General features: G+C 61.6%; 34 protein-coding genes. 32 read left to right on the top strand and 2 right to left on the bottom strand.

The features are described 5' to 3' along the window. The first annotated feature begins 251 nt into the window (after nucleotides 1-251). The 18 genes from HXO69_RS02750 (at nucleotide 252) to HXO69_RS02665 (ending at nucleotide 22,230) form a co-directional block, all read left to right on the top strand. Nucleotides 252-1,415 (top strand): GNAT family N-acetyltransferase, encoded by a 1,164-nt coding sequence (locus tag HXO69_RS02750; RefSeq protein WP_296545174.1) that lies wholly within the window; start codon nucleotides 252-254, stop codon nucleotides 1,413-1,415. Between the two features lie 111 nt (nucleotides 1,416-1,526). Then, nucleotides 1,527-3,359 carry a proline--tRNA ligase gene (locus HXO69_RS02745; protein ID WP_296545172.1) on the top strand — a complete coding sequence of 611 codons (1,833 nt, stop codon included), beginning with the start codon at nucleotides 1,527-1,529 and terminating at the stop codon, nucleotides 3,357-3,359. A gap of 2 nt (nucleotides 3,360-3,361) precedes the next feature. Then, complete coding sequence (rimP, locus tag HXO69_RS02740; protein WP_049345046.1) at nucleotides 3,362-4,033, top strand: ribosome maturation factor RimP; 672 nt, start codon at nucleotides 3,362-3,364, stop codon at nucleotides 4,031-4,033. A gap of 109 nt (nucleotides 4,034-4,142) precedes the next feature. Beyond that, nucleotides 4,143-5,240 (top strand): transcription termination factor NusA, encoded by a 1,098-nt coding sequence (gene nusA, locus HXO69_RS02735; protein WP_296545171.1) that lies wholly within the window; start codon nucleotides 4,143-4,145, stop codon nucleotides 5,238-5,240. A 253-nt stretch (nucleotides 5,241-5,493) separates the two neighbouring features. Further along, complete coding sequence (locus HXO69_RS02730; RefSeq protein ID WP_296545169.1) at nucleotides 5,494-5,835, top strand: YlxR family protein; 342 nt, start codon at nucleotides 5,494-5,496, stop codon at nucleotides 5,833-5,835. Nucleotides 5,836-6,054: 219 nt separating this feature from the next. Next, entirely contained in the window at nucleotides 6,055-8,907 is a 2,853-nt protein-coding gene (gene infB / locus HXO69_RS02725; protein ID WP_296545167.1) for a translation initiation factor IF-2, read from the top strand. Between the two features lie 170 nt (nucleotides 8,908-9,077). Next, nucleotides 9,078-9,518 (top strand): 30S ribosome-binding factor RbfA, encoded by a 441-nt coding sequence (rbfA, locus tag HXO69_RS02720; protein WP_070832699.1) that lies wholly within the window; start codon nucleotides 9,078-9,080, stop codon nucleotides 9,516-9,518. Further along, the gene (gene truB, locus HXO69_RS02715; RefSeq protein WP_296545165.1) at nucleotides 9,519-10,616 is read left to right on the top strand and encodes a tRNA pseudouridine(55) synthase TruB; all 1,098 of its coding nucleotides are present in this window, start codon (nucleotides 9,519-9,521) and stop codon (nucleotides 10,614-10,616) included. 201 nt (nucleotides 10,617-10,817) lie between these two features. Further along, a complete protein-coding gene (locus HXO69_RS02710; RefSeq protein ID WP_070832696.1) occupies nucleotides 10,818-11,528 on the top strand; it encodes a DUF4345 domain-containing protein in 711 nt (236 codons plus the stop codon). A 263-nt stretch (nucleotides 11,529-11,791) separates the two neighbouring features. Beyond that, complete coding sequence (locus HXO69_RS02705; RefSeq protein ID WP_049355119.1) at nucleotides 11,792-12,808, top strand: bifunctional riboflavin kinase/FAD synthetase; 1,017 nt, start codon at nucleotides 11,792-11,794, stop codon at nucleotides 12,806-12,808. Nucleotides 12,809-12,976: 168 nt separating this feature from the next. After that, the gene (locus tag HXO69_RS02700; RefSeq protein ID WP_294626885.1) at nucleotides 12,977-13,435 is read left to right on the top strand and encodes an S-ribosylhomocysteine lyase; all 459 of its coding nucleotides are present in this window, start codon (nucleotides 12,977-12,979) and stop codon (nucleotides 13,433-13,435) included. After that, complete coding sequence (mtnN, locus tag HXO69_RS02695) at nucleotides 13,435-14,328, top strand: 5'-methylthioadenosine/S-adenosylhomocysteine nucleosidase (protein WP_294626887.1); 894 nt, start codon at nucleotides 13,435-13,437, stop codon at nucleotides 14,326-14,328. Before HXO69_RS02700 ends, mtnN begins: the two co-directional genes overlap by 1 nt. A gap of 211 nt (nucleotides 14,329-14,539) precedes the next feature. Continuing rightward, nucleotides 14,540-14,878 (top strand): hypothetical protein, encoded by a 339-nt coding sequence (locus HXO69_RS02690; protein ID WP_294626889.1) that lies wholly within the window; start codon nucleotides 14,540-14,542, stop codon nucleotides 14,876-14,878. A gap of 253 nt (nucleotides 14,879-15,131) precedes the next feature. Next, nucleotides 15,132-16,538 (top strand): amino acid permease, encoded by a 1,407-nt coding sequence (locus HXO69_RS02685; protein WP_296545161.1) that lies wholly within the window; start codon nucleotides 15,132-15,134, stop codon nucleotides 16,536-16,538. 267 nt (nucleotides 16,539-16,805) lie between these two features. Further along, nucleotides 16,806-17,075: a 30S ribosomal protein S15 gene (gene rpsO / locus HXO69_RS02680; RefSeq protein ID WP_005507098.1), complete on the top strand. Its 270-nt coding sequence runs from the start codon at nucleotides 16,806-16,808 to the stop codon at nucleotides 17,073-17,075. A 392-nt stretch (nucleotides 17,076-17,467) separates the two neighbouring features. Continuing rightward, the gene (locus tag HXO69_RS02675) at nucleotides 17,468-19,687 is read left to right on the top strand and encodes a polyribonucleotide nucleotidyltransferase (RefSeq protein WP_296545159.1); all 2,220 of its coding nucleotides are present in this window, start codon (nucleotides 17,468-17,470) and stop codon (nucleotides 19,685-19,687) included. A gap of 142 nt (nucleotides 19,688-19,829) precedes the next feature. Beyond that, entirely contained in the window at nucleotides 19,830-20,876 is a 1,047-nt protein-coding gene (locus HXO69_RS02670) for an acyltransferase family protein (RefSeq protein WP_296545157.1), read from the top strand. 22 nt (nucleotides 20,877-20,898) lie between these two features. Next, nucleotides 20,899-22,230 carry a pitrilysin family protein gene (locus HXO69_RS02665; protein WP_049341706.1) on the top strand — a complete coding sequence of 444 codons (1,332 nt, stop codon included), beginning with the start codon at nucleotides 20,899-20,901 and terminating at the stop codon, nucleotides 22,228-22,230. 209 nt (nucleotides 22,231-22,439) lie between these two features. Here HXO69_RS02665 and HXO69_RS02660 read toward each other — a convergent pair whose 3' ends face one another. Continuing rightward, nucleotides 22,440-24,392, bottom strand: a complete 1,953-nt coding sequence (locus HXO69_RS02660; protein ID WP_296545155.1) for an acyltransferase family protein — start codon at nucleotides 24,390-24,392, stop codon at nucleotides 22,440-22,442. A gap of 252 nt (nucleotides 24,393-24,644) precedes the next feature. Between HXO69_RS02660 and dapB the strand changes: the two genes are divergently transcribed. From dapB to HXO69_RS02605, 11 genes are all read left to right on the top strand, one after another. Beyond that, nucleotides 24,645-25,415, top strand: a complete 771-nt coding sequence (gene dapB / locus HXO69_RS02655; RefSeq protein WP_296545154.1) for a 4-hydroxy-tetrahydrodipicolinate reductase — start codon at nucleotides 24,645-24,647, stop codon at nucleotides 25,413-25,415. Nucleotides 25,416-25,424: 9 nt separating this feature from the next. Beyond that, the gene (locus tag HXO69_RS02650) at nucleotides 25,425-26,087 is read left to right on the top strand and encodes a tetratricopeptide repeat protein (protein WP_296545152.1); all 663 of its coding nucleotides are present in this window, start codon (nucleotides 25,425-25,427) and stop codon (nucleotides 26,085-26,087) included. 194 nt (nucleotides 26,088-26,281) lie between these two features. Then, nucleotides 26,282-27,217, top strand: coding sequence for a 4-hydroxy-tetrahydrodipicolinate synthase (dapA, locus tag HXO69_RS02645; protein ID WP_070600699.1), 936 nt, complete (start codon nucleotides 26,282-26,284; stop codon nucleotides 27,215-27,217). A gap of 382 nt (nucleotides 27,218-27,599) precedes the next feature. Then, complete coding sequence (locus HXO69_RS02640; RefSeq protein WP_005507894.1) at nucleotides 27,600-29,315, top strand: ribonuclease J; 1,716 nt, start codon at nucleotides 27,600-27,602, stop codon at nucleotides 29,313-29,315. Between the two features lie 245 nt (nucleotides 29,316-29,560). Beyond that, nucleotides 29,561-32,758, top strand: coding sequence for a DNA translocase FtsK (locus HXO69_RS02635; RefSeq protein ID WP_049345101.1), 3,198 nt, complete (start codon nucleotides 29,561-29,563; stop codon nucleotides 32,756-32,758). 200 nt (nucleotides 32,759-32,958) lie between these two features. Then, complete coding sequence (pgsA, locus tag HXO69_RS02630; protein WP_296545149.1) at nucleotides 32,959-33,606, top strand: CDP-diacylglycerol--glycerol-3-phosphate 3-phosphatidyltransferase; 648 nt, start codon at nucleotides 32,959-32,961, stop codon at nucleotides 33,604-33,606. A gap of 100 nt (nucleotides 33,607-33,706) precedes the next feature. Beyond that, nucleotides 33,707-34,297: a CinA family protein gene (locus HXO69_RS02625; protein ID WP_296545175.1), complete on the top strand. Its 591-nt coding sequence runs from the start codon at nucleotides 33,707-33,709 to the stop codon at nucleotides 34,295-34,297. A gap of 239 nt (nucleotides 34,298-34,536) precedes the next feature. Beyond that, nucleotides 34,537-34,944 carry a helix-turn-helix domain-containing protein gene (locus tag HXO69_RS02620; RefSeq protein WP_005507109.1) on the top strand — a complete coding sequence of 136 codons (408 nt, stop codon included), beginning with the start codon at nucleotides 34,537-34,539 and terminating at the stop codon, nucleotides 34,942-34,944. Between the two features lie 158 nt (nucleotides 34,945-35,102). After that, on the top strand, nucleotides 35,103-35,324 hold the full coding sequence (locus HXO69_RS02615) for a DUF3046 domain-containing protein (protein ID WP_296545147.1): 222 nt from the start codon (nucleotides 35,103-35,105) through the stop codon (nucleotides 35,322-35,324). Nucleotides 35,325-35,714: 390 nt separating this feature from the next. Beyond that, nucleotides 35,715-36,818 (top strand): recombinase RecA, encoded by a 1,104-nt coding sequence (gene recA, locus HXO69_RS02610; protein ID WP_070643892.1) that lies wholly within the window; start codon nucleotides 35,715-35,717, stop codon nucleotides 36,816-36,818. Nucleotides 36,819-37,013: 195 nt separating this feature from the next. Beyond that, complete coding sequence (locus HXO69_RS02605; protein ID WP_296545145.1) at nucleotides 37,014-38,894, top strand: RecX family transcriptional regulator; 1,881 nt, start codon at nucleotides 37,014-37,016, stop codon at nucleotides 38,892-38,894. Between the two features lie 176 nt (nucleotides 38,895-39,070). Here the strand turns inward: HXO69_RS02605 and HXO69_RS02600 are convergent, their stop codons facing one another. Then, nucleotides 39,071-40,456 (bottom strand): hemin ABC transporter substrate-binding protein, encoded by a 1,386-nt coding sequence (locus HXO69_RS02600; protein WP_296545143.1) that lies wholly within the window; start codon nucleotides 40,454-40,456, stop codon nucleotides 39,071-39,073. A gap of 35 nt (nucleotides 40,457-40,491) precedes the next feature. Between HXO69_RS02600 and miaB the strand changes: the two genes are divergently transcribed. The 3 genes from miaB (at nucleotide 40,492) to dapF (ending at nucleotide 44,043) form a co-directional block, all read left to right on the top strand. Then, nucleotides 40,492-42,006 (top strand): tRNA (N6-isopentenyl adenosine(37)-C2)-methylthiotransferase MiaB, encoded by a 1,515-nt coding sequence (miaB, locus tag HXO69_RS02595; protein WP_294645162.1) that lies wholly within the window; start codon nucleotides 40,492-40,494, stop codon nucleotides 42,004-42,006. 84 nt (nucleotides 42,007-42,090) lie between these two features. Next, a complete protein-coding gene (gene miaA / locus HXO69_RS02590) occupies nucleotides 42,091-43,011 on the top strand; it encodes a tRNA (adenosine(37)-N6)-dimethylallyltransferase MiaA (RefSeq protein ID WP_407072254.1) in 921 nt (306 codons plus the stop codon). A gap of 96 nt (nucleotides 43,012-43,107) precedes the next feature. Further along, on the top strand, nucleotides 43,108-44,043 hold the full coding sequence (dapF, locus tag HXO69_RS02585) for a diaminopimelate epimerase (protein WP_049355146.1): 936 nt from the start codon (nucleotides 43,108-43,110) through the stop codon (nucleotides 44,041-44,043). Nucleotides 44,044-44,105 lie beyond the last annotated feature (62 nt).

Raw genomic sequence — 44,105 nt, 5'->3', positions numbered from 1 at the left:
CCCTGGTGAGGGGCGCCTCCGCGCTTTTCCGGTTATGGTGGTGGCAGGCTTTGCGCTTGTCGCCGCTGGTTATGGCCGCCTGAATCGGCTACTTTTTGGGGTGCACCCCGCACTGTCACTCATCTGTCTATCGCTCAACTCCTATCACTCAACACAGCATGCTTAATCTTTTATCTTCTCTTCGCCCAAGTTCTTTCCGCGCTAAATCCAAGCGCGGCAGGCGGGCTGCTTCGTCGATGGATTCTTTCCCTATGCCTGATCGCGTGAAGGAACACGTATTTGCTCTGGATGCTCGGTGGTGCGATGAGCTGGAGGACGTCCTGTTCAGCGACCCGGTCCCGAATCTGTACCCCATTGAGCACTATTTGGCGTGCCCTCTTCCGGCGAAGGCGCCGCGTATTCCGCTGCACTACTATCAGGGCTTCGTGGGCTGTGAGCGTGACGGTCAGCTGTGCTGTGTGCTGCTGCTGGGCTCGAATGTGGTGCCGGTGCGCCTGTGCGGTGCCGCGGTTGAACATGTCGCCGTTGAACATGCTGAACACGATGCGGATTCTCACGACGGTGAAACGCTGGATACCCCCACCCTGCACGCTACCACCCTGGATGCTACGGCGCTCGCGCATCGTGACGCCCTGGCTCAGCTGCTGTTGCAGGTGGGTTCTCGTCTGGATTCCATGTTCGGTGAGAGCGCCTTCGTGATGCCCCTGTGGACGCGCATGCAGGAGCTGTGCGAGCAGACTCGGGGCGGTAAGAGCCCGGTTCCGCTGCTGCAGATGCTGCAGCCGAGCCTGCGTGATGGGTGCGATCATCGTGCGCGGGTTCTGTCGGAGCGCCCCGTACAGCCGCTGCTGTACCTGCCGCCGGAGAAGGACCTCGCCCGCTTCTATGAGGCGGAGCTTCCTGAACTGCCGGAGCACCTGCCTGCGCCCCTCAAACCTGCCGAAGCCTCCGCCGGAGCTTTTCAACTCATCGGGGAGCCTGCCGGGTATGCGCGCCTCGCCACTTCCGCCGACCTGGGGGAACTGCTACCCGCCGCAGCCGCAATGTTCACCGAGGAGGTCGGCTTCGACCCGATTGCCCGCTACGGTGACGGCTACGCGGCGCGCCTGCGCACGCTCATTGCAGGTCAGCGTTGCGCCATTGTCACCGATGTGAACGGTCGCGTCATCTTCAAGGCGGATGCGGGCATCGTGAACCTGGACGCCGCGCAGGTGCAGGGCGTGTGGCTACACCCGGACTACCGCGGCTACGGGCTGGCTAAGCCGTTCTTCGCCGCCGCCGCGCAGATTCTACAACGCCACTACCCGCATTTGAGCCTGTACGTGAACGACTACAACGCCCGCGCGCTCGCCATGTACCGGGGGACCGGTTGGGAGCAGATTGGGCAGTTCTCGACTATCATTTTCGAGCGCTAAACACGCCGAACCCTAAAACGCTATAAACTTAAAGACGACTGTGCCTATTTACGGCTCACCCGGTGAGCCGCGGGCACCCCACCTAAACCTATCGACCTTTCAAGGAGAATCGTGGTACTTCGCCTTTCCAACCTCTTCGTGCGCACTCTGCGCGAGGACCCCGTAGATGCCGAGGTCGCCAGCCACAAGCTGCTGGTCCGCGCCGGTTACATCCGCCGCGCAGCCCCCGGCGTGTACACCTGGCTGCCCCTGGGCCTGAAGGTACTGCGCAAGGTCGAGAACATCATCCGCGAAGAGATGGACGCCATCGGCGCGCAGGAAGTTCACTTCCCCGCACTGCTGCCCCGCGAACCCTACGAGGCAACCAACCGCTGGGATGAGTACGGCGATAACCTCTTCCGCCTCAAGGACCGTAAGGGTGCAGACATGCTGCTGGCACCCACCCACGAGGAAATGTTCACCCTGCTGGTGAAGGACCTCTACTCCTCCTACAAAGACCTGCCGGTCTACCTGTACCAGATTCAGACCAAGTACCGCGATGAGGCGCGCCCCCGCGCGGGTCTGCTGCGCGGCCGCGAGTTCGTCATGAAGGATTCCTACTCCTTCAACATTGACGATGAGGGCCTGAACGAGGCGTACATGGCGCACCGTGCCGCATACCAGCGCATCTTTGAGCGCCTGGGCCTGGAGATTGTCATTGTGACCGCACAGTCCGGCGCGATGGGCGGCTCCCGCAGTGAAGAGTTCCTGCACCCGACCCCCATCGGTGAGGACACCTTCGTGCGTTCGGCTGGCGGCTACGCGGCAAACGTTGAGGCTGTCACCACCGTGGTTCCCGAGGAAATCGAAATCACCGAGGACACCCCGGCGGCAATCGTCGTGGACACCCCCGACTCCGCCACCATTGAGACCCTGGTGGAGCGCATGAACGAGCTGCACACCGAGGTGACCGGCGGCGCCATCGAGGCTTCGCAGACCCTCAAGTGCTTCCTGGGCACTGTCATCACCCCCTCCGGCGAGCGTAAGGTCTTCGCCGTGGGCGTTCCCGGCGACCGTGCCGTGGACCTGGGCCGCGTTGAGGTCAACATCGGTGCCCTGATGGGTATTGGCGGCGAGGTTGAGGTTGAGGCAGCCAGCGAAGAGGACCTGAAGGCGTTCCCGCAGCTGGTCAAGGGCTACATTGGCCCCGGTCTGAGCCTGGACGCACCCCTGCTCGGTGCGCACACCGAGGATGAGGATGCGGTAGCTTCCGCAACCGGCATTCCCTTCTTCGTTGACCCCCGCGTGGTGCGCGGTACCCGCTGGGTCACCGGCGCAAACGAAGAGGGCAAGCACGTGGCGAACCTGGTCTTCGGCCGCGACTTCACCGCCGACGGCGTTATCGAGGCGTGCGAGGTGCGCGAAGGCGACCCGGCACCGGACGGCTCCGGCGAGCTGGTGGCAGCCCGCGGTATCGAGATGGGCCACATCTTCCAGCTGGGCCGCAAGTACGCTGAGGCGCTGGGCCTGAAGGTTCTGGACCAGAACGGCAAGCTGCAGACCGTGACCATGGGCTCCTACGGCGTGGGCGTGACCCGCGCACTTGCCGCTATCGCCGAGGGTAACCATGACGAGAAGGGCCTGATTTGGCCGCGTAACCTGGCACCGGCAGACGTGCACATCGTTGTCACTGGCAAGGACGCAGCATCCCACGAGTACGCTGAAGAGCTCAGCGCATCCCTGGAATCCGCTGGCCTGCAGGTCATGCTGGACGACCGCCCGAAGACCAGCCCCGGCGTGAAGTTCGGCGACGCCGAGCTGCTGGGTGTGCCCACCATCCTGGTGATTGGTCGCGGCTTCAAGGACGGCGTGCTGGAGCTGAAGGACCGCCGTAGCAGTGAAGCTCGCGAGGTATCCGTTGAGAACGCGGTGGCTGAGGTCATCGCAGAGGTCAAGGGGGCGTAATCGTGGCATACAAGCCGAAGCGTTCTGGCTCTAAGAAGAGCGCCCCGAATGCGCGCGCTCGCCGTGCCGCATCCCGCGTGGCGAATGGTGTGAATACTTCCCGTACTCGCGCTGAGCGTGAGCCCGTGGTGGAGGCACCGGTGCGCGTGGGTACCCGCGCGATCCGCGAGGAGGAGGTTGCCGAGGCGATTGCCCCGGTGATTTCCGAGTTCTCGCTGGTGCTGGAGGGTCTGAAGATTTCGGGCCCGGCCGCCAACCGCACCGTGAAGATTACGGTGGACTACACCGCTGAGCGTACCGATTCGCTGTCGCTGGATTCTCTGGCGGAGATTTCCGGTGCGATTTCGAGCGCTCTGGACCGCGCGGATGAGAACGACGAGTTCTTCCCCTACGAGCTGGAGGTGTCCTCGCCCGGCGCTACCCGCGCCCTGACCGAGCGCCGGCACTGGGAACGTGCCCGCACCCGCCTGATTGCGGTCACCGCACCCGACGGCACCGAGTATTTGGCGCGTCTGCACGAGGTGCAGGACGAGGGCCCGGTGCTGGCTCGTAAGAAGAATACGAAGAAGGGCCAGAAGGAGTCGTACCACGAGCCGTCTTTGCTTCCGTGGGAAAATATTGCTTCTGCTCACGTCGAGATTGACTTCAATTCGCCTGCTGAGCCGGTAGAATAGAGTTATTAAAGCTTCAGGCACGGGGTGCTCCGTGCCAGGTATATACCGTTCGGGAGCCGGGGCGCGGAGAGCGTCCCGGCGCCGTGCTAACTGGGAAAGGCTGAAAAGCGTGGAGGATATTAAAACTATTGACCTGGGCGCACTGCGCGCATTGGCGAAGCAGCGCTCTCTCGTCATGGAGGAGCTCTTCACCCTGGTTGAGAACGCCCTGCTGCTCGCGTACATGAAGCAGCCCGGCGCTATTAAGGGCTCTCGTGCCGTCATCGACCGTACTACCGGCGAGTTTGTCATTCTGGCTCCTGAGCTTGATGAGGACAACCAGAAGATTGACGAGTTTGACGACACCCCGAACAACTTTGGCCGTATCGCTGCCGCAACCGTCCGCCAGGTGCTCTCGCAGCGTCTGCGTGACGCTGAGGACGCATCCGTTCTGGGTGAGTTCAAGGACCGTGAGGGCACCCTGGTGTCCGGCGTGATTCAGCAGGGCAACAACCCGCGTATGGTTCAGGTTGACCTGGGTACCGTTGAGGCTGTTCTGCCCAGCAACGAGCAGGTTCCGGGTGAGAAGTACCAGCACGGTACCCGCCTGCGCGCCTACCTGGTGGAGGCTCGCCGCGGTCCTAAGGGCCCCTCGATTGTGGTTTCTCGTTCGCACCCGAATCTGGTTCTGCGTCTGTTCGAGCACGAGGTTCCCGAGATTTCTGAGGGCCTGGTGTCCATTAACTCCATCGCACGTGAAGCTGGCCACCGCTCCAAGATTGCTGTGTCCGCGAAGAACCCGACCATTAACGCGAAGGGTGCGTGCATCGGCGATATGGGTGCCCGCGTGCGTGCGGTTGCAGCCGAGCTGAACGACGAGAAGATCGACATTGTCGATTACTCGACCGATCCGGCAACCTTCATCGCTGCGGCGCTGTCCCCGGCGAAGGTCACCGAGGTCATTATTGCGAACCCGCGCGAGTACTCCGCTCGTGCCGTGGTTCCGGATGATCAGCTGTCCCTGGCTATTGGTCGTGAGGGTCAGAACGCACGTCTGGCGGCGAAGCTGACCGGCTGGCGTATAGATATTCTCTCCGAGTCCAAGTACGCTCAGGTTCGTGCTGAGGAAGAGGTTGCGGCTCGCGTGGCTCGTAGCCTGGCTGAAGAAGCTTCCGCTGAGAAGGCAACTGAAGAAGCTGCAGAAGAGTCCGCACAGGACGCTGAATAAGCATTAGCCCCGGTGAGGGGCGTATCCCGCGGCATATCCTTTTGATGCAGGCGCAAGATATCGGGCAGGTACGTGCCCGGTGTTCTTGCGCCTGCGTCACAGTTTTGCCCATGATTCTTAAAAACGGGATACACTATTAAGATGTGCCGGTGTGTAACCGGGCGCTTTAACGCGCCCTCGCACACACCGGATTGAGCATCACGAATGTACTGCGAACGCGGTTCTGCACACACGCTAGAGAGGGGAGAGGACCATGAGCAATCAAGACCTCACCGCAACCTCCGAAGCGTTTGAAGGACCGGTCCGTACCTGCATCGGATGCCGTGCCCGCGATGAACAGCGCAACCTGCTGCGCATCGCCCGCACACCCGTCACGTCTGCTACCGAGCAGGCGGACACCCCGCCCTATCAGCCCGATGTGGCGGGAACTATGCCCGGACGAGGCGCTTGGATCCATCCGAGCGAAAAGTGCGTAGCCGCTCTGCAGAAGAAGAACGGTCTGGCGCGCGCCTTCAAGAAAGTGGTCCCTGCAGCCCAGCTGCAGGCGTGCTGCGAGCAGATTCGAGCCGTGATTGCGGACTCGACCCCCTCGTAGACGCTTTTCGGGTATATGCCCTCTGTAAGTCAACGAGTTTGACGACTTCTTATCTGAAAGCGAGTCAGAAAACTGATGGATATCTAATGAGTGCCGCGAAATGAGTACCCTTTCGTGCTCACCCACCGGCAATTTCACGAATTGGCGCGCCTTCGGGCGTGCACCCCGTAAGCATTAGTGTCCGCACCATTCCCGGTGCGGACCGGGAATGGAGAAAATTTGGCTCAGCCTCGAGTACACGAGTTTGCTAAAGAGGTAGGCGTACCTTCCAAGGAAGTTATCGCCAAGCTCAAGGATATGGGCGAGTTCGTTAAGAGCTCCTCTTCCACCCTGAACCCCATGGTTCTGAAGAAGCTGCGCGCGGAATTCCCCGCCGCAGCCGCTAAGCCTGCCGCAAAGGCAGCAGCTCCCGCAGAGTCGGCTGCTAAGCCGGCTCCCAAGCCTGCAGCGGCTAAGCCCGCCGCTAAGCCTGCGGCAGCCCCCAAGCCTGCAGCGGCAAAGCCTGCCGCTAAGCCGGCACCCAAGCCTGCAGCTAAGCCCGCAGCAGCTGAGAGCGCAGCTCCTAAGCCTGCAGCGGCTAAGCCCGCCGCAAAGCCGGCAGCAGCACCCAAGCCCGGCGGCCCCCGCCCGGGTAACAACCCCTTCGCATCCCAGCAGGGCATGGCACGCCCCGAGGCTGCACCGAAGCCGGCAGCACCCAAGCCTGCCGCTCCGAAGCCGGGCCCCAAGCCCGGTCCTCGCCCCGGTAACAACCCCTTCGCATCCCAGCAGGGTATGAAGCGTGGCGGCGGCGACTCCCAGCGTTCCGGCGGTCCCCGTCCGGCACGTAACGGTCGTCCCGGTGGCAACGGTGGCGCACGCCCCGGCGGTAATGGCGGTCCCCGCCCCGCAGGTGGCGCACGCCCCGGCGGCAACGGCGGTCCTCGCCCCGCAGGTGGCGCACGTCCCGGTGCACCCCGTCCGGCTGGTGGTGGCGGCGCACGCCCGAACCCCTCGATGATGCCCAAGGTTTCCAACGTTGGTGGCGGCGCGTCCGGTTCCAACAACGGCGGCGGTAACGGTGGCGGCGCACGTCGCGGCGGCGGTTCCGGCGGCTTCAACCGCGGTCCGGGTCGTCCCGGCCCCGGCGGTCGCGGCAACGCACAGGGTGCATTCGGTCGCGGCGGCTCCAAGCGTAAGGGCCGCAAGTCCAAGGCAGCTCGCCGCCATGAGCAGGAGCAGCTGAACGCACCGGCACCCGGTGGCGTGGTTGTTCCTCGCGGCGACGGCTCGACCGAGATTCGTCTGCGCCGCGGCGCGTCCATCATGGACTTCGCTGAGAAGATTGGCGCAAACCCGGCATCGCTGATTACGGTTCTCTTCCACCTGGGTGAGATGGCTACCCAGACTCAGTCCCTGGACGAGGAGACCTTCGAGCTGCTGGGTGCTGAACTGGGCTACGTCATCAAGATCGTTTCCCCGGAGGATGAGGAGCGCGAGCTGCTCGAGTCCTTCGACATTAACCTCGAAGCCGAAGCAGAAGCTGAGGGCGAGGATGTTCTGGAGGTTCGTCCCCCGGTCGTTACCGTTATGGGTCACGTTGACCACGGTAAGACCCGCCTGCTGGACGCTATCCGTAACACCAACGTCATTGAGGGTGAAGCCGGCGGCATTACCCAGCACATTGGTGCATACCAGGTCCACACCACCGTTGAGGGTGAAGACCGCGCGATTACCTTCATCGATACCCCCGGTCACGAGGCGTTCACCGCTATGCGTGCCCGTGGTGCGAAGGTCACCGACGTGGCGATCCTCGTGGTCGCAGCGGACGACGGCGTTATGCCCCAGACCGTTGAGGCACTGAACCACGCACAGGCAGCTAACGTGCCGATCGTGGTTGCAGTGAACAAGATCGATAAGGAAGGCGCGTCCCCGGAGAAGATCCGTGGCCAGCTGACCGAGTACGGTCTGATCCCCGAAGAGTACGGTGGCGACACCATGTTCGTGGACGTCTCCGCTCGTAACGGCACCAACATCGACGAGCTGCTTGAGGCTGTCACCCTGACCGCTGACGTGCTCGAACTGACCGCTAACCCGAACAAGGAAGCACGCGGTGTTGCTATTGAAGCAAACCTGGACAAGGGCCGCGGTGCGGTTTCCACCGTCCTGGTTCAGTCCGGTACCCTGCACGTCGGTGACGCTATCGTTGCCGGTGTTGCTCACGGTCGCGTTCGTGCAATGTTCGATGAGAACGGTCAGGCTGTGAAGGAAGCTGGCCCGTCCCGCCCCGTTCAGGTGCTGGGTCTGTCCACCGTTCCTCGTGCAGGCGACACCTTCCTCTCCACCGAGGAAGAGCGTACCGCTCGTCAGATCGCTGAGAAGCGTGAGGCTGCTGATCGTAACGCTCAGCTGGCTAAGCGTCGTAAGCGCGTGACCCTCGAGTCCTTCGATGCCGCTGTGGCTGAGGGCAAGATGGACACCCTGAACCTGATTATTAAGGGTGACGTCTCCGGTGCTGTGGAAGCACTGGAAGAGTCCCTGATGAAGATCGACGCCGGTGGCGACGAGGTTCAGCTGCGCGTCATCCACCGCGGTGTGGGTGCTATTACCCAGAACGACGTGAACCTGGCAACCGTGGACAACGCGGTGATCATTGGCTTCAACGTCCGCCCGGCAGAGCGCGTTGCAGAACTTGCAGACCGCGAAGGCGTCGAGATGAAGTTCTACTCGGTCATCTACCGTGCGATTGAGGAAATTGAGCAGGCCGTCAAGGGTATGCTCAAGCCCGAGTACGAGGAAGTGGAGCTCGGCTCCGCAGAGATCCGCGAGGTCTTCCGCTCCTCCAAGTGGGGCAACATCGCAGGTTCGATTGTCAAGAACGGCATCATCAAGCGCAACGCCAAGGCACGCCTGGTGCGCGACGGTTCCGTGGTGGCAGACAACCTCACCATCGAGTCGCTGCGTCGTTTCAAGGACGACGCTACCGAGGTTCGCGAAGGTTTCGAGTGTGGTATTGGCCTCGGCTCCTTCAACGACATCAAGGAAGGCGACATTATCGAGACTTGGGAGATGCGCGAAAAGCCGCGTGTCTAAGACTCACACGCTGATGCGCCCGTCACCCGCTAGTGTTCCCGCACCCGCAGGCTCCTAAAACGAGCCGGCGGGGCGGACGCTGGCGGGGCGGGCGCTTCCGCATTACCTGGAACGCCTCCGCAACACCCCGAGTGTTCGCGGAAGCACCACGAGATTTCAAGGAGAAACACATGGCTGATGCAGCCCGCGCGGCACGACTTGCCGACCGCATCAAGGTAATTGTGGCGAAGGCGCTGGAGCGTCGCGTTAAGGATCCCCGCCTCGGTTTTGTGACCATTACCGACGCCCGCGTGACCAACGACCTGCAGCACGCAACCCTCTACTACACCGTGTTCGGCTCCGAAGAGGACGCCGCAAACACCAAGAAGGCGCTGGAATCCGCTAAGGGTATTCTGCGCTCCGAAGTGGGTAAGAACATTACTGCCCGCCTGACCCCCACCCTGACTTTCGTCGCTGACGAGGTTCCCGAGAACGCCTTCCACATTGAGGCGCTTCTGCGTGAGACCCGTGAGCGCGACGCCAAGCTGGCAGCCGCTGCCGAGGGCGCCGAGTACGCTGGTGAGGCTGACCCCTACAAGAAGGATGAGCCTGCCGAGGGTGAGGACGCCTAAGTGGCGAAGAAGCAACCTCAGGGCCCATCCGGCCTGATGGTCATTGATAAGCCCGCCGGGATGAGCAGCCACGACGCAGTCTCTCAGATGCGTCGTATTGCTGGCACCCGGCGGGTTGGTCACGCCGGTACGCTGGATCCAGCCGCGACCGGCGTGCTGATTTTGGGCATCAATAAGGCGACGAAGCTGCTGACCTACCTAGTCGGTCAGGATAAAACCTATGACGCGACGATTCGCCTGGGCATTGAGACGCTGACCGAGGACGCCGAGGGTGAGCACACTGCCGCCCACCCGGACGCCGTTGAGGCACTGACCGGTTTGGGTGCTGAGCAGATGCGTGCGCGCATCCTGGAGGCTGTGGCGCAGTTGAGCGGCGATATTCTGCAGGTTCCTTCTGCGGTGTCCGCTATCAAGATTAACGGTGTTCGCTCGTATGCGCGTGTGCGTAGCGGTGAGCAGGTTGAGTTGGCGGCGCGTCCGGTGACGATTAGCGAGTTCACGGTACATTCTGTGACTCCCGGTTTTGCCGAGTATGTCATCGAGGACCCCGAGAACGAGGGCGAGCACGCGGCAACCTCGGTTCCCGTGATTGACTGCGAGGTGACGGTCTCGTGTTCCTCTGGCACCTATATTCGTGCCCTGGCGCGTGATTTGGGCAAGATTCTGGGCACCGGCGGTCACCTGACGGCTCTTCGCCGTACCCGCGTGGGTGCTGTGGTGCTTGAGGATGCCGCCGATTTGGCGCAGCTGAAGCAGCGCCGTGAAGAGTCGGAGGCACCTCTGGAAGATTTGCCGTTGCTACCCCTGGAGGAGGCGGCACGCCGCATCTTCGGTGCGCGTGAGCTCACGGCAGCGGAGGCGAGCGATATTTCCTATGGCCGCCGTATTAGCCCCAGCGGCGACGGTTCCGTGGTGAAGCGTTCCGTGCACGCGAGCGCGGATGAGTCCGGCGCGGTGCAGCACGCCAGCGTTGAGGGTATTGTGGCGGGTTTCGCCCCGGACGGTACCCTGGTCGCCCTGCTGGAGAACAAGAAGCAGCGCGGGAAGGTGCAGGCCGCCCCGGTGCTGGTTTTTGAGGCGAATCGTTCCTTCAATTAGGCGTTGAGGGCTTATGATGGGCGAAGAGGGTTCGGTGTTTGCGCCTACCCAAAGCTGATTGCCTAAACCTGAATCCTTCAATCCTGATTGATTCAGCGTCCTATTGAATGTGCGCCCTATTCATTCAACGCGCTAACTGATACAACCCTGAACACACAAGACAACTCGTGCGGGTGCCCCGGCCCTGCTGAAGGAGAGAAGATGAGCGAGAACCAGAGCTCCGCTAAGAAGGCGAGTGAGCCTCGTACCGCGCCGGTACCGCGCGTAGAGTCTGCGCAGGCTGAAACTGCTGCGAAGGCGGGTACTGCTAAGCCTGCTGAGTCCACTATCTCTGCGGCGAAGGCACCCGAGGGTGTTCGCGTGAGCGCACCGGCTGCCGGTGATAAGGCGTCGCAGAAGGCGGCTAAGAAGGCTGAGAAGAAGGCAACCCGCGAGGCGTTTGCCCGCCCCAAGAGCATTGAGGAGGCGGCTAAGCCTCAGAACCGTGCGGCGTTCCGTGCGGCGGTGGCGCTGTACGGTCTGTTCATGATTGCGTACGGTGTGTGGCAGGTTCTGGGCGGTGTCCGCGTGATTCCGGATGCGCCTCAGGACTTTGCGAACCCCTCGGTGCAGTCGAACTACGTGTTCTTCGCGGCAACCTATGTGGGTGTGGGCCTGTCCTTCGTGTTCATCGCGCTGAAGTTCAAGTGGGTGAACATGCTCGCGTTCTCCTGCCTGGTGGTTTTCCTGGGTGGCGTGGGTCGTATCCTGTCGTGGGCGTTCTTCGGCACCCCGCACTGGTCGCTGATCGTGCTGATGGTGACTGAGCTTGTGATTCCTCCGTGCCTGCTGGTGTGGTACGGCTGGATCAACAAGTCCAATAAGATTCGCGAGGAGATGCTGAAGGCTTCTCGTAACCAGGCTCGTAAGTAGTCGTAACGCCCGGGAAGGTTCCTGCCGCACGGTGGGGTGCCTGCCCGGGCTTTTTTCTGGGCGGGTGCTGCGCGTGGATTTCCCGCGTGCGGAGGCTGTACAGTTGCGCGTCAGATACCCCCGCCGCACCTGCCAAGCTAGGGGAGGAACCGCTGCCTGCGAGGGGCACCGTCCCATTCCCTGTTGATTCCCGTTTTGAATTCTGCATCCTGCCGCCTGTGGTCTAGGATGGATAGGTACATTTATCTTTTTCAGGAGAGCCCGTGACCCTCTACACCGCTTTGAGCGAGGTCCCCGCCGGCTACGGCCCCTCGGTCGTGACCATCGGCAATTTTGACGGCGTGCACCGTGGACATGCCCGCGTGATTTCGCGCGTGGTCTCCCTTGCTGAAGAGCACGGTTTGAGCTCTATCGCGGTTTCTTTTGACCCGCATCCGATGCAGGTGCACCGCCCCGAGGTGCCGCACCACGACATTATGGGTCAGGGTTCGCGCCGCTACTTCATGTGCCTGCTGGGTCTGAACGACTACCTGCTGCTGAACTACAACCTGGAGTTCGCTGCGCAGACCCCCGAGGAGTTTGTGAAGACCACCTTCGTGGATGCGCTGAACGCGCGTTTCGTGGTCATTGGTGACGACGTGCGCTTCGGTAAGAACAACTCCGGCGACCTGAACACTATGCGTGAGCTGGGGGAGAAGTACGGCTTTGAGGTTGTGGTCGTTGAGGATCTGATGGTGGATGAGAACACCCGCTGCTCCTCGACCCGCATCCGCCAGCTGCTGTTGGAGGGCGATATGCCCGCCGCTACCGAGTTGCTGGGCCGCCACCACATGATGGCTGGCGAGGTTGTGCACGGTCTGGCACGTGGCCGTGAGTTGGGCTTCCCGACCGCGAACCTTGAGCTTGAGGCGCGCGGCCTGATTCCCGCCGACGGTGTGTACGCCGGCTGGCTCGTGGATGAACACGGTAACCGTCACCCCTCCGCTATTTCGGTGGGTACGAACCCGACCTTTGACGGTATTGAGCACCGCCAGGTTGAGGCGCACGTGATTGACCGCCCCGAGGAGCGCGTGGAGGATTTCAACCTGTACGGTCAGCGCGTGCTGATTGAGTTCGTGAAGCGTCTGCGTCCGATGGTGGCGTACACCGGTGTTGAGGCGCTGATTGAGCAGATTAACGATGACGTGGTGCAGACCCGCGAGGTGCTGGCTGAGGACGCGAAGAACTATTGCCCGCCGGAGTGCCCGGTGCAGGCGGAAGTGAAGCATCCTCATCTCTAAGAACAACAGCCTGCGCTCATAGCTTTTGCCTTTAACGGCTTTGAAGCCCCGGCGGCAGATTTTCGGATCTGCCGTCGGGGCTTTTGCGTACCCGCCCGTCTTTTCCTCCTGCCCCGCCCGCAAGGCACCCCTGTTTTAGTCGCCTCCGTTTTAAGAGAAGATAGAGTCATGGAAAAAATGAACGTCGAATCCTTCAACCTTGACCACCGCGCCGTGGCGGCACCCTACGTGCGTATCGCGGACCGTAAGGTTCTGCCCGGTGGCGACACCCTCATCAAGTACGATATCCGCTTCACCCAGCCGAACACCGCGCACCTGGAGATGCCGACCGTGCACTCCATCGAGCACTTGAGCGCCGAGCACATGCGCAACCACACCGATCGCCTGATTGACTTCTCCCCGATGGGCTGCCAGACCGGTTTCTACGCGCTGACCCTGGGCCTGGAGCCCGAGGAGTTCTTCCCGATTCTGGAAGCGACCCTCAACGATATCCTCAACGCTACCGAGGTTCCGGCGGCGAACGAGGTGCAGTGCGGTTGGGGCGCTAACCACACCCTCGAGGGTGCGCAGGCTGCGGCTCGCGAGTTCCTCGCGGCACACGATGAGTGGGCGCAGGTGATGGCGTAATGAGCGCGCAGATTCCTGACGCTTTCGCATCCGCCTTCAACCCGGTGGACTTTGACCCGAACGCTTTTGACCCGGCTGAGGCGTTTAACAGCATGTTTGAGCTGATGGACGGCATGTCTAACGCCATCATTATTCAGGTGGCTATGGACGAGGAGCTCGCACCCTTCCTGAAGGTGACCGAGGAGCTGCAGCCGTCCTTCACCGAGGGCGCCGCACAGTTCCACCCGCGCTACCTGCAGGTGGGCGAGGACCAGGTTCCGCTGCTGCTGGTTCGCTCCAAGATTGGTCTGGTGAACGCGGCGAGCGCCGTCACCGAGGCGATTAGCTACTCCTCGAACTGCCTGGGCGTCATTAGCGCAGGCACCGCGGGCGGTTTGGCTCGCGGCATTAACGTGGGCGACGTGCTGATTGGCGAGAACTACACCTACACTGACGCGGACGCGACCGCCTTCGGCTATGCGCGTGGCCAGGTTCCGGGCATGCCCGAAAGCTACGATGGCCAGGCGGATGAGTGGCAGGACGCTCTGGAGCATGCGCTCGCCGCGCTGGAGCCGGTGCGTGAGCAGGCTGAAAGCTCGTGGGAGGTGCGCCGCGGCCAGATGCTGGCGGGCAACTCCTTCGTGACCGCACACAACGTGAAGGACACCCGCGAGGCGTTCGAGGGTGCGATTAGCACCGATATGGAGACCACCGCTATTGCGCAGGTCTGCCACAACTACGAGATTCCGTTTATCGGTGTGCGTTGCGTGTCTGATTTGTGCGGCCCGGAGGCTGACCAGGACTTCCACCTGGCGATGGATGTTGTGGCTCCCCGCTCGGCTCGTTACGCTCTGCAGCTGGCCGCTGAGCTGTGGACCGAGGCGCAGCTGGAGGCGCTGGAGCTGGCTCTCTAAACCTCTAGAGCACGCGGCAAGTTTGCGGTGAGATGCGAATTTGAACCCGCTGTTTGAAATGCCGGAGGAAGTGCCGGGGCGTGGACCTGATGGGTTCACGCCCCGGTCTTTTGCACTCGGTCTCTGCGCCCGGTTATACCCCTGAACCGCGAGAAATGCAGAAATATTAACCGCGGTGAATACACATTCTGTGTGTCGTGGAGTACTATGTTTGAAGAAACTAATCACTCTTACAGAGGAGTACGTCGTGAAGTTCTGCCCGACTCTCGCATCCGTCACCGGCCTGATCGGTGGCTACAAGGTCGCATCCAGCACCGGTATTCGCCCCCTCGGCGGCGCTGTGCTGGCACTGTGCGGTGCCGTCGCACACAAGAACTGGAAGCGCAAGGCTGGTACCGGTCGCGCTAACTTCCTGACCGCAATCTACCTGGGCGCTTTCGGCGCATCCCATCCGCTCGCCAAGAAGATTGGCGCGTGGCCTGCAGTCTACACCGTGACTGCTGTAACCGCTCTGTGCTCTATCGTCATTGGACGTAAGCGACAGAAGTAGTCTTTGAAGAAAAGACGGCGGAAAGGCAACGTTGCCTTCCCGCCGTCTTTTGCGTTTTCGCTCCGCCACATGGGCTGAGCGGCAACGCACGGGGCGAGGCGCGGAAGGCAACACCTTCTGCACAACGCCCCATCACTCGATGGGGAGTGAATCAACCGGTACCGCTCTCAGCCACCTGCTGAACTGCGGAACCGCCCGATAAGTTTCCCCGCCACCGGCGGGTACACCCCACGAGGTAAAGGAAAAGAAGAAGATGAATACCACCCCGGACTCAACCCCGGTACAGCAGGGAGCAGCGACGGTTGCCTCCGAGAACCCGCAGCTATCGCGTGGACTCTCCCTGCGTCACATTATGTTCATCGCCCTCGGCTCCGCCATTGGTACGGGCCTGTTCTACGGCTCGGCATCCGCCATTCAGCTGGCGGGCCCCTCCGTGTTGCTTGCCTACGTTATTGGCGGCGCGGCAGTGTTCATGGTGATGCGCGCTATGGGCGAACTCGCCCTGGCACACCCGGTTTCCGGTGCGTTCTCTGAATACGCGACCCGCTACCTTGGACGCTGGGCGGGCTTCGTGACCGGCTGGACTTACGCCCTGGAAATGGCGCTGGTCGCCATTGCGGACGTCACCGCCTTTGCCGTGTACATGAAGTTCTGGTTCCCAAACAGCCCCTCCTGGATTTGGATTGTTTCGGTCCTGCTGATTCTGCTCGCCATTAACCTGGCGAAGGTCAAGGCGTTTGGTGAGACCGAATTCTGGTTCACGCTGGTGAAGGTCAGCGCTATTATCGCCATGATTGTTGGCGGTATCGCCCTGCTCTTCGTGGGCGTGCAGGCGCACGATTCGGTTGCCCCCTCCGTCACGAACCTCTGGGCTCTTGAAGGTGGCTTCTTCGCGAACGGATTTACCGGCTTCCTCGCCTGCTTTACCGTGGTGATGTTTGCCTTCGGCGGTATCGAGAACATCGGTATTGCCGCCGGTGAGGCGAAAGCCCCGCGCACCTCAATCCCCAAGGCGATTCGCACGGTGCCGTTCCGCATCCTCATCTTCTACATTCTGACCCTGTCGGTCATCATGTCCCTGTACCCCTGGTACTCGGTGACGAAGGCGAACTCGCCGTTCGTGCAGATTTTTGAGGGTCTGGGTATTCCGGCGGCTGCCTCGATTCTGAACGTGGTCATTATTACCGCCGCCATCTCTGCGCTGAACGCGGACGTGTACGGTGCCGGCCGCATGATGTACGGCCTGGCGAAGCAGAACCTCGCCCCCGCATCCTTCGCGAAGGTCACCAAGAACGGCGCACCCTGGATGACCACCCTCATCATGGTGCTCGTCATGGCGGTCGGCGTGATCGTGAATGTGCTCTTCGAGAACGCCTTCGAGGTGGTTGCCTCCCTTGCTACCTTCGCGACCGTGTTCGTGTGGGTCATGATTCTGCTGGCGCACATCGCATTCAAGCGCAGCGGTGCCGATACCGAGGCGCAGCCGGTACGCCAGCCGCTGTGGCTGAGCTACCTGGCGTTGGCGTTCATGATCTTTATCGTGGTGCTCTTCGGCTGCTTCGCGGACACCCAGCTGGCGCTGGTGATGGGCGCACTCTGGTGCCTGTTCCTGCTGGTCTACTACCGCCTCGTGGTGGTGCGCGCTCGCGCTGAAGCCTAAATACCGAAAACGTAGAGCCGGGTATGAGAACCCGGTGTAAGAAACCGATGTGAGAACCCGGCTGTGAAGCCCGGCGACCGGTAGTGTGATGAGCTACCTGCCGCCGGGCTTCTGCCCACCCTTCCGCGAAAGCGCCCCGGTAGCGTAGAATGGGAAGAACGCGTCTGCAGTCCGCAGTAGACGACGTGTATTACAGGGCGTAAGCCCACCACCCGGCGGCAACCGTCCGTACGGGACGTATGCGGTACTAACTCTAGGAGTTAAAAAGTGGCACTGGATCCCGCTGTCAAGCAGGCAATCATCAAGGAATACGCAACCCACGAGGGCGACACCGGTTCGCCCGAGGTTCAGATTGCAGTTCTGTCTCGTCGTATCGCCGACCTGACCGAGCACCTGAAGTTCCACAAGCACGATCACCACTCCCGTCGTGGCCTGATGATCCTCGTTGGTCGTCGCCGCAACATGCTCGGCTACCTCAAGAGCGTCGACATCGAGCGTTACCGTTCGCTGATCGAGCGCCTGGGCCTGCGCCGATAAAACAGGAGCGTCTTGACGCTTTTGTGGTGATTAATCGCCTTTAGGCGGTGTGTGCGGACGTGCTGTCAGCACTACCAGCCCTCCATTTCGGAGGCGGGTAGCGCCAGCGCGTCCGTACTGCCGCGTTGAGGGGCGCATCTTCCGCTGGCTAGATTCCTTGCTAGATGTCTGGCTAGATTCCAAAGCTACGCGAGAAGATGCGGCCCCACCTGAAAGAAAGAATACAGGCCGTGCCAGCACACACGCCGCGGTCCTCGGTAGCGAATTACGGAATAACACCACCCCACAACCTCGCCGGTAGAAGCCGGGCATAAGTAGGGGAGCGGTGCCGTGGTTTCCTATCGATGGCCGACCCGTGCGCCGTGCGGCCTACCAAGAAGAAAGAAGGAACCGTGGAAGGTCCCGAAATCAAGTTTGCTGAAGTCGAAATCGACAACGGCATTCACGGTAAGCGCCACGTGCGCTTTGAAACCGGCCGCCTCGCAAAGCAGGCTGCTGGCTCCGTCCTCGTCACCATCGATGACGAGACCACCCTGCTCTCCGCAACCGCAATCGGCAAGTCTCCCCGTGAGGGCTTCGACTTCTTCCCGCTGACCGTGGACGTGGAAGAGCGCATGTACGCAGCGGGCAAGATTCCCGCATCGTACTTCCGCCGCGAAGGCCGCCCCAGCACCGAGGCCATCCTGGCCGCACGTCTGATTGACCGCCCGCTGCGCCCCGCCTTCACCAAGGGCATCCGCAACGAGGTCCAGGTTGTTGTTACCGTCTTGACCTACGAGCCGGACGAAATCTACAACACCTTCGCAATCAACGCAGCCTCCGCATCGACCTCGCTGTCCGGTGCGCCGTTCAACGGCCCCATCGGTGGCGTGCGCATGGCACTGATCGATGGCCAGTGGGTCTGCTTCCCCAAGTACTCCCAGCTGGAAAACGCTGTCTTCGACATGGCTGTTGCAGGTCGTATCGTCACCAAGGCTGACGGTACCGAAGACGTCGCCATCATGATGGTTGAGGCAGAAGCAACCGACAACTCCTGGAAGCTCATCAAGGAAGACGGCCAGACTGCCCCCACCGAAGAAATCGTGGCAGAGGGCCTGGAAGCAGCTAAGCCCTTCATCGCGGCACTGTGCAAGGCACAGTCTGACCTGGTGGCTCGCGCAGGCAAGCTCGCCCTGGAACTGCCCTTCTTTGGCGGCCACGGCGAGGACGTCGACGCAGCGGTTGAAGCATTTGCAGCAGACCGCCTGGCAGAGGTGTACTCCATCGCTGGCAAGCAGGAGCGCGAAGCCGCGGCAGCTGAGCTGCAGGAAGAGCTCATGGAAGCTCTCACCGGCGAAGGTAAGGAATTCGAAGAGCGCGCCAACGAGGTCTCCGTAGCATTCGCTGCCCTGACCAAGCACGTGGTTCGCCAGCGCATCCTCACCGAGCAGGTCCGTATTGACGGTCGCGGCCTGACCGACATCCGCCAGCTCACCGCTGAGGTTGAAATCCTGCCCCGCGTTCACGGTTCCGCTCTCTTCGAGCGCGGCGAAACCCAGATCATGGGTATCACCACCCTGAACATGCTCAAGATGGAGCAGCAGCTGGACTCCCTGCACCCGGTCAAGTCCAAGCGCTACATCCACCACTACAACTTCCCGCCGTACTCCACCGGTGAGACCGGCCGCGTGGGCTCGCCCAAGCGCCGCGAAATCGGCCACGGCGCCCTCGCAGAGCGCGCAATCACCCCGGTGCTGCCCTCCCGCGAAGAGTTCCCCTACGCAATCCGTCAGGTCTCCGAGGCTCTGGGCTCCAACGGCTCGACCTCCATGGGTTCGGTGTGTGCATCGACCCTGTCCCTGCTGAACGCCGGTGTGCCGCTGCGCGCACCCGTTGCAGGTATCGCAATGGGCCTGGTCTCTGACGAGGTTGACGGCGAGACCCGCTACGCAGCCCTGACCGACATCCTCGGTGCGGAAGACGCACTGGGCGATATGGACTTCAAGGTGGCAGGTACCTCCGAGTTCGTGACCGCTATCCAGCTGGACACCAAGCTCGACGGCATCCCCGCATCCGTGCTCGCTGGCGCACTGACCCAGGCACGTGAGGCTCGCCTGCATATCCTCGAGGTGCTGACCAGCGCCATCGACGCACCGGATGAAATGAGCGAGTACGCACCGCGCATTATCTCCGTGAAGATTCCGGTCGCCAAGATCGGTGAGGTCATCGGCCCCAAGGGTAAGATGATCAACCAGATTCAGGAAGACACCGGCGCAGACATCTCCATTGAGGACGACGGCACCGTATACATCGGCGCAGCTGACGGCCCCTCCGCCGAGGCTGCACGTTCGGCAGTGAACGCTATCGCTAACCCGCAGGTTCCCGAGGTCGGCGAACGCTACCTGGGCACCGTGGTGAAGGTGACCGACTTCGGTGCGTTCATCTCCCTGACCCCCGGTAAGGACGGCCTGCTGCACATCTCCGAGATGCGTAAGCTCAACGGCGGCAAGCGCGTTGTTGACGCTGAGGACGTTGTCTCCGTGGGCCAGAAGGTCCAGGTGGAGATCACCAAGATTGATGACCGCGGCAAGCTCTCGCTGGCACCGGTCGTTGAGGGCGGCGACGACGAGTAGTCGTAACCCCCGCTAAGTGATGAGGGGCGTTCGGCGCACCCGGTGCGGTTCATTCCCCACCGGATGCACCGGGCGCCCCTTGTTCGCGAGTAAGAGGGATAAGATTAATATATTTCTCTTGCACTGGAAGGAAAGTGAGCGAATGCTGACACGACGTGACAGCACAATTGATATTGCTAAAGGCATCGCAATCATTGCAATTGTGTTTGGGCACATTCATCGAGGGATGTGGGCATCTGGACTGGGGACGGAAGCCTTCCGCCCCTACAAATACGTTCTTGACTACGGTGTCTATTTTTGGCACCTGGTAGTTTTCGCTTTTCTGAGCGGCCTTTTTGTCGCGCGAGGAGCAACGAAGACTACCCCCTCCTCATACCTGACGAAGCGTCTGATCCTCTTCGGATACCTCTACGTTATTTGGCAGGTCCTGCAGGTGGGCATGAAGCTTGTGCTTCCGTCTAACTCTTCTGATAAGACGACTGTCATGAGCCTGCTCGAGTTGTGGAAGCCTGAGGGTCAGCTCTGGTTCTTCCCCTGGCTCATGATTGTCACCATTATTGCCGTGGTGACGCGAGTATGGCAGAAGAACGCTATCGCTGCCCTAACCATTGCGGGCTCAGCGATTCTTGCGCTCGCATCTTGGGGATACATCGGCGAGTATGTTGGCACGCAGGGTCTTTCGCTGCTCTTCTTCTTCCTCGTTGGTGTGGCGCTTGGCCATGAACGATTCCAGCGCATTATGAGCTCCATCCCTATGGCGGCTCACGCGGGTATCGTCGTTGTTGGCCTGTTCGACTACATCTATCTTCTGCTGAACTTTCAAGCTACCCCGCCTACCGTCATCCCTTACTTTGCGAATAATGCCGGTACGGTAGCTATGGGTATTCTGGCTACGGTGATGTCCTCGCTGACGGTGCTCTCGCTCTCCTACCTGCTGGCGCGGGTCCCATGGAGCGGTTGGCTCGCCTACCTGGGCCGTCACTCCCTGGAAATCTTTATCGCTCACATTGTGTGCGGTGCCGCTTTCCGTTTCGTACTGATTAAGTCCGGTTTCTTCTCTGTGCCCCTGTTCCTGGTGGGAGGAACGATCTTCGCGATTCTCGCCTCGCTCCTGATGGGGTACTGTGCTCAGAAGCTGCGGGTGCCGCTGTTTGCGTTGCCTCGCCCTCTTGAACGAAAAATTAGCTAATCGAAATATCGAAGGACGCTGAATGTCTATTTCCCTGCCCGTCGAGCTTGAGGCGATTGCCGAAGAGCTCAACTACGAGCACGGCCGCCTCATCTACGAGGGTGTGGGCGGTAACGAGGTGCGCCGCTCCATCCTGCCCGGCGGCGTGCGCGTGATTACCGAAAAAATGCCCGGTACTCGCGGCGTATCCATCGGCTTCTGGGTGGGAGTTGGCTCCCGCGATGAGGCCCCCGGCATGCTTGGCTCCACCCACTTCCTGGAGCACCTGCTGTTCAAGGGCACCGGCACCCGCACCGCCCTGGACATTGCATCCTCCTTCGACGCGGTGGGCGGCGAATCTAACGCCCTGACCGCTAAGGAGCACACCTGCTACTACGCGCGTGTGCTCGACGATGACGCACCCATGGCGGTGGACGTTATCACCGACATGGTCACCAACGCCCTGCTGGACCCGGCTCACCTGGAGCAGGAACGCGGCGTGATTCTCGAAGAGATCGCCATGGACCAGGACGACCCGACCGACGTTGCTTTCGAGAACTTCGTGGAGCAGCTCATGGGTGATAACCCGCTGGGCCGCCCCATTGGCGGTACCCCGCAGGAGATTACCGAGGTGCCGCGCGACGCCGTGTGGGAGCACTACAAGCGCTACTACACTCCGGACCGCCTGGTTATTTCTGCGGCAGGTTCGCTGGAGCACAGCACTATGGTCCGCCTCGTGCTGGAGGCGCTGACCCGCTACGGCTGGAATCTGCAGGAGGGCGTGGCGCCGGCACCGCGCCGCGTGCGCACCGACAGCGGTATTGTTCCGCTGAGTGAGCTGCGCGAGGTGGAGAAGGGCTTCGAGCAGACGAACATTGTGATGGGTTGCCCGAGCATTATCGCTGGCGACGACCGCCGCTACGCGATGAGCGTGCTGACCAGCGCGTTCGGTGCGGGCATGTCCTCGCGCCTGTTCCAGGAAATTCGCGAGAAGCGGGGCCTCGCCTACAGCACGTTCGCGTTCTCCGGTGCGTACTCGGATGCAGGCTACTTCGGCATGTATGCGGGCTGCCTGCCCGCTAAGACCGAGCAGGTGCGCGAGGTCATGGGCTACGAGTTCGATAAGCTCGCCACCGCCGGTATTACCGAGGAGGAGCTGACGAAGGTCCGCGGCCAGCTGGCTGGCTCCACTGTGCTCGGTAGCGAGGATTCGGGTTCGCGCATGTCCCGCCTGGGGCGTGCCGAACTGGACTCGGGTCTGTTCACCAGCACTGACGAGCTGCTGGAGAAGATTCGCGCGGTCTCCCTGGAAGAGGTCCGCGACCTGGCGGCGTACCTGGGCGAGCAGCAGATGATTACCACCATCGTGCGCTAACCCCTGAACATTCCTAACGCACAACGCTTATACGGCACGAAAATGCCCGTTCCCACACCCCATCTGAGGGGGAGGGAACGGGCATTTTCTTTGTCTGAAGCAGCACTTACGGGCTGTCTGTCGCTGATGCTCTTGACGCTCAGCTTGAGGCGGCAGAACCCGAAAAGCTACCGTTGGGAGCTACTTCAGCGCGTTACTTCTGAGCAGTACTACTTTTGCGCCTTGGCAATAGCTTCCATCAGCACCTGCGCGTAGAGCTCCTGACCGGCAGCCTCCGGGTGCACGCCGTCGGAAGCAAGAAGACCACTCTGAGTCTGCAACGCCTGGCGAATCGCAGAGTTCCAATCCGCAATAATCACGCGGTCAGAATGCTGCGCCGCAAACTCGCGAATCTTTCCATTCGAGTAATCAATCCAGGTCAGGTTGCGCGGGCCGTAACCGGTCACCAGCACCAGCTTAGAACCGGCAGGCATAGCCGCCAGAACCTCGTCGAGCTGACCGTCCAGAATGGTCGAGTTCGCGGTCACCGACAGCACGAAGGTCTTACGGATCTGGCCGTTGGCACCCATGGACTTAATAATCGGCAGAGCCTTGGCGATGGTTCGTCCCTCCGCCGCGTCGATGGATGCCTCGGGCATCTTGTCGTACAGCTCGGGGGATACCGCGACCACAATGGAGTCACCCACAACGGTCACCTGCGAAGAGTTCACCGAACCGGTTGCAGCCTTCGACGCGGAGGGGCTAGCAGAAGCCTTCGCATCCTTATCTGCGGCGGATGCGCTCGGGTTTGCCGATGCGCTCGCAGCCTGTGCCTCCTGGCGTGCCTTCAGGCGCTCAGCGGCGGCACGCTTGCCGTCCTCAACGGACTGCTGTGCGGCGGTCATCGCCGGAGCAGTGTGCACCGCCAGGCCGGTCGAAGCAGCTGCCACAACAACAGCCAAAACCACCGAAACCGGCAGGAACTTAGTGCGCGAGGACTGGAACGCCGCCACCGCACGGTTAGCGCTACCACGGAAACCGTAGCGGCGAATCGGGGTCTCAACCCAACGGTACGACATCTCCGCAATTGCGAAGGTCGCCACCAAAACACCCACGTTCACCAGCGGGGAACGGTCCGCACCCAGCAGGTAGTGCATGACCACGGCGAGCGGCCAGTGCCACAGGTACAGGCCGTAGGAGCGTTCACCCACCCAGCGCAGGGGCGCGAAGTTCAGCAGGCGGCGCAGCATCTCGGAGGCGCCAGCGAGCATGTCAGGCAGCATGCCCTGAATCACGCCCAGTGCCAGCAGGGAGGCGCCGAACAGGCCCCAGGGAATCGCACCGGGTGCCGACTCGGGAACCAGAATTGCGTAGGGAATCAGCGCGAACAGGGACAGCCAGCTGATCATGACGCGGGCGAACGCGACCAGGCCGAAGGGCTGAGCCACGCGGTACAGCACGGACTGCTGCAGCGGCGGATACAGCGACCAGGGGCGCGCAAACGCCAGCAGGGCGCCGAGCAACAGGCCGTACAGGTGAGTGTCGGTGCCGTAGTAGACGCGGCTGATGGGTGCGCCGGACATCAAAAGAGCGGTAGCAACGCTCAGTGACGCAATAATGCCCAGCACCATAACCACGCTAAAACGACGCCAGCGGCGGCGCAGCAGCAGGCCAGCAGCAACAATCAGCAGCGGCCAGACCACATAGAACTGTTCTTCCACCGCCAGCGACCAGAAGTTCGTGAAGAGCTCCGGGGAGGTCTGTGCGAAGTAGTCGTTACCGGCAAAAATGGAAATCCAGTTGGACGAGAAAGTCGCCGCACCGGCAAGCTGACGGCCCAGGTTCACCTGAATATCGCCGCCAATGAGCAGGCTGACCGGTCCCATGACCAGAATCAGCAGGGTAATGGCGGGAAGCAGTCGGCGGGCACGGCGAATCCAGAAGCTGCCCAGGGCAATTTTGCCGGTGAGCGCACCCTCCCGCAGAAGCAGGGAGGTAATCAAGAAGCCGGAGATGACGAAGAAGATATCCACGCCAATCATGCCGCCGGGTAGTACGGTGGGCCAGAAATGGTACACCATCACGAGGAGCACAGCGATTGCTCGCAGGCCGTCCAAACCCGGCAGAATATAACGCCGGTTAGCCTCATCTGGACGCACGGAGGTGGTAAAGAGGGACTTCATACTGTCTGTGTACTCCGTAGGACGGAAATTATAGAAATACTTCCTAATTATATGTTTGTTCTCTTTAGACGACGGATAAATGCCCTTATATGACGTATATAAAATGTCACCTTTTGGGTGATTAGGCCTCACCGGGTATCTCACACCGTGTGTACGATAGCGTGCGCCGCGCCCACACGGGGGATAATAGAGGCTGTACGTCACAGTGTCTGCCCCATCGTCGGGGTGCTAATAAGTTACGGAGGAGAGAAGATGGCCCACGAGGTTGACGAAAAAATCTGGAAGGTAGCGGTACTCGGTGCTGCAGGCCGTATGGGTTCCGAGGCGGTGCGCGCCGTCAACACCTCCGCAGACATGGACCTGGTGGCGGCACTGGGCCGCGGCGACGACCTGCAGGAGCTGGTCGATGCCGGCGCCGAGATCGTGATTGACCTGACTGTTCCCGAATCCAGCGAGGCGAACGTGCGCTTCGCGGTGGAACACGGCATGCACGCGGTGGTTGGTACGACCGGCTGGACCCCCGAACGTCTCGACTCCCTGCGCGAGCTGCTGGCTGAGCACCCCGAGGTGGGCGTGCTCATCGCCCCGAACTTCGCGATTGGTTCGATCCTGGCGACCGAGTTCGCGGCGAAGGCGGCACGCTACTTTGAGTCTGTAGAAATCATTGAGATTCACCACCCGAATAAGGTGGATGCCCCCTCCGGCACCGCGGTGCACACCGCCCGCAAGGTTGCCGCCGCCCGCGCGGAGGCTGGCGTGGGTGCAAGCCCGGATGCCACCACCTCCGACCCGCTGGGTTCGCGCGGCGCCGTCATTGACGATATTCACGTGCACGCGGTGCGTCTGCGCGGCATGGTGGCGCATCAGGAGATTCTGCTGGGTGACCCCGGTCAGCAGCTGGTGATTCGTCACGATTCCTTTGACCGTGCCTCCTTCATGCCCGGCGTGTTGCTGGGCGTGCGTGAGGTGGCGGCGCATCCGGGTTTGAGCGTGGGCTTGGACGCCTACATGGATTTGTCGTAGGGGAGCGCAATGTCTGAACAGACTTCGCCCGAGAACTCGCAGGTATCTTCCGAGGCTCCTAGCCCCTGGTGGACGTCGCTGCGCCTGTGGACCGTCTGTGCGTGTGTGCTGATGGTTCTGACCGTGCTGATTCTGCCGCTACCTCTAGCGGCGCGTGCCTCTATTCTGGGCGTGCTGATTTTTAGTGCCGTCTTCGTGACGGTGGATGCAGGCGGCTGGGGTAAGACTTTCGCGGCGCTGACCTGTGCACTGTTGGCACTGTACCTGGTGCATATTGCGCAGCAGGGCTTTGTGATGCTGACCTCCGGCTCTGTGGCTGGCATGGTGCTCGGCGCGGGTATGATTCTGCTGCCGATTCTGGGTGCCTGGGCGCTGGTGCGTGAGGTGCTTTTCGGCGCTCGTATTCAGCGTATGGCTCAGGAGCTGGCGGCTTCGGGCGAGCTGGCTGAGGACACCCTGCCGCGCACCCCTGCGGGTCGTGTGGATCGTGAGGCTGCGGCGGTGGAGTTTGAGAGCTTCGCCGCGGCGGTGGAGCAGAACCCGAATAGCTGGAAGGCGTGGTTCAACCTGGCGTGTATGTACGATGCCGGTGGTGAGCGCAAGCGTGCCCGCGCGGCGATGCGTAATGCGTGGGCGTTGCGTTCGGGCGGTGCAGCGAAGGGTATGCGGTAGGCGCTGTCCTTGGCAGTCCGTAGCCGGTACCGCATTTAGTTTCGGTATGAGGCTGATAACGCCGAGGCTGTGTGCCCGGTTTCATAGGCTCTCGCGGAAGTACCGCGGGTTTGAAAGAGTCCGAATAGTAGAACACGTATGAAAATTTATGCGTTCTATAGCAAAAATCTGCATTTCGGGCGTACTCTGGACATATGTCTGAGAACCTTTCGAACCCCGGTACTTTTGTTGAGCCCGTCTTCGGTCGCCTCCTGACCGCAATGGTGACCCCCTTCGCCAAGGACGGTTCCGTTGACGAAAAGCAGGTCGCGGACCTGGCGAACTACCTTGTGGAGAACGGCCACGACGGTCTGGTGGTCTGCGGTACCACCGGTGAATACTCCACCATGACCGATGACGAGAACGAGCGTGTCTTCCAGATCGTGAAGGACACCGTCGGCTCTCGTGCGAAGATTATTGCCGGTGTTGGTTCGAACGACACCGCACACACTATTGAGCTGGCGCACCGCGCCGAAAAGATTGGTGTGGACGGCCTGCTGGTCGTAACCCCCTACTACAACAAGCCGACTCAGCCGGGTGTCTACGCCCATTTTGCGACTGTTGCTCAAGCAACTGAGACCCCCGTCATGCTGTACGATATTCCGGGTCGTGCGGGCATCCCCATCGCACCCGAAACCTACCGCCGCCTGGCAGAAATTGATAGTATTGTAGCGGTGAAAGACGCCAAGGCAGACTTCGGCGCCGCAACCGAAGTCATGGCAACCACCGACCTGCACTACTACAGCGGCGATGACGGACTGACCCTTCCCTGGATGGCAATGGGCGCCGTCGGCCTCGTTTCGGTGACCGCACATGTGGCACCCGCACTCTTCCGTGCCCTGATTGATGCTGTTGTTGCACAGGATTTGGTGGAGGCGCAGCGTCTTCACCTGGAACTGACTCCGATTGTCCGCGCAACTATGGGCCGTGCGCCCGGTTGCGTTGCCGCCAAGGAAATTCTTTCCTGGCAGGGTGTGCTGGATGAGCCCGTCGTTCGCCTGCCGCACGTACTCTCCGAGCCGGAGGTGGCACAGGCTATGCGAGCTGACCTGCTCTCCTCGAGCATCGCTCACACCCTCAAGAACTCCTAAACTTTGACGCATACCCGGCGCACGCAATAGCGTCGGGAGCGTATATATAGAGGAATTCGGCTACCCTACGCCCCGCTTTCGGGGCGAGTGATGTAGCCAACGGATGCGGACTCCACACCTAACACTAGGTGAGGGGTCCGCTCTGGCGTATTGTCGCGGTTTACCGCCCAATGATTCGGCTCCCACTCAGACAGGGGCCCAACTTAGTCAGAGGCACCCGAGCACTACGCCCCGAATACTTTTGAATACTTTCGGTGATTTGGACGCACCGGCAGCACCACCGCCTCGGCACATGAGAGTCGGCTGGGGTGCTTGCGGTACGAAGCGTCGCCTACGAATCACAGACATCACAAGAAAACATAGAAGAAAGAGGAGACACACGATGAGCGTCTTTGAAGCGAATCTTCCCCTGCCTCCCCGCCTGAAGAAGGACACCCTGCGCGTGGTGCCCCTGGGCGGTCTGGGCGAAGTCGGTCGTAACATGACCGTGTACGAAATCAACGGCAAGCTGCTGATTGTTGACTGCGGCGTGCTCTTCCCCGAAGAGTCCCAGCCCGGCGTGGACCTGATTCTGCCCGACTTCAGCTACATTGTCGACCGTCTGGACGACGTGGTCGCCATGGTGCTGACCCACGGCCACGAGGACCACATCGGTGCGGTTCCTTACCTGCTGCGCCGCCGCCCCGACATCCCCCTGGTCGGCTCCGAACTGACCCTGGCGCTGGTCGAGGCGAAGCTCGCCGAGCACCGCATCAAGCCCTACACCCTCGCGGTGAAGGAACACCAGGTGGAGCGTTTCGGCCCGTTCGAGTGCGAGTTCGTTGCTGTGAACCACTCGATTCCGGACGCACTGGCTGTTTACATCCGTACCAAGGCTGGCAAGGTTCTGCACACCGGTGACTTCAAGATGGACCAGCTGCCGCTGGATGGCCGCATCACCGACCTGCGCCACTTCGCTCGCCTGGGCGAGGAGGGCGTGGACCTGTTCCTGCCGGACTCCACCAACGCTGAGGTTCCCGGCTTCACCCCGACCGAGAAGCACATCGGTCCGGTGCTGTCGAACGTATTCCGTGACGCGAGCGGCCGCATCATTGTGGCGTCCTTCTCCTCGCACGTTCACCGTGTGCAGCAGGTTCTGGACGCAGCCGCTGAGCGTGGCCGCAAGGTCGTGCTCGTGGGCCGCTCCATGGTCCGCAACATGACCATCGCTGAGAAGCTGGGCTACCTGAAGGTTCCCGCCAACGTGCTGGTGGACCTGAAGAAGGTTGACGACTACCGCCCCGACCAGATCGTGATGATGTGCACCGGTTCGCAGGGCGAGCCGATGGCGGCACTGTCGCGCATGGCGAACGGTGACCACAAGATTCAGATTGAGCCCGGCGACACCGTGGTGCTCGCCTCCTCGCTGATTCCCGGTAACGAGACCAGCGTCTTCCGCATCATCAACGCCCTCATGAAGCTGGGCGCTAACGTGGTGCACAAGGGCAACGCGAAGGTTCACGTTTCCGGTCACGCTGCCGCGGGTGAGCTGCTGTACTGCTACAACATTCTCAAGCCGAAGAACGTTATGCCGGTTCACGGCGAGGTTCGCCACCTGATTGCTAGCGGTGACCTGGCGATGGAGACCGGCGTTCCGAAGAAGAACGTGCTGCTCTGCGAGTCCGGCACCGTTGTGGACCTGCGCGATGGCGTGGCGTCCGTGGTGGGCGAGGTTCCCTGCGAGTACCTGTACGTTGACGGCCGCTCCGTCGGTGAGGTCACCGAGAGCGACCTGAAGGACCGCCGCATCCTGGGTGAAGAGGGCTTCGTGTCCATCGTGACCGTGGTGGACCGCGCAACCAAGCGCGTGGTGACCGGCCCGGATATTCACGCTCGCGGTATCGCGGAGGACGACGCGGTATTCGACGAGATCGTTCCGAAGATTACCGCCGCCCTGGAGGATGCTCTGCACCGCGCACCCGAGAAGGTGCACACCGTGCAGCAGCTGCAGCAGATTGTGCGCCGCACCATCGGTGCCTGGATTTCTCGCCGTCTGCGCCGCAAGCCCATGATCGTTCCCGTGGTTGTTGAGAACACCTCGAAGGCCGCGAAGAACTAACACTCTGCGCGAGGCTAGCTGCCTGTCATAGCGAAAAGGCGGGGTCGATACGTTGTGTCGGCCCCGCCTGCTGTGTATCTGCCGAACGTATGCGCGAAAGCTACGCGAAAGCGAACGCGGTAGGGGAGAAGCGCCTCATCAGCGCCCTATCAACGCCCTCACAGACACAGGGCGGGGCACACTTTTTAGCTCACTGATAACGAAAGAATCGGTACATTAACGGGAAGGTTGATACCCTAAAAGGTATGGCTCCACGGACCACGAAGGGTCGTAACACGACCTCTACTAAAGCAAACACTAAGAAGACCACCCGCAAGCGCACCACCTCCCGAGGCGGTGCCCAGCGCGGTGCCAACGCGGCGAACCCTGTAGCGGGTGCTATCTCCTCCGTCTGGCTGAGCATCGCTCACGCTATCGGTGGGCTCTTCCGCTCCATCGGCGCGGTGCGCACCGACCTTGCGCCCGAAGACCGCCGTGACGGCGGCGCGCTCACCATCCTGCTGTTCGGCCTGATTAGCGCCGGAGTGGAGTGGTACAACTGGCGTGCCCACACCTCCCTCGGTTTGTTGCGTGCGCCCCTGGACGCCTGGCACACCATGCTGGGCGGTATTTTCGGTCAGGGCGCCCTGCTGGTCCCGGTGCTCTGCCTCATCATGGCGTGGTGCGTTTTCCGTGGACCCGACCTGATTAAACGTAATAACCGCGTGGCGTTGGGCTCCTTCATCATCCTGGTGGCGACCTCCCTGTTCTTTGCTCGCCATGCGGGTCACCCGACCTTCGCGGATGGTTTTGACGCCGTCTGGGCTGGTGGTGGTGTGGCTGGCGTGCTGCTGGGCACCCCCATTGTGCGTGTGAGCGGCGGTATTGCGTTCGTTGAGATTCTGATTCACCTGCTACTGGGTATTGCCGGTCTGATGGTTCTGACGAATACCCCGATTCGTCAGGTGGTGCCGCGTACTTTGCACCTGGTCGGTCTGGCTCTGGGTGAGAAGCCGAACGGCACGACTCGAACCTCCGTTAAGGACAGCCCTTCGGATGCGACTCAGACCGTGGACCTGAACGCTGAGGAGCATGACCGCAGCTACCTGTACGGTGACGATGAGAAGCCGGCACGCACGCCTCAGAAGTCTGGCGGCCTGTTCGCTCGTCTGCGCGGCTGGTTGGGCATTGCTCCCGCTACGTCGACCGATTCTTCCCTGGACGAGTACGCCGGTGATGAAGCATTCGTGAGCGCCGTGGTGGATGAGACTCACCCGGAGACCACGCAGATGCCGGTACAGCCGGAGGACTCCGCACAGGATTCTGCGCAGGCATCCGCTCAGCAGACGCGCCCGGCGGCTAAGCCGAACCGTCTGTCCCGTCTGCCCGGTCGCCTCAATCAGGCACCGGCCGCGCAGGGTGCGTCAGCCCAGGGTACCTCTGCACAGAACGGCGCTTATTCGAGCAGCCCTGACCTCTTCGACGTTGAGGCGTCGGATGCGCCCGCAGCCCGCCTGGATCAGGTGCAGCGCGCCGCTGTGGCGAACGGCCGCGTGAACCGTATTCCTGGCGAGGAGCCTCTCTTTGATGTTGAGGCATATGACGGCTTCGGCGCTTCTGAGGAAGCTGCACCGCAGACTAAGCCGCACCAGGTGGTGAACCCTGCGCAGTCTGCCGCCTCGGCTTCCGCGTCCCAGGCTCCTGCCGCACCCGCGGCTCAGCCTCCGATTCCGACCCGCATGCACTCGCCGGGTGCTCACCCGAAGAACGCGGCTCCCGCGGCTTCGCGAGCGCCCGAGGCTGGCGCATCCCGCCCGCTGCAGAACAATACTCAGGTGGCGACCACCGAGCGGGCGCGCGGCGAGCAGGTTGTGCAGTCCTCCCGCGGCGCGTACGTGCTGCCTTCTGAGGAGATGCTGGTTTCTGGCCCGCCCGCTAAGGAATCCTCCGAAGTCAACGAGCACGTGGTTGAAGCTTTGACGAACGTGCTGGAGCAGTTCAAGGTGGATGCGCAGGTCACCGGCTTCTCGCGCGGCCCGACCGTGACCCGCTACGAGATTGAGCTGGGTCCCGCCACGAAGGTGGAGCGCGTGACCGCGCTGAGCAAGAACATTGCGTACGCTGTGGCGAGCCCGGATGTTCGTATTCTGTCCCCGATTCCGGGTAAGTCCGCAATCGGTATTGAGATTCCGAATACGGACCGCGAGACCGTGGCCCTGGGCGACGTGTTGCGTTCCCCGCAGGCTCACGCGAACCAGCACCCGATGGTCATGGGTGTGGGTAAGGACGTTGAGGGCGGCTTCGTGCTGGCGAACCTCGCGAAGATGCCGCATATGCTGGTCGCCGGTGCGACCGGTGCCGGTAAGTCCTCGTTCGTGAACTCGATGATTACCTCGATTCTGATGCGTGCAACCCCGGACCAAGTGCGCCTGGTGATGGTTGACCCGAAGCGTGTGGAGCTGACTGCCTATGAGGGTATTCCGCACCTGATTACGCCCATCATTACGAACCCGAAGAAGGCTGCTGAGGCTCTTCAGTGGGTGGTTCGTGAGATGGATGCCCGCTACGACGACCTCGCCCACTACGGCTACAAGCACGTGGACGACTTCAACAAGGCGGTGCGTGAGGGTAAAGTTCAGCCCGATCCCGGTAGCAAGCGCACGGTGCACGAGTACCCGTACCTGCTGGTGATTGTTGACGAGCTCGCCGACCTGATGATGGTCGCCCCGCGTGACGTGGAAGAGGCGATTGTTCGTATTACGCAGCTGGCGCGTGCGGCGGGTATTCACCTGGTGCTGGCGACCCAGCGTCCGTCGGTGGATGTGGTGACCGGTCTGATTAAGGCGAACGTTCCGTCTCGTATGGCGTTTGCGACCTCCTCGGTCACTGACTCTCGCGTGGTGCTGGATCAGCCCGGCGCGGAGAAGCTGATCGGTCAGGGTGATGCGCTCTTCCTGCCGATGGGTGCTTCGAAGCCGATGCGTGTTCAGGGTGCGTGGGTGTCTGAGTCTGAGATTCACGCCGTGGTTGAGCACGTGAAGAAGCAGGCGCCGACCATCTACCGTGAGGACGTGATGGTCTCTGCCGCGAAGAAACAGATTGATGAGGAAATCGGCGATGACCTCGACGATCTGCTGCAGGCGGCGGAGATTGTGATTACGACCCAGTTCGGTTCGACCTCGATGCTGCAGCGTAAGCTACGCATGGGCTTCGCGAAGGCTGGCCGCATCATGGACCTGCTGGAGTCGCAGGGCGTGGTGGGCCCCTCGGAGGGCTCGAAGGCACGTGAGGTGCTCATCCGCCCGGATGACTTGCAGGCGACCCTGGCGCGTATTCGCGGTGAGGAGCCTCCGGCTGCTGACCCTTACGCGAATGCCGTGGACCCGGGCGAGCCGGTCACCGACTATTTCGATGAGCCCGATGATGAGGGCTCGGAGGACGCCTGGCAGCTGACCGGCCGCTAGCCCCTCAGCGCCCTATCCATTCGGCTGAGTCCACTCAGCTGAGTGAGCGTGCGACATGCACCCCGTATCATCCCTGTGATGTCTGCTACGGCACACGTATAATGGACGGTACGGGGTGTTTGCGTATCCCCGATACGTTTAGGTGTCGGTGCGTACGCGGTCTCTCACCGTCGAAAGCCATCTACCCGTAAGGAGCCGTTATGAGTGAAGCTCGCAATTCCGCACCCGCCGGTGCGGTCAGCACAGCGAAGCCTTCGAACTGGAATGTGCCGAATGTGTTGACGGTTCTGCGTATTATTGCGGTTCCTTTCTTCATTGTTGCCCTGGTTGCGGGCGGTACTTTTGGTGCCGCTGATCCGACGCACCGCTGGCTGGCGTGGATTATTTTTATTCTTGCTATGCTCACGGACTGGGCGGATGGCTACCTGGCGCGCTCGCGTAACCTGATTACGAGCTTCGGTAAGATTGCTGACCCGATTGCCGATAAGTTCCTCACTGGCGCGGCGTTCATTGTGCTGTCGGCGCTGGGCGAGCTGTGGTGGTGGGTCACGATTGTGATTCTGCTGCGCGAGTGGGGCATTACGATCATGCGTCTGTTCGTCATTAAGTACGGTGTGATGGCCGCTAGTAAGGGCGGCAAGATTAAGACCGTTCTGCAGACGGTGGCGCTGGTGCTGATGCTTCTGCCGCTGGGTCAGCTGGGTATCGGTTGGCTGATTCCGGGTTGGGTTCTGATGGGTGCGGTCACCGCGATTACCGTGTGGACCGGCCTGGTGTATGTGCGTGATGCGTATATTTTGCGTCGTAACTGGTTGCAGGCTCAGGCCTCCCAGAGCGGCGGTCACTAGATGCGAGGGGAGTGGCGTGTGCTGCTCCCCTTCGCTGTACCTGCGGCGCGTTGTGTGCCGCGTGAGGTTTTGAGCGGCGGTTCGCCGCTGAAAGGAGAGAATAATGGTTCCCCTCGTACTTGAAGATGCTCTGTCCCTTGAGCTTTCCTCCGCTGAGGTTTTCTCCGGCACCCCGGAGGCGGCGGCGCTGCTACTGCGTGATGCGGTGCGGTTGCGCGCCTCCCAGGAGGGGCCGGTGCAGGTGGCGACGGCGGAGTCGCTGACCGGCGGGGATGTTGGCGGCGCGATTTGTACGGTGCCGGGCGCATCCGCGTATTACCGTGGCGGCGTGATTTCCTACGCCTACGAGGTGAAGGCGCAGGTGCTGGGCGTGGATGCTCAGCTGCTGGCGCGTGAGGGTGCGGTGCATCCTGCGGTGGCGGTGCAGATGGCTGTTGGCGCGGTGCGTGTGTGCGGTGCCGACTATGCGGTGTCGACTACGGGCGTTGCCGGTCCCGATCCTGCGGATGGGCAGCCGGTGGGCACGGTCTATATTGGCGTGTGTTCCCCGGGCGGTTCTGAGGTGTTTGAGCGCCACTATTCGGGGGATCGCGCGCAGATTCGTGCGGCGGCGAGCGCGGATGCGATTGCTCTGCTGGCGCGTGCGGTGCGTGGCGGTGCCGACGGTGTGCTGGAGAACGAGTTGGCGTAGCGTGCCGGGCTGTGCGGTACCTGGCTGAGAAAAAAATTTTACGGTTCAAATATATTCACAGGGTTCTCTCAGCTCCGCAGGAATAAAGGCATAGGTTCGCCTGTTTGAATAGATACAAGCCGTAAGAAGAGGACGAAAATGGCGAGGCTCCTAGCTCATGCCTCAAAAATCAGTTAGGCTTAACTCTGTACAGTCCCGCAGGTCGGGAATACCTACTCAGGAAAGTGATATAGAAGCTCATGGCTAAGCAGCGCGTATCGATTAATGGCATTACTAAGTGGAAGGAAATCGAGGAGACCCCCCGTCAGGTTGCCCCGGTCGTTGAGGAAGCTAAGGTTGTTCCCCTGCGACAGGCAATCGGTGAGGTTCTTCGCGATGTTCGCCAGCGTCAGGGCCGCACCCTGCGCGAGGTTTCCCAGCGTGCCCGTGTTTCTCTCGGTTACCTGAGCGAAGTTGAGCGCGGTCAGAAGGAAGCTTCCTCCGAACTGCTGGCGTGGATTTGCCAGGCTCTGGACATTCCGATGTCCCAGATGCTGCGTGAGGTTGCCGACCGTATGGCGGTTCTCGAGGGCGTTCAGATTCCGGATACTGTTCCGGCTGAGATGTCTGAGCAGTACAAGAGCGATTACTACATTCTTTCGAAGTAATGCGAGGCGGCACATGCCGTGCTAAAACGTGAAGCGATGCCGTGCATCCCCGTAAGGTGGGTGTGCGGCATCGCTTATTCTCGGGTTTACTCTGGATTATTTCTCGGGTGATGTGACGAATTATGAAGCGAACTAGCGGTGAAGCGTAAGGAGTGCTTGTGAAGCTGAGCGAATTTTGGGCATGCATGGAGTATGAGTTCGGTGCCGGGTATGCGCCGGTGCTGGCGCGGGACTTGGTGCTGGGCTCTCTGGGGCATGTGACCGCTGCGGAGGCGCTGGACCAGGGCGTTAATCCGAAGGATGTGTGGCTTGCGATTTGTGATGAGCAGGAGATTCCGCAGGAGCGCCGCCTGGGCCCGGATAAGGAGCCGCTGCGCTAAGTAGCGTGGGTGGCATTGCCTACCGTAGGGGCGGGGCATCCTATGTGTTCGAGTGCTAGCGCTCGCGCGGGCGGTATTTTCGAATAATCAGCCGGAATTTCGGGGTTTTTCGAAAATATATGCCGAAACCCTATCCGATTCATTCGAAACTAGGTCGTAATTTTGTTCGATTCGTGCTAGACTTTTCCACATCAGGAATTTTTCGGAAAAATCTTCAGAGTTTTCCACAGATTTTAAAAAATGGCCTTATCCTGTCAGGCTGTGACCCTAGAGTAGTCTCAGAAGGAACCGGTAGGCCACAACCTTCAAGGTCTCGATTACGAGTCCCACCGATTCCGAAGAAACATTACTCCCGTCAACCACTGACAACACAAAGAACGAGGTACTACCGTGGCTAAGAACACCAAGTCTCAGAGCGTAGCTCGCGTTCCCGAAGAGGGTCGCGCCAAGGCACTTGAAGCCGTGATGGCACAGATCGACAAGAACTACGGCAAGGGTGCAGTCATGCGCCTGGGTGATAAGGAAACCACCAAGACCGAGGTTATCTCCACCGGCGCTATCGCCCTGGATGCCGCTCTGGGCATTGGCGGTCTGCCCCGCGGCCGCGTTATCGAGATTTACGGTCCCGAGTCCTCCGGTAAGACCACCGTCGCACTGCACGCGGTAGCGAACGTTCAGAAGGCAGGCGGCGTGGCAGCGTTCATCGACGCCGAGCACGCACTGGACCCGATTTACGCGGCAAAGCTGGGCGTGGACATCGACCAGCTGCTGGTTTCTCAGCCCGACACCGGCGAGCAGGCACTGGAAATCATGGACATGCTGGTTGGTTCCGGCGCCGTTGATATCGTGGTCGTCGACTCCGTGGCAGCACTGGTACCCCGCGCCGAAATTGAAGGCGATATGGGTGACTCCCACGTGGGTCTGCAGGCTCGCCTCATGAGCCAGGCTCTGCGTAAGATTACCGGCCGCCTCTCCGCAACCGGCACCACCGCAATCTTCATCAACCAGCTGCGTGAGAAGATTGGTGTCTTCTTCGGCTCCCCCGAAACCACCACCGGTGGTAAGGCGCTGAAGTTCTACGCTTCGGTCCGTATCGACATTCGCCGCATTGAGACCCTCAAGGACGGCGCTAACCCGATTGGTAACCGCACCCGAGCCAAGGTTGTGAAGAACAAGATGGCTCCGCCCTTCAAGCAGGCTGAGTTCGACATCCTCTACGGTGAGGGCATCTCCGTTGAGGGTGGCATCCTTGACCTGGCGGTGGAGAATGACATCGTCAAGAAGTCCGGCGCATGGTTCACCTACGACGGTGAGCAGCTGGGCCAGGGCCGCGAGAACGTTCGTAAGCTGCTCAAGGACAACCCCGAGCTCACCGAGGAACTGCAGTACAAGGTTCTGGTGAAGCTGGGCATCATTGAGGAAGAAGCTGACGAGCAGGCAGCCGCTGAGTCCGAGGGTAACGACCCGCTGGACGAGCTGGCTGAGGAGTTCTAAACCGGCTCGCGTAGATTCTTGCTAACGCCACGACTGAATTGCCGTGTGCTGTGCATTCCGCACGGTGCACGGCAATCTGTCGTTAACGGGAGTAACGGAGCGCTGGGACAACGCCTAGATACAATGGGGGAGCGCCGTATAGCCCGGCGCACGGGTCATCAAGCGATTCGACACAGGGGAGAGGAGGAACTGAACATGACGGAACAGAACGGTCATAAAGAGCGCGAGCAAAATAGCGCGCGTGACGGCGACGCCGGTTTTGCGGCGCTGGATGCGACCGAACCGCACTTTGGTTCCTCAGCTCTGCAGGGTTCAGCCTTCGAGAGCTCTGACTTCTCTGCGCCTGTTTCCTTTGAACCTGTTGCCCCGCCGGTTGAAGTAAGCGGCTTCGAGGCGCTCAGCTTCGAGGCGCCCGCGCCCCTGGCGGAACCCACCCTCAACTGGAAGGTGCCGCAGACTACCCCTCCTGCTGTTCTGGAGCCCGCGCCCGCTGTGCCGCAGACGGTGGAGCCTCCGTATGCGGATGAACCCTCGTATTCGGATGAGCCGCCCTACCCCGAGGAGCCTCCGTACGAGGATGAACCCCCGTATCTGGACGAGCCTCCCTACCCTGAAGCAGAGTACGCGGGGTGGGTACCCGCGGACGAAGCGGCACCCGCAGAAGCGGAGAAGCCCGCGTCCCCGAAAACCTCGCCCCAAAAGCCTGCACAGAAAGCGCAGCAACCCGAAAAGCCTGCACCCAAGAAGTGGGCGCGGAACAGAGCCGCGGACCCGGTAGTCGCTGAGGAGTTCCCAGACTGGCACCCCGCCGCGCACGGTTTTGTCGAAGAAAGCATCGCCCGCGATACCGGCAACGACTACGCGGGTGAGTTCCGCGTACCCGAGCTACCCCTGCAGGCTGTGCCCGCCAACTCTGAAGGTGGCGACTCTGAGGAAGACGGCGAATCGCCGCGCCGTAGCCTGCTCGTTGACCCGAACCTGCCCGCCGTCTCCATCGACGAAGCACCCCAGCGTGCGTTCACCCCCGGCGGTGCCGAGCCGCGCCCCATGGCGGCAGGCCGTATGAGCCGAGCCGGTGCCGCATCCATCGGATCGGGGCTCACCGCCGAAGAGAAGGAAGAGATCGAGAGGCAAGCCGCTCAGCGGGATAAGCAGAAGAAACGCAAGTCTTCGCGAGCCTCCAAGAACACCGACTACAAACGTGGATTCCGTCGCATGAGCGCGGCGCAGGAAGAGAAAATGCGGAGCCGTTCGCCCTATGCGCCCGCCTTCGGGGTTCGAAGTGACGACGAGGAAACCCGCAATAGCACCACACGCCGCGGCTCGGGGAGCAACCTATTTAGGGAGGGAAGCGCCTTGAACGAAGAACTTACCCCCGCCGAAGAAGCCCTCATCCGCGGTATTGCCGAGGAAGAGGCGCAGGGCGTCGGCACCGGAAAGCGCCGCGCCGCTTCAGGTAATTCTCGAGCGCACGGTTCTCAGCCGGGTAGCTCTCAGAGAGGAAAGGCTTCCTCACAGGCGGAAAGCAACGTGCCCTCCTGGAAGCAGAAGGTGCGTGCCGCCCGCGCCGCCGAGGAAACAGATCCTTACACTCGCGCTAAGACCATCGTGTACAACCAGCTGGCGTACTCGGCAAAAACCCGAGGTCAGCTGCGTAAGAAGCTCCAGGCGGGAGGCTTTGAGGCTGAGCTCATTGAGCCGCTGCTCGATAAGTTCGAGGCGGCAAAACTCATTGACGATGCCGAATACGCCCAGACGTTTGTGGCGCAGAAGAGTCGTACTAAGAAGCTCTCCCGCGCCGCGCTTCGCCGTGAGCTTGCTGAACGCGGGGTGCGCGGTGAAGAAGCGGAGAACGCCCTGGCACAGCGCACCGACGAGCAGGAACGCGAGGACGCCGCCGAGCTGGTGCGTAAGAAGTTGCGCCCCGGCATGGACCTGAGCGACCGCGCCGAAAAGGATAAGGTCACCCGCCGCCTGCTGGGGATGCTCGCGCGCCGCGGATACTCCTCCTCGGTGTCGATGTCGGTGATTCGTGAGGAGCTTGCCGCCTACGGCGCGGAGGACGAGCTCTGGTAGAGAGCGAATAAATACGCTCCGCACGCACGAATAGACCCACGCCGGGGTGACCGCGAAAATAGGCACAATAAAGGGTGAGCCCGCTACAGACACACTCTGTGGCGGGCTCACCCTTTACGCTTTTGAGTTTTATCAAACGCCTTGTCGAAAGCTATATCTGCTCTCTATTCTGCTGTCTAGTCAACAGCGCCCAGACGCTCCGCGAACTCGGCGAGGGTTGCATCCTGAGAACCGGCAATCTCCAACAGCAAGCGCATTAGTTGCGCACCCTCACGGCGAATACGCGGCAACAAGCCGGAACGCGCCGAAGAAGAGTAGAGCTCCAGCAGCGCGCACACGGTCACCGCTGCGCACACGGCAAGGTCTTCCGCCAGGTGCTCATCCAGCGGCGCGTCCTCAAAGAGCGCAGAGTACAGCGCCGGTAGCGCCTTCTTCCGGTCCACCCGGTAGCGCGGGTACTCCGGGGAGGAGGGGAAGCCCAGCATCGCCTCAACGAAGGGGAATCCGCGGTGGTGCAGGCAGGTGCCCTCCGCGTCGACCATGCGCACCTGCGCGCCGTCTGCCGAACCAATCAGTACGTTCTGCGGCGAAAAATCGCCAGACGAGAGCATGTAGACACGTCCGCGGTTGAGCTTGAACTGCTCGGGTACCGGCGGGCGCTTGGTAAAGAAGGGCTGCAGGACGCGGCGGAATCGGAAGGACAGCTCCTCAACCGCGGCGGGAAGAACGGGCGCATCCTCATGCTCAGCGGAGGTAGAGACGGGGGCGGAGTCAGCACCGTGCTCGGGGGCACGCGCCTCATCGGCCACGCCGTACAGCTTCTTCAAACCGCGCTCAGCCAAACCCGGCGAGGCAATAGCGCCCGGGAACTGCGCCTTACGGTCAGCGCGCGCCAGGTTCAGGCGGTAATCCTCCACCGCCTCGCCCATAATGCCGCTGGCGGCAAGGGAACGGTACGCCTCAATGTAGTAGCTCAGCGCATCCAGCGCCTGCTCCTCGGTGCCCTCCAGCAGGGCGTGCGCGACCGAATACTGCTCGCCCTCAACGGTTCCGGCACTCACATCCTCCAGCGCCAGCACACGCAGTTCAGCGTCCGCACCGTATAGCTGCGGGAACAGACCCGGAACCTGCTGGTTCAGCGCCTCCAGACCGTAGCGCTCGCGCAGGTACCCGAAACCGCCCGCGTTCACCGTCGAATCCTTACGGCGGTAACGCTTCACAATAATCGAGGTCGGCAAAGACTGGACAGATTCGAAAGACTGGGCAGACTCGGCCGCAGGCTCATACGCCACACGCACCACAACCGAACGCATGCCGGTACCCAGAATCTGCACGCGCTCCACCGCGCGACCAGCCACCTGCTCCAGGGAATGCGCCCAGCAGAGTAGCTGCATCAGGTTCTGACGCATCGAGGCAGAATCAGCGCTCGCCTGAGGCGGCACGGGGGAGTAGGCGGCAATCGCCTCCTCAATGAGGGTGTTCAGAAGCTCCCCGTCGGGGGCGGGAGCGGAAGAATCGTTCGGTGACAGAGCCGGAAAGTTACTACTAAGGGAAACCTGCATAGAGCCATTATCCCCCATCGGATACCCTATAGGGCATGACTTCGACCCTCAGCGATTCCGCCCAGACCCCCGAAACCAGCCCCCGCACCTACGAAGTGCGCACTTTCGGCTGCCAGATGAACGTGCACGACTCCGAACGAATGTCCGGCCTGCTGGAGGCTAACGGCTACGTTCGCGCTGAGGAAGGCACCCAGCCCGATCTGGTGGTTTTCAACACCTGCGCGGTTCGCGAAAATGCTTCCAACCGCCTGTACGGTCACCTTGGCCAGCTCGCGCCGGTCAAGCGCGCCCACAAGGGCATGCAGATCGCTGTGGGCGGCTGCCTGGCGCAGAAGGATCAGGACGCCATCATCGAGAAGGCGCCCTGGGTTGACGTCGTATTCGGTACCCACAATATTGGTTCCCTGCCGGCGCTGCTGGAGCGCGCCCGCCACAACCATGAGGCACAGGCTGAGCTGCTCGAATCCCTCGAAGTTTTCCCCTCCACCCTGCCCACCAAGCGCGATCACGTGTACTCCGGCTGGGTGTCTATCTCTGTGGGTTGTAACAACACCTGCACCTTCTGCATCGTGCCGTCTCTGCGCGGTAAGGAGAAGGACCGCCGCCCCGGCGACATTCTCGCTGAGGTTCAGGCGCTGGTCGACGACGGCGCTATCGAGGTGACCCTGCTCGGTCAGAACGTGAACTCCTACGGCGTGGAGTTCGGCGACCGTCAGGCGTTCTCCAAGCTGCTGCGTGCCTGCGGCGAGATTGAGGGCCTGGAGCGCGTGCGCTTCACCTCCCCGCACCCGGCAATGTTCACCGACGACGTGATCGACGCGATGGCGGAAACCCCGAACGTCATGCCCGTGCTGCACATGCCGCTGCAGTCCGGCTCCGACAAGGTGCTCAAGGACATGCGCCGCTCCTACCGCTCCAAGAAGTTCCTGAACATTCTGGACAAGGTACGCGAGCGCATCCCGAACGCCGTGATTACCACCGACATTATTGTGGGCTTCCCCGGCGAGACCGAAGAGGACTTCCAGGAGACCCTGAAGGTTGTGGAGCAGGCTCGTTTCTCCTCCGCGTTCACCTTCCAGTACTCGATTCGCCCCGGCACCCCGGCGGCGACCATGGAGAACCAGATCCCGAAGGAGGTCGTGCAGGAACGCTACGAGCGTCTGATTGCTCTGCAGGACCGCATCGCCGGTGAGGAGAACCGCAAGCAACTCGGCAAGACCGTTGAGCTGATGGTCGTTGCGGAGGCTGGTCGTAAGGCCGACCAGACTCACCGCCTCTCGGGCCGCGGCCCGGACCAGCGCCTCGTGCATTTCTCCGTGCCCGAGGGTTGCGAGACTCCCCGCCCCGGCGACATGGTGACCGTGCCGATTACCGAGGCTGGTTCCTTCCACCTGATTTCTGACCCGACCGCCGAGCAGTACCAGCTGCGCCGCACCCGCGCCGGTGACGCGTGGGACCGCTCCCAGGCGGATTCCTGCGGTACCGGCACCACCCAGGTTCCCGGTGCGCCGGTGGGTCTGGGCATGCCGACCATCGGTCTGCGCCCCTAAAACCTATATCGAATCATGCGCCCTGTTCTTCGGGCCCTCATCCTCACCGCGAGTGGGGCAGTGGGAACCGGTAGAATGGGGCGCATGACTATCTCCGAAACTCTGCCCGTTATCGCTATTGTGGGCCCGACCGGCACCGGTAAGAGCGCGCTCGCCATTGAGCTGGCTCTGCGCCTGAATGGTGAGTGCATTAACGCTGATTCTATGCAGTTCTACCGGGGCATGGATATTGGTACCGCGAAGGTCACTGCGGAGGAGATGCGCGGCGTTCCGCACCACCTACTGGACATTATGGATGTGCGGGATGAGGCGTCCGTGGCGGAGTTTCAGGAGCGTAGCCGTGAGCTGATTGAGCAGATTCGCGGCCGTGGTCGCTACCCGATTCTGGTGGGTGGTTCCGGCCTGTATGTGCGTGCCGCCCTGGATAAGTTGGAGTTCCCCGGCACGGATGCGCGGGTGCGTGAGCGTCTGGAGGAGCAGGCACGTACCGAGGGTATCGGTGCTCTGCATGCCCGCCTGGCGGAGGTGGACCCGGAGTCGGCGGCGCGCGTGAAGGATGAGCGCCGCATTATTCGCGCCCTGGAGGTGTTCGAGGTGACGGGCCGCCCGTTCTCGGCGTTTATGCCGGTGCGCGAGTACGTGACGGAGAGTATTCAGATTGGTCTGGATATGGATCGTGCCCTGCTGCACGAGCGTCTGCACCGCCGCGTGGAGCTGATGCACGAGCGCGGCCTGCTGGACGAGGTGCGCACCCTGAACGAGCAGGGACTGCAGGAGGGGAAGACCGCTTCCCGCGCGATTGGTTACGCGCAGTTTGCCCGCGCCCTTGAAGATGAGGATTACAGCGTGGAGCAGGCGATTGAGGATACGACGATTGCCACCCGCCAGTTTGCACGCCGCCAGCTGACCTGGTTCCGCGCGGACCCGCGCGTGCACTGGCTGGACGCGCTCTCACCCACCCTTGCCGACGAAGCGGAAGCCATCATCCGCGAAAGCACCCGATAAGCCACAATAACGAGCCGCAGCCGAACAGATACCTCGTCGAGTCGGTCGGCGCGGTAAAATCATAAACGGACAGGTCACCAACCTTAAGGACAGCATATGAGCGAGAACCCTTCCATCTGGGGCGAGCTGGCAGGCCTGACCCTCACCAAGGGTCACGGCACCGGTAACGACTTCATTTTTCTGACGGACGAGAACGCAGAAATTGCCCTCACCCCCGAGCTGGTAGCCCGTGCCTGCGACCGCCACTTCGGCATCGGCGCGGACGGCTTCATTCGTGCTGCCCGCAGCACCGCCTCCCGCGCGGGCCAGAAGCTGCTCGAGGAGCACCCGGACGCTGTCTGGTTCATGGACTACCGCAATGGTGACGGCTCTATCGCAGAGATGTGCGGCAACGGCGTGCGTGCGTTCGTGGAGTACCTGCGCACTGAGGGCCTGATTGAGCTTGAGGTGGGCGAGACCGTCAAGATCGGTACCCGCGCCGGCGTGAAGACCGTCGCACGCACCGAAGAAGGCTACGCGATTGACATGGGTCCGTGGAGCTTCATCCACGGTGACGCTGCCCGCGAGGGCGGCGAGGACTGCCTGGTGTCTGCTCGCGGCCTGAAGACTCCGCGTGCTGGCCTGTCCATTTCGATGGGTAACCCGCACACCGTGGTGATGCTCGGCTCCGACGGTAAGCTGGACGGCCTGGACCTGCACAGCCTGCCGCAGGTGAACCCCGCCCCGGTCAACGGCACGAACGTTGAATTTGTGGTGCCGGTCGATGTGGATACTGAGAGCGGCACTCAGGTAGGCGCTATCCGTATGCGCGTGCACGAACGCGGCGTGGGTGAGACCCTCTCCTGCGGTACCGGTGCGTGTGCTGCGGCTGCGGCGACCCGTTTCTGGGGCGGAGAGGAAGCTCCGGATGAGTGGCTCGTGCACGTGCCCGGCGGTACCCTCGCGGTGACTTTCGTACTGGGCCCGGATGACCTGGAGCATGTTGTTCTGGCTGGTCCGGCGCAGATGGTTGCAACCGTCGTGTTGCGATAGTCTGCTGCGATAGCGAGCAGTCCTCGATAGAGACTTAGATATATAAAAGCGGCGGGTGTTTT

Origin of the sequence: Rothia sp. (in: high G+C Gram-positive bacteria) (assembly GCF_015265375.1) — a bacterium.
Lineage (GTDB): Bacteria > Actinomycetota > Actinomycetes > Actinomycetales > Micrococcaceae > Rothia.
Note: the sequence above shows the minus strand (reverse complement) of the source record. Positions and strands in the feature narration are given on the sequence as shown.

Bases quoted from the DNA above. Each gene is read 5' to 3' on its own strand.
- HXO69_RS02750 (WP_296545174.1), top strand. From the start codon at position 252: ATGCCTGATCGCGTGAAGGAACACGTATTTGCTCTGGATGCTCGGTGG.
- HXO69_RS02730 (WP_296545169.1), top strand. From the start codon at position 5,494: ATGAGCAATCAAGACCTCACCGCAACCTCCGAAGCGTTTGAAGGACCG.
- rbfA (WP_070832699.1), top strand. From the start codon at position 9,078: ATGGCTGATGCAGCCCGCGCGGCACGACTTGCCGACCGCATCAAGGTA.
- HXO69_RS02710 (WP_070832696.1), top strand. From the start codon at position 10,818: ATGAGCGAGAACCAGAGCTCCGCTAAGAAGGCGAGTGAGCCTCGTACC.
- HXO69_RS02700 (WP_294626885.1), top strand. From the start codon at position 12,977: ATGGAAAAAATGAACGTCGAATCCTTCAACCTTGACCACCGCGCCGTG.
- mtnN (WP_294626887.1), top strand. From the start codon at position 13,435: ATGAGCGCGCAGATTCCTGACGCTTTCGCATCCGCCTTCAACCCGGTG.
- HXO69_RS02685 (WP_296545161.1), top strand. From the start codon at position 15,132: ATGAATACCACCCCGGACTCAACCCCGGTACAGCAGGGAGCAGCGACG.
- HXO69_RS02670 (WP_296545157.1), top strand. From the start codon at position 19,830: ATGCTGACACGACGTGACAGCACAATTGATATTGCTAAAGGCATCGCA.
- HXO69_RS02665 (WP_049341706.1), top strand. From the start codon at position 20,899: ATGTCTATTTCCCTGCCCGTCGAGCTTGAGGCGATTGCCGAAGAGCTC.
- HXO69_RS02660 (WP_296545155.1), bottom strand. From the start codon at position 24,392: ATGAAGTCCCTCTTTACCACCTCCGTGCGTCCAGATGAGGCTAACCGG.
- dapB (WP_296545154.1), top strand. From the start codon at position 24,645: ATGGCCCACGAGGTTGACGAAAAAATCTGGAAGGTAGCGGTACTCGGT.
- HXO69_RS02650 (WP_296545152.1), top strand. From the start codon at position 25,425: ATGTCTGAACAGACTTCGCCCGAGAACTCGCAGGTATCTTCCGAGGCT.
- dapA (WP_070600699.1), top strand. From the start codon at position 26,282: ATGTCTGAGAACCTTTCGAACCCCGGTACTTTTGTTGAGCCCGTCTTC.
- HXO69_RS02640 (WP_005507894.1), top strand. From the start codon at position 27,600: ATGAGCGTCTTTGAAGCGAATCTTCCCCTGCCTCCCCGCCTGAAGAAG.
- HXO69_RS02635 (WP_049345101.1), top strand. From the start codon at position 29,561: ATGGCTCCACGGACCACGAAGGGTCGTAACACGACCTCTACTAAAGCA.
- pgsA (WP_296545149.1), top strand. From the start codon at position 32,959: ATGAGTGAAGCTCGCAATTCCGCACCCGCCGGTGCGGTCAGCACAGCG.
- HXO69_RS02620 (WP_005507109.1), top strand. From the start codon at position 34,537: ATGGCTAAGCAGCGCGTATCGATTAATGGCATTACTAAGTGGAAGGAA.
- HXO69_RS02605 (WP_296545145.1), top strand. From the start codon at position 37,014: ATGACGGAACAGAACGGTCATAAAGAGCGCGAGCAAAATAGCGCGCGT.
- HXO69_RS02600 (WP_296545143.1), bottom strand. From the start codon at position 40,456: ATGCAGGTTTCCCTTAGTAGTAACTTTCCGGCTCTGTCACCGAACGAT.
- miaB (WP_294645162.1), top strand. From the start codon at position 40,492: ATGACTTCGACCCTCAGCGATTCCGCCCAGACCCCCGAAACCAGCCCC.
- miaA (WP_407072254.1), top strand. From the start codon at position 42,091: ATGACTATCTCCGAAACTCTGCCCGTTATCGCTATTGTGGGCCCGACC.
- dapF (WP_049355146.1), top strand. From the start codon at position 43,108: ATGAGCGAGAACCCTTCCATCTGGGGCGAGCTGGCAGGCCTGACCCTC.